We start from the raw sequence: 54,991 nt of genomic DNA on the forward strand, positions 1-54,991 counted from the left end.
GGTTCACGGCGGGGCAGGCGTGGGTTTGCTACTAGGCGTATCTCGCTGTGGGCAGAGAGGACAGTGGCTCATTTCAAATCGACAGAATCCCGCGGCCGGTTCGTCAAATTGATACCAAGTTGCAGTGTGAGGCAATTTGCTGAGTGGATTACACCATCGCGATGCGTTGTTCCCGAAAGTGGCTTTGCCTGGGAGAAAGCTGTTTTGCGAGCCGCATTGGTCCGGCGGATCTGGCAAGATGAATCGATCGATCGGATTGTTCGCGTTCGACGGGATCATCCAAATCCGCAGCAGCCAAAGGGTTGGATCGAATGTGCCGCAAAAGCCGAATAAAGACCTGTGGCCGGTGAATTCTGGCCAAACCAGAGGTTCCGTTCTCGGCGGGCAACGCGAATGCGGCTGGTCGTCTCTTGACGTCGGCCACGGTTGCGCGGGACACAACAAGAATCGTGGACCCCTTTTCTGTCATTCGGTAGCGGCAAGAGTCATGTGTGGAATCGTTGGATACGTCGGTGCGGACCAAGCAGCTGAATTCCTGATCGATGGACTTCGGCGATTGGAATACCGAGGCTACGACAGTGCGGGTGTCGCCATTCACGGCGGCAGCGACATCTCAATCACACGATCGGTCGGTCGGATTCAGGCGTTGGCCGATCGCTTGGGGACGCCAACCGAGGGCACCTTGGGACTTGGTCATACCCGATGGGCCACGCACGGTCCGGCCACCGAAGAAAACGCTCACCCGCACATCGGCGGAACCGGCGAAGTCGTGCTGGCCCACAACGGAGTCATCGAGAACTTTCAGGTTCTCAAAGACGAATTGATCGCGAAGGGTTACCAATTCAAATCGGCGACTGATAGCGAAGTGATTGCCCACTTGATCGCGGAAGGTTTGAAGAGCACACCGGCCGATCCGACTCAGCCGAATATGCGATACGTCACCGCGGTGCAGTGGGCGATCGCTCAGCTTCGCGGCACTTATGGTTTGGCCGTCGCTTTTCGCGAAAAACCGGGGTTGTTGATCGCGGCTCGGTTCGGCAGCCCGTTGGTGTTGGGCGTTGGGCGTGGCGAGTATTTCGTGGCCAGCGACGCATCGCCGATTGCCGGTCGCACTGACCGCATCGTCTATCTCGCCGATCATCAGATCGCCGTGTTGACCGCTGATGGATTCACGGTGCTTCATCGCGACAGCGGCAAGGTGCGAGTGAACATTCAGCCGTTGGCCGAAGACACCGGCGAAGTCAGCATGAACGGCTATGAGCACTACATGCTCAAGGAAATTCATGAGCAGCCTGATTCGCTTCGCAACGCGATGCGTGGCCGTTTGAACGACGAAGATGCGACGGCGGTCTTTGGCGGATTGAATCTGACGCCTCAGCAACTTCGGGGTGTTGAGCGGATCATCTTGACCGGTTGCGGAACCAGTTGGCACTCGGCTCTGGTCGGCGAATACATGATCGAGGAATTCGCACGAATCCCCGTTTGTGTGGAGTACGCCAGCGAGCTTCGGTACCGGAACCCGCCAATCGAAAACAACACCTTGGTCTTTGGGATCACCCAGAGTGGCGAGACGGCCGACACGCTCGCGGCTCTGAACGAGACCAAACGGAAGGGGCACCGCACGTTGGCGTTGTGCAACGTCGTCGGCAGTTCAATCGCCCAGGCGGCAGACGGCGGGGTTTACCTGCACGCCGGGCCAGAAATTGGCGTGGCCAGTACCAAGGCATATTCCAGTCAGTGCTGTGTGCTGGCGATGTTGTCGCTCTACTTTGGCCGCATGCGGCACATGAGTTTCGAGTCGGGCGGTCGGATCATCGAAGAGCTGCGGCGTTTGCCGGCGGCGGTGGAGCAAGCGTTGACCTGCGATTCTGAAGTTCGCCGGATCGCATCGAAGTACGCGGAAGCCTCCAACGTTTTGTATCTCGGACGCCGCTACAACTTCCCGACGGCCCTCGAGGGGGCTCTGAAGCTGAAAGAAATCAGCTACATCCACGCCGAAGGCTACCCGGCGGCGGAGATGAAACACGGCCCGATCGCGCTGGTGGACAAAGATACCCCCAGCGTTTTCATCATGCCACGCGGAACGACTTACGACAAAGTCATGTCCAACATGGAAGAGGTCAAGGCTCGCGGAGGCCCCGTGATTGCCGTCGCCAGCCACGAAGAGGCTCAGATTCGCCGGATCGCCGACGAGGTCATTATGATTCCGGAGGTCCCCGAATTCCTGCAGCCAATCGTTTCGGCCATTCCTCTTCAATTGCTGTCCTACCATATTGCCGTTTTGAGGGGTTGTGACGTTGATAAGCCCCGTAACTTGGCGAAAAGTGTGACGGTTGAGTAAATTTCACGGTCGAGCGATTTCACATCCCAACTAGGGTTTCACTAACCAGAACATTGCTCCTAGTCTCATTGGTGGCGGTTCTGACTTCATTCCTTTCAACACTTGCAGCGGAGTTCTCCTGAGATGAACGATCGGGGTTTGAGCTACAACTCACGCAAAGCACTCATGGTCCACATTGGCGAAACGGCGGGTGCCGAGATCGCGGATTTGATCAACAATCTCTTGGAAGAGGTGGACGAACTACGCCGAACCAAGGTCAGCATCACGCGAATCGTTCCTGGCCAGCAACCGGTTCAAGAATTCATCGAAGAACCCGTCTGATCCGAAGATCGGCCTCCACAGCGAGGTTGATCCTGGGCAAGGTGGGTGGTGGCCTGGGATCACAACTTCGGTCTCTGCTTTGAGTTGACAGGTTGCCCCTCAGTGTCGACAGTGTCGGGTTCCCGGGATTGAAATCCCAGTTTTCCCCACCCACGCTCGTCTCACGATCCATGTCTGACGCTTCTTCGACCGCTCCCAGCCAGGCGGGAGCCACTTCTCAATCCACCGGCAGCCGAACGTTGCTGGACAAAATTTGGGACCAGCATCTGGTTCACGCTCCCGAGTCCGGGCCCGCGATCATCTACATTGATCTGCACCTGGTCCATGAAGTGACCAGCCCTCAGGCGTTCGAGGGATTGCGGATCAACAACCGCCCCGTTCGTCGTCCCGAACGCACCATCGCGACCCCCGATCACAACGTTCCAACTTCTGATCGCAGTTTGCCAATCGCTGACCCGATCAGCCGCAAACAGATCGAAACGCTGCGTGAGAACTGCAAGGAGTTCGGCGTTCAGCTGTTCGACATCGATGACGTGCGTCAAGGAATCGTGCACGTGATCGGCCCCGAAAACGGTTACACCCAGCCGGGCATGACGATCGTTTGTGGCGACTCTCACACCGCGACGCACGGCGCGTTTGGTTCGCTCGCGTTTGGCATCGGTACCAGCGAAGTCGAGCACGTTTTGGCGACGCAAACGCTTCTGCAGTTCAAGCCGAAGACGTTCGAACTTCGCGTTGATGGCGAATTGGCCCGCGGAGTGACCGCGAAGGACATGATCCTGTATCTGATTGGCCAAATCGGAACCGCGGGCGGAACAGGCTACGTCCTTGAGTTCACCGGAGACGCCGTTCGCAACCTGACGATGGAAGAGCGAATGACGGTCTGCAATATGTCGATCGAAGCCGGGGCTCGCGCCGGCATGATCGCTCCCGATCAAACCACTTTCGACTATCTGCGTGGGCGCCCAGAATGCCCCGCTGATTTTGATGCCGCGGTGGATGCATGGAAGAAACTGCCATCGGACCCCGGTGCGACTTACGACCGAAGCAACGTCTACAAGGGCTCGGATATCCGGCCTCAGGTGACCTGGGGAACCAACCCGGGTCAGGTTTGCAGTGTCGATTCGGTGGTGCCATCACCGGGTGACAGCACCGACGTCAACGTTCAAAAGTCGACCGCTTCGGCGCTTCAGTACATGGATCTGAAGGCCGGCACGCCGATAACCGAAATCGAAATCAATCGAGTGTTCATTGGTTCTTGCACCAACGCCCGCATCGAAGATTTGCGAGCAGCAGCGGCCGTGATCAAGGGGCATCACTGCAGCGAGAAAGTCAACGCGATGATCGTGCCAGGCAGTGGCAAGGTGAAGTTGCAAGCCGAAGAAGAGGGTTTGCACAAGATCTTCACCGATGCGGGTTTCGATTGGCGAGAAGCCGGTTGCAGCATGTGTTTGGCGATGAACCCCGACAAATTGGCTCCGGGCGAACGTTGTGCCAGCACCAGCAATCGCAACTTCGAAGGTCGCCAAGGCAAAGGTGGCCGAACACACTTGGTCAGTCCCGCGATGGCCGCAGCGGCCGCGATCAACGGTCACTTCGTCGACATTCGCGACTGGGATTATCGCTGAGTTGCCAACCGGTGATTCAGCTCGACCATGAGCGGCTAGCGACACACTGCTAGCCTTTTGTTTTCTGTCTTCACGCCGGCACCGGGGCGAGCACCCCGCGGCGAATAAACCATCCCCTCATCGCTAACAGCTAACAGCCAATCGCTCATAGCTGAAGCCGCAGGCTTCCATCATGCAAAACTTCACCGTACACCAAGGCGTTGTGGCAACGCTGGATCGTGCCAACGTTGACACCGATCAAATCATCCCCAAGCAATTCCTGAAACGCATCGAGCGAACCGGTTTCGGCCAGTTCTTGTTCTTCGATTGGCGATTCTTGGAAGACGGCGAGACCGAGAACCCTGACTTTGAGCTGAATCGCATCAACGTCAAAGGGGCGTCGATCTTGCTCACGCGTCAGAACTTCGGCAGCGGAAGCAGTCGCGAGCACGCCGTTTGGGCGCTCGATGACTATGGCTTTCGAGCTGTGATCGCTCCTTCGTTCGCGGACATCTTTTTCAACAACTGCTTCAAAAACGGCGTTCTGCCGATCGCATTGTCCGAAGAAGACGTCGAAGAATTGTTCCAGCGAGCTGAGAAGGGAAATCCCTACCAGTTGACCGTCGATTTGGAAAACCAGGTCATCACAGATGGGCAGGGCTTCGAGCGTTCGTTCGAAGTCGACGAAAGTCGCCGCCACAACATGCTGCACGGTCTCGATGACATCGCGCAAACGTTGTTGCACGAAGAGAAAATCACCGCTTTCGAAGAAGCCCGCGGCTAGGCATCGCCTTATCGATGCGTTGACGCGTTTCTCTCTTTCGCTCTCTCGTGCAGCTTCGGTAGACCGGAGGCGTTGAGAGTTCGAATCGCGGGAGAACGCAGATGCCTTGGAATGACATGGGAATGGCTCGTGAAGGTTTGTCGTTGATGGCATCCTTCTTTGCCGTCGCGTCGACCTTCTATTTCTGGTTGGTTCGTGCCAATCGCGAACGTGCCAAATTAGCCGCCTGCACCGTCACGGGTCTGCGTGGCACGATGTTGATGGCGATGGAGGACACCGCGACCTATCGGCGGGTGGCGCCTGGCGACAGCGAAATCGTGCTGAAGTACTGGCTAGATTTGGCGATCGTGAACAACAGTTCCTTGCCCAACGCGTTGTTGGGAATCAAGGTTTGGGTGAAGTTCACTGACGGCCGTTGGCATGCCATGGATGTCGCTTCCGCCGATCCGGAGGCGGATTTGTTCCCGCAGAATGTCGATCCTCTGACCACCGCCGGCATGAAGCTGACACTGGCAACCAAATGTGAAGGCAACATCGGCGGCGGTTTTCGCGAACGAGAGTGTGCCGCGGGCGATTCGTTGCCGGAGCTAGTGCCAGTGCGAGTCGAGTTGGAGGCTCTGCAGGGCCAGACCTTTGTCAGCGAATGGCTGGATGACGGGCGGTTGTTACAGCGAACGACCGAGCAGTCTGGTTTGGCTGCTGCTTAATCGCCTTTGTGCGTCTTGGGTGAAAAGTCGCGGAAGCTGGGCCGACAGTTTGCCCGAAATCCGATAGCATTCCGATTGTTTGGATTCAGACTTCAACGGGGTGTAATTGATGACATTTGCCACGCAGCTCAATGCGGCAATCTTGCGGACCGGATCGGTGACTTGCGTGGGGTTGGACCCGCGATTGGAGCAGCTGCCCAAGCCGCTTCGAGAAAGCGTTTCCGAGAACCGCAAGGATTCCGTCGCGGCTGCCTACACGCAATTTTGCTGTGAGATCATCGACGCGGTCGCGGGTTTGGTGCCCTGCGTGAAGCCTCAGGCGGCATTTTTCGAGCAGCTCGGCCCGGCCGGGATGGTTTCGCTCGGCGAAGTCATTGCCCATGCGAATCGAGCCGGATTGATCGTCATCACGGATGGCAAGCGGAACGATATCGGCAGTACCGCGACGGCTTATGCGGACGCTTATTTGGGCAGTGCAGAACCAGGGCGATCGCCTTGGGGAAGTGATGCGTTGACGGTCAGTCCCTATTTGGGACGAGACAGCCTGGAACCCTTTGTGGAGGTGTGTGACCGACGAGCGGCGGGCATCTTCGTTCTCGTGAAGACGTCGAATCCCGGCGGCGGATACCTGCAGGATCTCAGCGTCGATGGAAAGACGATCTATCAGTCCGTGGCTGAGTTGGTGACCGAGCTGAACAAGTCTCGACTGGATGCCGATGGCTACGGGCCGGTTGGTGCGGTCGTGGGAGCGACTTACCCCGAACAGCTGGTTGAGCTGCGAAAAGCGATGCCGCACAGCATTCTGTTGGTGCCTGGGTTTGGGGCTCAGGGCGGATCGGCCGACGATGTGCGAGCGGCGATGGATTCCAACGGGGCCGGGGCAGTTGTGAACAGTTCGCGGCACATCATCTTCGCTCACAAACGAGAAGAGTTCCCGGTCACTGCGGACGAAAGCAATTGGCAGGACGCGGTCCGAGCGGCAACCGTTCAGATGAATGAACAGCTGAAGGGCTAGGGTTGGAGACGCCGGACGCCCCCTGTTCGGCGAGAGGTTGGCTCCATCGCAGGGATCAGGGGGCTCCTGCGTTCACCTCGTGCAGCGATGCTGCTCATCAATTCTGCGTAGCGGAAAGGCAAGCTTGGCGAGTTCCCGAGACTGCCTCATTGCCCCAAGTTTCGGTTTGGATGCTTGCGGTGAGTGCTGCGCAGGTACGTAGACGGGGGAGTCGGGCAGTCAAGGGCCGGTATTGTCGACCGAGGTTCGGTTTTTTGTGCGACACAATGTCGCTGATCGTTCGCTGGCCTTGCCCTCGCAGGTGTTTCCGACTGATAATCCCGGCCCGCGCTCGGAAGAGTTGCGCGGATGCTCTATTACTTTTTCTTGTCTCGTCAACGTTGCTCGGTCGTGTTGCACTCGGGGTGATCCCTCAGGTGAGAAATGTGGTTCGGGGTTTGGTTTCCGTTGGCGTGTGATTTGGATCGATCATGAAACGTTTTTTGTTTCCACGTTGGGTCAATCCCTTCTTGGGCGTTCTAGGACTGGCCATTGTTGGCGGAGGCGTGTACGCCGCTGCCATGGGTGGATTGGTCACGGACCCTCAGACTCTCAACGTGGGCTATCAACCGACTCAACCGGTCCCATTCAGTCACGCGATTCACGCGGGACAGTTGAAAATGGATTGTCGGTATTGCCACAACACCGTTTTTGATGCCGCCCACGCTGCTGTGCCTCCAACGGCAACCTGCGTGAACTGTCACTCGCCTGCCGCTGAGAACGGTCAAACCGCTTTGGGTGCGGTTCACACCGACAAAGCCAGCTTGGCACCAATCCACGAGAGCTGGAAAACCGGCCGCAGCGTTGCTTGGAAGCGAATTCACAACCTGCCTGAATTCGTTTACTTCAATCACGCCGCACACGTGAATTCTGGCGTCAGTTGCGTTTCCTGCCACGGACGCATCGACCAAATGGAAGTCGTGTACCAACACGAGCAACTGTCGATGGCATGGTGTATCACTTGTCACCGCAACCCGAACGAACACCTTCGCCCGGTTGAGCTTGTCACCAAGCTCGATTGGAAAGCGGAAGACCACGATTGGGGCGAGTTCGCTGATCAAGCGGAATTCGCGAAAGCCCATCGAGAAGAACACAACATCAATCCACAAGTCCATTGTGCGGTTTGTCACCGATAGTCCATCGAGAACAACTGGCCCGCTGAATTCGGCTGACTCACCGCAAACTGAACTGAGAAGATTTTCCTCCATGACCACTTCGACCCAAGACGCCGGTTTCGATTCCTCCGAAGCCTCTTCCTCGTCCGCTGCTGGCAAACCGCAGTACTGGCGAAGCTTGTCGGAATATCGTCAAGACGACACGTTCGTCAACGAATTTCTGCATCGCGAATTTCCGGTCGCGGCGTCGGAATTCCCCGAGGGTGTGTCGCGTCGTCGATGGATGCAAATCATGGGTGCTTCGCTGGCCATGGCCGGCGCAGCCGGGTGCCGTTATCCCGAAGAACTGATCGCGCCGTTTGCACTGCGTCCCGCTGACCGTGTGCCAGGCGAAACGTATCAAGCCGCGACCAACTTCGAACTCGCCGGTGAAGTCCAGCATCTGCTGATCACTTGCGTCGACGGTCGTCCGATCAAAGCCGAGCCAAACACGACTCACCCCGCAGGCGGCGGAGCGGGAACGTACGCACAAGCTTGCGTGCTCGGGTTGTACGATCCGGATCGAGCCCGCGGCGAAGCCGGTGTGCCGATTCAGTTCGACAAAACCGAAAAGCGTCGCATCGAAACCGACTGGGACTCGTTTGCAAATTACGGTCAAGCGTTGCTGCGTTCGGTTGGCGATGGTCAATCGGTCGCCGTGATGATGTCGCCAACGACCTCGCCCACCACGTTGCGAATGATCGGCGAGTTGCAAAAGAAATTGCCCGCCGCATCGGTATGCGTCTACGACCCGATCGATGGTGGCTTGATGAACGAAGCCACCCAGCGTGTCTTCGGTAAACCAGCTGCTCAGAAGTTTGATTTCACCGAAGCGGAAGTCATCGTTTCGTTCCAGTCGGATTTCCTGGGCAGTGATGCTGGAAGTCAAAACAATTCACGCACGTTCGCGGCCAAACGCGATCCGATGCAGGAAGAAACGAAGGGCGAGATGAGTCGTTTGTACGTCGCCGAAGGCGGGTACACGACCACCGGAGCCGCCGCCGATGTTCGCATCGCGATTCGTCCCAGCCAGATGAAGGCTGTGTTGGCGGAGCTCGGACGCCGTGTTGAAAAGGTGAAAGCCGGCGAAACGCTGGGCGAACAGTACGACCTTGAAAACCTTCCCGAAGACGGTGCCGCGTACAACGAAATCGACGCCGCGGCTCGATTGGATCGATTCCTGAACGCAGCCGCAGCCGACTTGGCCGCCGCTGGCGACAAGGGAGTCGTGGTTGTCGGCGAAACATTGGGTGCCGACGCGATCGTCGCGGGCATCGATATGAACTCAAAACTCGGTTCGCTGAGTTCGATCCAAACCTTCCGTCCGATCGCCGGATTGGAACTGAAGAATCAGATCTCGCTCAAAGACGCGTATGGTCGAATCAACAGCGGCGATTTGAGCACGGTCCTGTTTGTTGACACGAACGTCGTTCATACCGCTCCTGGTGACTTGAACTTCGCCAAGGCTCTGGAGCGAGTCGAGCACTCGATTTACTTGGGCATTTACGACGATGAGACCGCTGAGAAGTGCGGTTGGTCATTGCCGATGAGCCACCCACTGGAATCTTGGAGTGACTGCGTCGGAATCGATGGGCACTACGGCGTTTGCCAACCGCAAATCATGCCACTTCTCGGTGGTCGCTCCGCCGCAGAAGTCCTCGCGTTGATGCTGGACCAAGAAGTGACCGACGGTGAGAAGTTGGTCCGCCGCACCGCCGACTCGGTTTCCGGATCGGCTATCAGCGATCGTCAATGGCGAAAGTTGTTGCACGATGGTTTCTCCGAAGACGTCGTTGTTTCCGCTGAAGAAGTTTCCGCTGGCGACGTTTCGGTCGAACTGCCAGCTGAACTTCCTGAGATCACGTTGGACGTCGATCAAGACGACATCGAAGTTGTCTTCACCGCATCGGAAGCTCTCTACGACGGACGCTTCGCGAACAACGGTTGGTTGCAAGAACTGCCACAAGCCCTGACCAAATTGGTTTGGGACAACGCGGCGGTCATGAGCCCTCGCACCGCGGAAAGTTTGGGGATCAAACACGGTTTGATGGTCGCGATTCGTCGCGGCGATGCTTTTGTTGAATTGCCCGTTTACGAAATGCCCGGTTGTGCACCCGGCGTTATCACCACCCAGATCGGCTATGGTCGGACTCGCGTGGGTGCGGTCGGCGGTTCGGATGAAATGGGAGTCGACCCAGTCGGCGTCAACGTGTCGCCAGTCCGATTCACGGACTCGATGTTGTATGCTCATCCCGTCGAAGCTCGTCCTCGATACACCGAGTATGAATTGGTCACGACCCAGGATCACTGGGCGATTGATGAACTTGGACGTGACGAAGCTGAAACCCGCAGTTTCAGCCTGATTCGCGAAGGCACCTTGGAACTGCTGAAAAAGCTGCCTGAATTCGCAGAAGTCAAAGGCCCTCACGTCCCGAAGGTTGGTGAGTCAGGTTCGCTTTGGAAAGAGCCGATCAACTCGATCGAAGAAACTCAAGAACAGGTCCCTCAGTGGGGCATGTCGATCGACTTGACCAAGTGCCTTGGTTGCAACGGATGTGTGATCGCTTGCCAAAGTGAAAACAACGTGCCGATCGTCGGCAAAGAACAGGTCGGCAACAGCCGCGAAATGCACTGGTTGCGAATCGACCGCTACTTCCAGGGCGATCCAGACGTTGCTGACATCGTTCAGGAACCAGTCACCTGCATGCACTGCGAAACCGCACCTTGCGAACAGGTTTGCCCCGTCGCGGCGACGGTTCACACAAACGAAGGTCTCAACGCGATGACCTACAACCGCTGCATCGGCACGCGGTACTGTGCGAACAACTGTCCCTACAAAGTTCGCCGGTTCAACTACTTCAATTACAACACCGAAGTCGGTGTCGGTTACGGCATCGATGCTTACCCCGGTACGATCGAAAACGCCAATCGCAAGTTGCAACAGTTGGTGCTCAACCCCGACGTCACCGTTCGCGGTCGTGGGGTCATGGAAAAGTGCACCTACTGTGTCCAACGCATCGAGCACGCCAAGATTGACGCTCGTAAAGACGGCGGCCGTCCGGTTCGCGATGGCGAAATCGTCACCGCCTGCCAAGCTGCTTGTCCGACCAATGCGATTGAGTTCGGCAACATCGCGGATTCCGAATCAGCTGTTGCGAAAGCCAAGGCTGACATTCGCAGCTATGGCATGTTGAGCCAGCTTAACGTCAAACCGCGAACGACTTACAAGGCTCGAATTCGCAACACGCCCCTCGCGTTGATGACTCGTTCGCAAATCAACGATTTGTCGCTCGAGAAACCTCATCACGGCCATGAAGAGCATGGCGAGCACGGTCACGATGATCACGGAAGCGACGATCATGGCCATGGCGAAGGCGAACACGGTCACGACGATCACGCTCATGGCGAAGAAGAGCACACTCGGAACATGACTCGTCCGTTCCAGTTGCCGATCGTCTAGGGATTCACTCCCTGCCCCGCATTCCTACTCCGAAATCAACCCTCCTTTCTCAGCCCTTTCCATGTCTCTCGCAATCCCAAACGGACTGGATAATTCGAACGATCGGCCCGGTCAGCGTGCACCGCTGGTCCTTGGCGATACGAATTATCACTCGATCACCGAAGCGGTCTGCAAGATCGCCGAGCAACCGCCGTCTCGCGCGTGGGTGATCGGGTTTTTGGTTTCCGTTCACCTGGCGACCATGTTGGGTTTGTGCATCGCATACCTGATTTACACCGGGGTTGGTGTTTGGGGTAACCGAGCACCGATTTTCTGGGGTTGGCCGATTGTCAACTTCGTGTTCTGGGTCGGGATTGGTCACGCGGGAACGCTGATCAGTGCGATTTTGTATTTGTTCCGCCAAGAGTGGCGGACGAGTATCAACCGGACGGCTGAGGCCATGACGATTTTCGCCGTTGTTTGTGCGGGAACGTTCCCGGGCATTCACGTCGGTCGAGCTTGGCTCGCATTTTGGTTGGCCCCTTACCCCAGTTTGAACCTTTGGATGTGGCCTCAATTCCGCAGTCCACTTTTGTGGGACGTTTTCGCAGTTTCGACCTACGCGACCGTTTCATTGTTGTTCTGGTACATGGGGATGGTTCCCGACTTGGCAACCTTCCGTGACCGCAGCAAGAATCCTTTCCGACGTGCCGCTTACGGCGTTCTTGCACTCGGATGGAGTGGATCGTCGCGACACTGGATGCGTTACGAAAAGGCTTACGCTCTGTTGGCCGCTTTCGCTGCTCCGCTGGTTTTGTCGGTGCACACGATCGTGTCCTTTGACTTCGCGGTTTCGCAAGTTCCGGGTTGGCACACGACGATCTTCCCGCCTTACTTTGTTGCCGGGGCTATCTTCTCCGGTTTCGCGATGGTGATCACGCTGATGGTCCCTGCTCGCTCGATCTTTAACATTGAAAAACTGATCACGATCCGGCACTTGGAAAACATGTGCAAGATCATCCTGACCACCGGCCTGATCGTCGGTTTGGCATACGGGACCGAATTCTTCATCGCTTGGTTCGGCCAAGTCCCTGAAGAGAAATTCGCGTTCGTCAACCGAGCCTTTGGACCTTATTGGTGGGCGTACTGGACGATGATCACCTGCAACGTGATCTCGCCCAATATCTTCTGGTCAAAGAAGGCACGCACGACACCTTGGATCATGTTCGTTGTTTCGATCTTCGTGAACATCGGAATGTGGTTCGAACGTTTCGTGATCACGATCACCAGTCTTTCACGTGACTACTTGCCAAGTGCTTGGGCTTACTTCAGCCCAACGTGGGTCGATTGGTGCATGTTGATTGGCTCGTTTGGATTGTTCTTCACCCTGTTCCTGTTGTTCTGCCGATTGATGCCGATCATCAACATGGCGGAAACCAAGGCGACACTCGCCAAAGAATTGCACATGGCTCACGCCGACCATTCGCACGAGGGCGACCACTGAGATTGTTAGTCGCGACCTTCGCGATCGACGCCTCCTTGACGTGCTGAATCCTGATCACTGAAAACTGTTCATTGAAATTTTCCCATGACTGAATCCCAACCCAAACCGCAGACGGTCGCCGACGACAAAAAGGTCCACGGTGTCGTCGCTGAATTCACGGATGTCGATTCGCTGTTGGCGGCATGTCGTCGTGTTCGCGACGCGGGCTACACGAAAGCGGATGCGTTCACGCCGTTCCCGGTTCACGGGATCGACACGGCGCTTGGGATCAAACCAACCGTTTTGCCTTGGATCTCCTTGGCGGCTGGTTTGACCGGAACCACGATCGCACTTTTGATGCAGATCAGCTTGAACGGTCAAACCGACTTGTTCGAAGGCATTCAGTACCCATACATCATCTCGGGCAAACCCTTCATCTCTTTGCCGGCCTTCATCCCGGTCACCTTTGAGTTGACGATTCTGCTCGCATCGTTCGGAACGTTCTTCGGCATGTGGGCTCTGAACGGCTTGCCGCGGTTCAGCAACCCGATGTTCACCAGTCCACGTTTTGATCGTGTGACCGACGACACGTTCTTCCTGTTCTTGGATGCCAAAGATTCACGATTCGACGAAGCCGGTGCGAAAGCGTTGCTGGGTGAACTCGGTGGCGAATATGTCGAGCCGGTTTTGGAAGACGATTCGTCCAAGGTCATTCCAAAGGGATTGCTGATCGCGTTGGCGACAGTGATTTGCCTCTCGTCGATTCCAGCGTTGGCTGTATTGCGGATGCGGGTGACCAAGAGTAGTTCGCCTCGTTTCCACATCTTCCCCGACATGGACTTCTCGCCTTCGAAAGACGCCCAGCAGACAACGACATTGTTCGCGGATGGTCGTGCGATGCGTCCTGATGTTCCAGGTACCGTTCGCCGCGGCGAGATGGATTGGGACTTGAATTTCAAGACCGGCATCGACATGGACGAACTGGCCAGCATCGATCCACCTCGAGCGGCTCAGTTGGTTGCCATGCAATCCGATGTCGCTGTGGATGAAGAAGACGAAGTGGTTTCAGAATCTGAAGTGGACGAACCAGCGGAAGAGCAGGACGGTGAAGCAGCCGAGGCACCTGAGCCGACTGGTGAAACGGGTGCGTCTGCCGTAACCGCTGACAAAACACCTTGGTTGAGCGAGAACCCGCTTGAGTTGAGCGAAGAAGCTTTGGCTCGTGGCCAACAACAATTCAATATTTACTGCTCGGTCTGCCACGGCATGAACGGTCGCGGAAACGGATTGGTCAATCGTCGTGCTCAGAAGATCTTGGCGACGACTTGGACGCCACCATCGAACATGCACGACCCGACGCTGTACGCGGACGTTTACCCGGACGGCAAGTTGTTCAGCACGATCACCAACGGTGTTCGCAAAATGCCGGGTTACGCGTCGCAGATCAAAGCAAAGGATCGCTGGGCAATCGTCGCCTACGTGCGAGCGTTGCAGGCCAGCCAAAACGCATCGTTGGAAGATGTTCCTGGATCCGAACGGTCACGTATCGAAAAAGAACAGGCCGAAGTTCAGGCTCAATTGAAAGCCGCTGCGGAAGCCGAAGCAGCCAAGGCGACAGAAGCTGCCAACGCCGAATAGTTGTTCTTTTGACCGACAGGCGGGGCACCGCTTTTGTCGAGAACAGAGAACGTCCGAGGCCGGACCAACCGGCAACGAAAACAGTCATTTCATCACTTAGTCTCAGCCCTCACATTTCCCATGTCACACAAAGCGGTCGCTATCAAGCCTGCCGATGACCCGGCATTCCAACTTCCCGCCTCTTTGGCCGGGTTGTCGCTGCCCATGATCATCGGTGGCATCGTGGCACTGGTCGGCGGTGCGTTCTTCTCCAACTCTGCCATTGGCGGCCGATTTGGGATGTCATCGTACTTGGTGGCTTACATGTACTGCCTGACCCTCGCGATTGGGTCGCTGTTCTTCGTCTTGATCCAGCACCTCACTCGTGCGGGTTGGAGCGTTGTGGTTCGGCGAGTTGCTGAGTTGATGATGATCATGGTCATCCCACTCGCATTGTTGTTCATTCCCATCGCGGTCTCGGCATACACCGGCTCGCTGTACGCTTGGTCGGTCGAAGGCTACCAAGCCGATCACGGTGTCCCCTCGGCGATCTGGGAAGAAAAAGAACGTTGGTTGAACCCCAACTGGTTCGTTGTGCGTTCGCTGATTTACTTGACCGTTTGGTGCGGAATCGCTGCGTGGTATTACCGCGGCAGCCAACGCCAGGATGAAACTGGCGAGATCACAATCACCGAAAAGTTGCAAGCTCGCAGCGGTCCCGCCGTCATCGCGTTCTCGTTCTGCACGTCGTTCGCCGCGTTTGACTGGGTGATGAGCCTCGCACCAATGTGGTTCTCGACCATGTTCGGCGTCTACATCTTCACCGGTAGCATCCTGTCCGCTCACTGTGCGATTTGCCTGTTCAGCTTTTTGCTGCAACGTGCTGGTGCGATGCGAGACGAAGTCACCGTGGAACACTATCACGACTTGGGCAAACTGATCTTCGGATTCATTTGCTTCTGGGGATACATCTCGTTCAGCCAATACATGCTGATTTGGTACGCCAACATTCCGGAAGAAACGCACTGGTTCTACACCCGTTCGACCGACGGATGGTTCAATGTCTCGGTTCTTCTGATGGTCCTTCACTGGGGCCTACCATTTGCCGGCACGATGAGCCGCCACGTTCGTCGCCGCCCTTGGTTGATCACGTGCTGGGCTGCCTACATCCTGGTTTTGCACCTGGTTGATCTGTACTGGATCATCATGCCCGAAGCCGGCATGGGGCTGGGCGGAGCAACCGGGATCATCGCGACGTTGGTCTGCGTGATCGGAATGGTCGCATTGATGTTGGGCCTGATGCTCAAATTGGCCGCCGGAACTCGTGTTGTTGCAGTTCGCGACCCTCGATTGGGTGAGTCGCTGGCATTCGAAAATTTCTAAACCGTTCTGCGTTTTGCGGCAATTTGCCGCTGGTCGGACACCACCCATCTCCTTTCTACTGAATCCTTACTCATGGCAGCCTACGACGACCTCAATGTCAAACGAATCGCGGTCATTAGCGTGATCTCGATCTTGGTCACTGCGGTTACCGTGCTAGCGGTCCAGGTCCTGTATTTCGCGATGGCGGACATTGTCGATGGACGCAAGGTTCAATCGGCTTCGTACACGCGGCAAAATGCGGTGCTGGTGGAGCAATCCGACGAAATTTCGCGTTATGGCGTGGATCCAGATACCGGGAATGTGACTATCCCCGTTGAAGACGCGATGAAAAAATTGGTCAAGGAAGCTCATTCGCACGACGAAGCCTGAGATTTCCGATCCTCCCACCGTTCACTTGAAAACCACTTTGATGAAAACGCACTTCACCAGCCGAACGACCAGCCACTTGCCAGCGGCAAGTTGGATGTTCGTCGTTGCTTGGATGGTGCTTTTGGTCGGTGGTGAATCGAAAACCTGGGCTCAACCCAGCACGCGTGCGGACGACCAAGGTGCCGACGTTCTGTTGAACGACGGGATTCCAAAGGGAGTCGAGAACGTGACGGTCGAACAGCGTTTGGGCAACCAATTGCCCGGCGATATGAAGCTGATCGACTCGAAGGGACGCAAGTTGACGCTCAGTCACTACTTGGACGGCGAACGTTCGCTGATTTTGACGCTGAACTACAGCAATTGCCCGATGCTTTGCAATGTTCAGCTCAACCAGTTGGCTCAGTCCCTCGACAAGATGGACGATTTGAAGATCGGTGAGGATTTTCAGTTGCTCAGCGTCAGCATCGATCCGACGGAAACCGATCAACGCCTTCGCGACACCAAGCAACGTTACGTCGAACAAGTTCCCTCGCACGCGAATGCTGAAGAGGGATGGTCGTTCACGCGGACCACCAAAGCCAATGTCGAACGATTGGCCAAGGAAGTTGGTTTCTCGTACAAGTACAACTCACGCACCAAAGAATACGCACACCCGGCAATGCTGGCGTTTGTCTCACCCGATGGTGTGATCACTCGGTACTCGCTCGGCGTTGCTTTTCCACCCGATCAAATGAAGTTGGCTTTGGTCGAGGCTGGCCAAGGCAATGTTGGTGACATCGTCGATCAGTTTGTGCTGTGGTGTTACAGCTACGACCCGAACGAAAACAGCTATGTGCCACAAGCTTGGAAGATGATGCGAGCGGGCGGCCTGATCACCATCACGTTGCTCGGGCTCGCGTTGTTGCCGTATTGGCTGGGCCGGAAAGGTTCGCCATCGAATGTGGCTGACCAAGAAACACACGACGGAAACGTCAACTCGACCGCCGATTCCGATGATGCGTCGGGATCAGCACCTTTGAAACCAACGCAGTGGCATTTGTCCGGAAATGCCGACTGACCATCGCTTGCGAATTTCGCGAGACCAGACAACCGAATCCACTGCGACCTGAAAATCATTCACTCAAATGTTTCCTGCAATCGAATCGCTCGCTATGACGTTTCCAACTTTGTTGGCTGACACGAACGCGGACTTTTGGTTTCCCATCCAAGGTTCATCGTTCGCCGAAGAAGTTGATTGGGTTTACGACCTGATCCTGTACATCAGCTTGGCATTCTTCGTGCCAATGATGGCGTTCATGGTTTGGTGCCTGTTCAAATACATAAAGGCTCGCGGAACGAAGGCGGAAAGCCAAATTTCGCACCACACCACGCTGGAGCTGACTTGGTCGATCGGTCCTTCGGTGTTGTTGGTTTGGATGTTTGTCCAAGGCTCAATTTCGTTTCTGGACATGCGGACACCGCCGGAAGGTTCCTACGACATCGGCGTCCAAGCCTTCAAATGGGGGTGGAACATGGATTACGGGAACGGCACGTTCCATCCTGAATTGCACATCGTCAAAGATGAGCCAACCAAGCTTTCGATGCGAAGCACGGACGTTATTCACAGCTTGTTTGTCCCCGCGTTCCGGGCGAAGAAGGACATCGTGCCCGGCCGGTACAACTACATGTGGTTCAAACCCACCGTTGCCAGCGAGCAAATCAGCGACGAGGCACTCGCCAAGCTGAAGAAGCAGTCCGAAGGAGCAACCTGGGATTACGACAAAGTCCACACGATCCAGACAGAGGATGGCGAGCGAGAGCTACAAGTTACCCCAGAGGGTTACACGTTCTTCGATTTGTACTGCACTGAGTACTGCGGCAAAAACCACTCGGAAATGCAAACCGTTGTCGTGGTTCACGAAACACAATCTGAACTCGAGGCATGGATCAAGGCCAACAGCAGTCGCGGTGACGTGTCGATGGAGGAGTGGGGCGAGTTGCTCTACGCCCGTCGCGGTTGCTCCGGTTGTCACTCCGTCGATGGATCGAAATTGGTTGGACCATCGTTCTTGGATCTGTTCGGCAGCCAGCACGCTTTGGCAACGGGCGAGAACCAGCTCGTGGACGAAAACTATGTTCGCGAATCGATCATCGCTCCGAAAGCGAAGGTGGTCGCCGGATATCAGCCTGTCATGCCGAGCTACAAGGGACAACTCAGCGACGACGACATCGCCTCGATCATCGCTTACTTGAAGTCAATCAGCGCTAACGCACCGTCGCAACCGGCCGGTGCAGAGGCTGAATCGGAAGAGGAATCCGCGGAATAATTCGTTTAGAGATTCAGGCTGATTCGGTAAACTGACTGATAGCCTTTTTAAAGCACACCCATCACCGATACGTTTTACGGTCTCCAGAAGGGACGCCAATATGTCCAACGCTACACTCCCAGCGGGCGCTCGCGACCCCGGTTATCCAACCGAACGCGAAAACTACCTGACCAACTCCTCGGGCATCCTCAGCTGGATGTTCACGCTGGATCACAAACGCATCGGATTGATGTATTTGATCGGTGTGATGAGTGCATTCGCTGTCGGTGGTTTGCTCGCGCTTGCCATTCGTTTGCACCTGCTGGATCCAAACGGATGGATGTTCTCGGGTGCTGAGGCGAACAACATCTACAACCAAGTGTTCACCCTTCACGGGGCGATCATGGTTTTCCTGTTCATCATTCCGAGTATCCCGGCGGCACTGGGGAACTTCCTTGTTCCGGTGATGCTGGGGGCAAAGGATGTCGGCTTCCCCCGGCTGAACTTGAGTAGTTTCTACTTGTGGGTTTTCGGTGCGTTGTTTTTCGTCACCGCGCTCTTCAGCAGCGGCTTGGACACTGGCTGGACGTTCTACACGCCCTACAGTACGACCACTGACACGTCGGTGATTTTGGCGACCTTGGGTGCTTTCATCCTGGGATTCAGCTCGATCTTCACCGGATTGAACTTCATCGTGACGATCAACACCATGCGTCCCCCAGGGATGACTTGGTTCAAGATGCCTTTGTTCCTGTGGGCAACCTACGCAACCAGCATCATTCAAGTGTTGGCAACGCCAGTGCTCGGTATCACGTTGCTGTTGTTGATCGCCGAACGCACGATGCACATCGGGATCTTTGATCCGGAGTTCAACGGTGACCCGGTCACGTACCAGCACTTTTTCTGGTTCTACAGCCACCCCGCTGTGTACATCATGATTTTGCCAGCCTTCGGCATCATCAGTGAGCTGATCAGTGTCCACAGTCACAAACACATCTTTGGCTATCGCTTCATCGCCTATTCCTCGATCGCGATTGCTCTGCTGGGCTTTTTGGTCTGGGGACACCACATGTTCACCGCGGGTATGAGCTCGCTGACGACGATCGTGTTCTCAGCTTTGACGTTCACCGTTTCGGTGCCGTCGGCGATCAAAGTGTTCAACTGGTTGGCGACGATGTACAAGGGCTCGATCAGCCTGACGACGCCGATGTGCTATGCAATTTCGTTCATCTTCTTGTTCACGATCGGTGGTTTGACCGGGTTGTTCCTTGGAACGCTCGCGACTGACTTGCACCTTCACGACACGTACTTCGTGGTGGCTCACTTCCACTACGTCATGGTCGGTGGAACGCTGATCGCTTTCCTCGGTGGCGTGTTCCACTGGTGGCCGAAGATGGTCGGGAAGCTTTACAACGAAACCCATGGCCGAATCGCATCCCTGTTGGTGTTCCTCGGATTCAATGGCACGTTCCTGCCACAGTTCGTTTTGGGTAGCCGCGGGATGCCTCGTCGTTACGCGACCTACGATCCTGAGTTCGCATTCTTGCACCAACTCAGCACGTTTGGTGCTTTGCTGCTGGGGATGGGGTTGTTGTACGCGTTCATCGTGTTGATGGTCTCGCTGGTCAAAGGCCGCCGTGCTCCCGCCAACCCTTGGGGCGGCGTGACTCTGGAATGGCAGTGCACCAGCCCTCCACCGTATTACAACTTCGAGCGTCCGCCGGTTGTTGGTGACCCGTATGACTTCCATAACTTGGAATGGGACGCCGAGAACGAGCGTTACGTGACAACGGAGCCAGAACGCAAATTGGTTCCTGAGTCGACGCCCGAAGAAGTTCCCGCCCACGCTGGCGGCCAAAAGTAGTTCAGGTCTGCCCTGCGTCGAATTGTCCATCTGGTTGGATCGTGCGACGTTCGGGGGCAGTTGTTATAAATCCCGCGGCATCCGATTGGTGCCGCTCTCCGTTTTGAATCAGTCCACACGTCGGCCCACCGCTCATGGCAACGATCGACTCAGTAACCACCACCACCGATGCTCACGCGGATGATTCGCATGGGCACGATCACGATCATCCATCTTGGTTGGCGCACCATTTCGATTCTCCTGAACAGCAATTTGACAGCGGCAAGCTGGGCATTTGGTTGTTCCTGGTCACCGAAATTTTGTTCTTCAGTGGAATGTTCTGTGCCTACGCGATCTTCCGAATGCTTCGTCCAGAAGTCTTCGAAGGCTGCAGCCAATTCCTCAATACCAAATTGGGTGCGATCAACACCGGCGTGCTGCTGTTCAGTTCGCTGACGATGGCTTGGGCCGTTCGATGCTCTCAAACGGAAGAGCACAAAAAGTTAGTCGCGTTGATTGCGACGACGCTTTCCTGTGCGATGGTCTTCTTGGGTGTGAAGTCGATCGAGTACTCGCACAAATGGGGCATGGGACTGCTTCCACCTGGTTCGTACTTCTACAGTGCCGCCAACGAACATCCGACCGCACAGCAGTTGGTCGAAATCCATGGCTTTTCGGAGTCGATGGCGTACTTCCTGACAAACAGCTTGTACTTCATCTGTGCTCCATTCGCTTTGGTCGCCGTTGGTGTCCTCGTGTGGCTGATTGTGGCCAAAGTGTCTGGCAACGCGTTCCAATATGCCTGTGCAAAACCATTGTTGGTTGTTGCCTTGAGCTTCTTTGGTGGCGTTGGACTGGGAATGATCCTGGAGTCCGGTGGCGAGCACCACGACGGCGAACACGTCGCAGCGGCCCACGTTGATGGTGATCATGCGGACGCGGAACATTCCGATCACGCTCACGAAGGTGATGATCACGGGGAGGATGAGCATTCACACGCAGTTGCTGCTGACCATTCGGAAGAGGCTGCCGACGAAGTCGATGCGACGATGGTCGAATCACCACTGGGTGATGACTACGCCGCAGTGAAGTTGTTGGCTGAAAACGAAACCAATACCGGTTTGAAAGACTTGGTTGCGGCAGAGCAAACACAACAGTCGATCGCCACGGGCAAGGTGCTGACCGATCCTTCGGCCAGCGACATGGGAATCTCAACCGTCGAAGGCAATGTGAATACACCTCGTCAGGCTGGTGTTTTCTTCGGCATCTATTACTGCATGACCGGTGTCCACGCGATTCACATTCTGGCCGGCATTGGAGTTCTGGTCTGGTTGTTGATTCGTGCGGTTCGTCAGGATTTCAATCGTCAGTACTTTGGCCCGGTAGACTACGTCGGTTTGTACTGGCACTTGGTTGACTTGATTTGGATCTACCTGTTCCCGCTATTGTATCTGATCCGCTGATACATTCGCCGAACCATTTTTCCGCACATACTCTCAAATAACGACCCATCGAAAGTTGCAACATGTCTGACCACGGACATCCCACCGCCACCGCTGATTCGCACGACGGCCATGCTGAGGGCGATTTCGCTCACCCATTGCCGTTGCCGATGTTGTTCGGCGTTTTTGGTGCTTTGGTGTTTTTGACGATCGTCACTGTCGCCCAAGCCAACTATGACTTGGGAAGCTTTGATATCGCGGTGGTGATGTTCATCGCGACGATCAAAGCGGTCTTGGTCGGACTGTTCTTCATGCACTTGGCGTTCGACAAACCGTTCAACTTGATTGTGTTCCTGTCGTCGTTTGTTTTCGTGGCGTTGTTTGTAATCATCACACTGAGCGACGCGAACATGAACTCAGATTCATTTGAGGACAACCCAAACGATGCTCTCCCCGCAGTAGCGGCTGAGATGTAACAAAACGACGCTGATTTGCGTTGCTAACGCGACGCAGCACAACGAGTACGCCCGGTATCCGATACCGGGTTTTTTTATTGGCTAGACGGAGGTGGCCGCTCAGCCTTGCTGGCCGGATTCACTCAGTTTCGACAATGCGTGATTGCCGGACGCGGGATTTTGTCGCGAATGCTTGACCTAAACCTCCCAAGCTGTTTTTCTGACGTATGTTTGCAGGTTCAGACATTCCCTCAGGAGAAAAACAGCGATGCGTTCTATGTCCGGTTCTGTATTGGCTTTGTTGGTAGCAGTCAGTTTTGGAGCCTCCGTGGTGAGCGGTCCCGCCGACGTCGCCGCGGAAGATTGGAGTCCCGTTGTTGTGCCGACCGGCGAATACCGAGCTCAGATCCAGGCGACGCCCATCACGGAACGTCCCGGACGTTTGTTCCACGTGTATGGGAACACGGTTCGCTGGGTTGATAGTGCTGAGCAGACTCCACTTACATATCGCCCGCTTCGCCGCGTTGTGATCGGCACTGACGGGAGTCCGTCCGGAGCCAGTCGCATCCTTCCGTTCGGCCGCCGATAGGCCGCGATCGTTCACTGAGACTCGATTCGCGAGGTGAAGGCACGGAAGTCTTCGAGCGTATCGATTCCCGGAGCGGCTGCTTCGACCGGTGCGACGACAATCGTTTTTCCAGCTTCGATGGCTCGGAGTTGCTCGAGTTTCTCAATTTGCTCGAGTCGACCGGGCGGCTGAGTGGCGAACCAAAGCAAAAATTCGCGACGATAGGCATACAGTCCGATGTGCTGCCAGTAGTTGGGCGGTTCCGCGTTGAGCAGGGTATCCGTCAAACCATCGCGTGGGTGCGGAACGGCGGCGCGACTGAAGGTGATCGCGCGGTGGTCGTCGCCTAAAACGGCTTTGACACAATTGGGGTCTTCGACTCGTTCTCGATCGTTGATGGCACAAGCCGCGGTGGCGATGTCGGCTTCTGGGTGCTGCAACAAGAGCTTTGCCACCGCATCAATCGTCTTGGGATCGATCTCAGGTTCGTCGCCTTGAACGTTGATGAAGATGCTGATGTCTTCGTGCATCAGAGCGACTTCAGCGATTCGATCCGTTCCGCTTTGGCAGTCGACGCTGGTCAACCGGGCTTGTCCTCCGAACGAGTCGACTTCGGCCGCGAGTCGTGGATCATCGACCGCGACGATCACTTCTTCCGCGACGGACGATTTCAGAGCGGCTTCGTAGGTGTGCTGGAGCACTGATTTGCCACCAGCTTGCAACAACAGTTTTTGACTGAGGCGAGAGGAGGCCAAGCGAGCGGGAATGACGATCATGCACTTCATGGAGCTTCCGTTGGCTTATCGGATGGGATGGTGTCAGTTGATCGCCGCAATTGGCGGAAGACAATCCCGGTTGGTTGTCGTGGAGACGAAGCTATTTCCAGATTCAAACACCATTGGATCGGCAACAAGGATCGATTCAAAGACGCACGGGGCTGAATATCGCAGCATGGCTCCACGGCGTTTGGAATCCGGTTAGAACTATTGCACCGTCAGCGAGACAACCGGCTCCATTCGTCAACAACAGGTTTTTCATGTCTGGTGCAGAGCAAACAACAGGCCAGAACTCTCGAGGGGTGTGGTGGGCGACATCGGGAGACATCAATGCCTTCTTTGGGTTGATGCTCGACAACGTGGCGGGGTTGTTGCTGATGACGGCGTTGTTGGCCGGGTTTGGTCTGCCTGCTGAGTTCACCGTGACGCACATGGTTCCTGGAACGGCGCTCGGTGTGATGCTGGGCGACATCGCGTTCTTCTTCATTGCCCTGCGAATGGGGCGTCAGCAGAACCGAGATGATGTGACGGCGATGCCGTTGGGGTTGGACACGCCCTCGACCTTCGGAATGATTTTGCTGGTGTTGGGGCCCGCGTTTTTGGCGGCGCGAGCCGGTGGAATGACCGAATTGGAAGCCGCTCGTCATACCTGGCACATCGGGATTTGGTGCACGGTGATGTGTGGAGTTTTGAAACTGATCTTGGCACCGTTCGGACAAGTCGTTCGCGATGCGATTCCGCGGGCGGGCCTTCTGGGGTCGTTGGCCGCGATTGCGTTGGTGTTGATCAGCTTCTTTCCGCTGACGCATATTTTGGGTTCACCGCTTCCGGGGTTGTTGGCTCTCGTCATGGTTCTTGGGACGTTGATCGCTCACGTTCCATTGCCCGGTCGAACGCCCGGGACGCTTGGTGCGTTGATCGTTGCCGGCGGCGTTTACTACTTACTGTGTTGGATTGATGTCGCCGGTTATGAGTTTCCAACGACAGAGCCGACGGTATGGTTTCCGACTGACTGGATGGAGTCTTGGCAAGGGACTTGGTGGGGGGCTTTTCCCGATGCGGTTCCTTTCCTTCCGTTTGTATTGCCATTCGCTTTAGCAACGGTGGTCGGCGGAATTGACTGCACCGAATCAGCGGCATCGGCCGGCGACGAGTACGACGCAAGAACTGTTCTCGGTGTCGAAGCCGCCGCGACCTTTTTGGCCGGATTGTCGGGCGGTGTCATTCAAACAACGCCCTACATCGGACACCCGGCGTACAAGGCCATGGGCGGTCGCGCCGCTTACACTTTGGCGACGGCGTTGTTGGTTGGTTCAGCCGGAGTTGTTGGATACTTCGCTTTGTTGAACGCTTGGATTCCCGCGCCGGCGGTCTATCCCATTTTGGTTTTTGTGGGATTGGAGATTACTTCGCAAACATTCATGGCGACACCTCGAAAACACTATGCGGCGGTCGTGATCGCTTGCCTGCCCGCATTGGCATATCTCGCCATGAGTTTGCCTGATCGTATCTTTGGCGACTCGTTGATGATCCAAGGCGGGTACACGATGGCTTCGCTCGAAGGCGGGCCATTGAAGCACGATTTGCAAACGTTGCGGATGCTCAGCAACGGCTTCATCGTGACCGGTTTGCTGTGGTCGTGGATGCTTGCATCGATGATTGATCGCAAGCTGATCCTGGCCGGCGTCGTGATGCTGGGCGCTGCGATGCTAACTTGCTTTGGAGTGATGCATTCGCCAATCGAAGGCAATCGCTTGTTCGTGCCGTTCCTCTTTGACGAAACAAGCTCACTGGGATTGCCGGCTCAGTATGTTCCCTCCGTGATGGAATACGTGGTGGGGTACGCGGTCACTGGTGCGTTCTTGATTGCGTGGTCAATCTTCTTGCCGAAGATCGCCGCAGATGAGGTTGATGCAGCGAACGAGCATCACGGACCTGAAAGTCAATCCGGACCTGCATCCGTTTGAGCCCCGGTCAGCGAGCGGCTTGCTGGCTGATTCATAGTGGCTGCACTCAGTTAGGCAGCGCGACGAGTGGTTTGGCCTTCGGGGACGATGTGGCATCCGAGGGTGTCTATTTCGAGCTTGAGCAAACGCGAAACGACTTGGCGAATGCTGGGACGTTCGAGCGGGTCGGGTGAGATCATCTGTTCGATCAATTCCGCGACCGGTTCGACACTGCGGGAGTGAGTCGGTTCGGTCGACGCCAGGGTTTCCAATAGGATTCGGCCGAGCGAATGGATGTCCATGGCGGGCAGTGCAGCGGTGTTGCCAGCGGCGAGTTCGGGGGCTGCGTATTCGGCGGTGCCACGGAAAAGTGGTGGCATGGGTGAATGAACTCGAGCGGCGTTGCCCAAGTCGATCAGGGTCACGTGACCTTGGGAATCGACCAAGACGTTGTCTGGAGTGATGTCGCCGTGAATCCAACCATTTTGATGCAGAGCTTCCGTGGCTTGCGCAAGTTGTCTGGTCCACCACAGAGCGACAGGCAGAGCAAATTGGGAGATTTGTGAAATGCGATTTTTCAGATTCACAGCGTCCAGACGCGGCATCACGACGTAGGGAGATGTTCCGCCAGCGGATTCATCCAGGATTGGCACGAGGTTGGGGTGTTTGACGCTGGATGATGCGATGATCTGGTTGAACCGCCGGGTGGACTGGACCGCTGGAACGCTCTGGTTTTCGGTGGCGGCGACTGTTTTGAGGATGTAGTCCCAACGGGGGCTGTCGGCTGCGTCGGCGGGTTGGGCGAGGAACAGCTCAGTCCCGTTGCCTTTTGCGGCGGAACGTCCAACTCGCCAAATCCCCAGAATTCGTTGAGAAAACGGGCTGTTCATGGAGCAGGTGGGCGTCTCGGCGGCTGAAGTTGGCTTTGATGACGCGCGGGATTTGCCAAACATGAGCGATCCAAACAGGAGGCGAAGAGGTCTGGGAGCGGACGAACGGATTTGTCCGGAACCGAGAGAGACATCGACTAGGTCGATGGTTCCGGTCGAATCGACTCCCGGCGACCGGAAAAGTCCGCCAATTCGGTACGACTGACGCCCTATTCGCGTGATTCAGAGGTTCCAATGGGTGATGGTTGTGCGGGTTATGAGAAGTGGAGGATTCCTTCGGGGAACTTTGTCGATCGTGTTGACGTCACAAAGTAGGCATTTCGTTGACACCGCATCGCCCCTAACTAGACTCGCTGTCGCGGTTTGCTGTTTGTGGCCACTTCCGCACCGTCGCGAAACGTCGAGAGACGTGTGACAGCACTGCTTCCCCTTTTCTGGTCCCCAGGGGCCCATCCTGCCAGAGACCCTCGATGATTCATCGTCAGCCTTCTCAACCGTCGTCGGATTGGACTTCTCAAGCCGCTACGGAGCGAAATCCTTCCGATTCCAATGCGGGCAAAGGACGCTCGAAACGCCGTAGTGACCGGCGCAGTAAACGAACACAGAAACGCCGTTTGATGATGGAAGGGTTGGAATCACGCCAACTCCTGGCCGCCGGCGGCGTTTTCCCCAATACCCCATCCGTGCAAGAGTACGAGGGTCCACGCAATGTTGGAGCCGTCGCCGCATTCCCGGTCACAGAAGAGGAAGGCCGGGGCGATATGGGCGAAAATGATTTCTTCCAGGACGCCCAAATCATTCCGTTGGGAAATGGTCCCGGACAGCGTGACACCGTCGATGTCTCGGGCGCAGCAGGCGTTCGGACATCATCCTTCGGTGGTTTCGAAAACGATGTCGATGTCTATGGTTTCGAATTGAAAGCAGGTGACATACTCGACATTGCTACGCTGGGTGGAACCACGTCCTTCACCACCTTCTTGCCCAATGGAAACATTTGGATTGGGCAGGACACGAACATAAACATTCCGGGCGTTTTCTCTGCGTACCCCTCGTCGTCTCCACTTCAGACGCTTGGGAATGCAACGATGGCCCAGGTGGTTCCTGAGGACGGAACCTACTATGTGGAAGTTGCAACTCAGAGTTCAACGACCGACTACACGCTAGGACTGCGAACCTATCGTCCGGTGACTGAAAGTCTGCCGGTTGGTTCGAGCCAAAAAGTCTTCTTGGACTTCAACGGTGGGACGTTCCAGCGAGACCTGTTCAACCTTTCTTTGTTGACCGCAGGCGTGTTCACTGGTGGTTCCGTTCGGGTTCCATCGTTGCAAGACACGCTGAATGACGTAGGCATCGTTGTTGGATCCAACGCGGAATATGACGCGTTGATTGATTCGGTTGTTGAAACGGTGATTTCGCAATACGAAGATTTGGGAATCGACGCTTCGAATGGCTTGTATTCTCAAACAGGGAATCCCGGCGACTTTGGCATTGAAGTTCTCAATAGTAAGGATCACCCAGACCCCGGAAGTGACCCGCTAGTCACCCGCGTGGTGTTCGGATCAGGAGCATCCTTCCCTGACTTCGTTGATCCACCACTTGGAGTTGCCCAATCGATTGACGTTGGTAACTTCGATACGAGCGAAGTTGTCCTTGTCTTCCTCGACATTGAATTCACTCAGTTGCCACTGATTCCACGTTCGTCTGCCTTCAGCGATTTGGATGTTTTGGGATTGGAACTGGCTGCGACGACTTCGCACGAGCTTGCACACTCTTTTGGTGCCTATCACACGGATGGCACGAACCTGACGCCTTCATTGATTGATGGCGGTGGTGCATTGAACAATCAGAATGGACTCGGCGTTGGGCCGGATGGCATTCTTGGTACCGCCGACGATGTTCGTGTGGCCTTCCGAACGGATCGCGTTGATCCAGGTGGAGCGGTCTCATTCGGTACGCTATTCTCTGCGGAATCGCTTGCTCACTCCCTGTCCACTGGTACGGTTGGTTCGACTGCAACCGGTCGAATCTTTAACGACGTCAATGGAAACGGCACGTTCACTGGCGACTCAGGTCTCGGTGGTGTGACGGTGTTCTTGGACGTCAATGGCGATGGCGTGTTGAGCCCATCCGATCCTTCGACAGTCACGTCCGCGGACGGTACTTACAGCTTGTTCGGTGCATCGGGCACCTACAACGTTGTCGCGATGACTCCTTCCAACTTTGTGGCCACGACTCCCGTCAGTCGTTCGGTGACATTGGGTAGCAGCAGTACCCTGCCAAGCTTTGGTTTCCGTCAGTTGCTTTCGGATGTGACCGGTCGGAAGTTTGAAGACCTGAACGAAAACGGCGTCTACGATCCAGGTGAACCTGGTGTCGCGGGGGCTTTCATCTATGCCGACTTAGACGGCGATGATCGACCTGACCTTGGTGAGCCATCGGCGATCACCGACGAGGACGGTCTGTATACGCTCGACTTGCCAGATGTGAACTACTCCTATGCGATTCGCGAAGTCGCAGAGCCTGGATTCGAAGCAACCGTTCCATTGTCTGGCGAATACACCGTTACGCCTGGTAGCGGACCAGCAGAGAATTTCAACTTCGGTGGCCGATCGTCTCGCGATTTTGGTGACGCTCCGGATTCGTACGGAACGCTCAGTGCATCCAACGGTGCCAGCCACGGGATCCTCAGTGGTCTTACCCTCGGTGCCACGGTGGATCGCGAAAGCGATGGGCAGCCAACTGCCGATGCCACGGGTGATGGTGCCGACGAAGATGGTATCCAGTTCACCGCACCGTTGGTGCCTGGGACGACCAGTTCGATCCAAGTCACTGTTAACAACACAACCGGCGGACAGGCTTACCTGCAAGGTTGGATCGACGTCGATGGTAGTGGCACATTCGATTCGGATGAACGTTACATCTCGAACCAAGCCCTTACGACTGGTGTCAATTCGGTTGCGTTGACGCTGCCTAGCTTCACCTTGCCAGTCAGCGGCTTGTTGGACACGTTTGCTCGTTTCCGTCTGAGCCAAGACACCAATATCTCGGCGACCGGATTTGTTGATGCGGGTGAAGTGGAAGACTATGCCGTTCGACTTCTGAACAACGGTGACTTGGCCAACGACGACAGCGTCTCGGTGCCTCGCAACAGCCAAGGTTTCCCAATCGATGTGTTGGCGAACGATTTCAACTCGGCATCCAACCCGCTGACCATCACCACCCAAGGCACGGCGGCTACACGAGGTGTTGTAACGATTAGTTCGGGCGGGGCCGGTCAACAACGATTGCTGTACACGCCGCCAAACAACTTTGTCGGTCAAGACTTCATCCAGTACCGTGTCATCGACACGCAAGGCAACGTGGCAACGGCCACTGTCAGCGTCAATGTGACCTTCCAAACGGAAGATCCAATCGCTTTGGATGACATCTATCGCATTCCAGCGAACGCAAACAGTAGCGGTGGATTCCCACTGAACGTTTTGGACAACGACATCGCTTCGGACGCTCCTGGTGGACTGACGCTGGCGTCGGTCACCAACGGTTCGGCCGGCGGAACGGTTGTGTTGACCCAGAACAACCAATCGGTGCGTTACACGCCTCCCGCTGGTTTCACTGGATCAGAACAGTTCATGTACACGGTTCAAGACAGCGAGAACAATTTCTCGACTGCCACCGTGACGGTTTCAATCAACCCGGATGCCGATGCGGATGATCAAGCATCCTTCACGCTGGAAATCTTGGACGCGGTCAACGACACACCACGTCCAACCTTGCAACAAGGTGACATCTTCCGATTGCGTGTCAGTGTCGATGACCTGCGGAATCTCTCCACGTTGGCACCGCAGGGTGTCGCCTCGGCATTCCTCGACGTGTTGTACTCCAGTGAACTGGTGACGACCGTCGACACCAACACGAGCGATGCATTCCCATTCGATATCACGTTTGGCCCGAAATTTGAATCTTCGAGTTTCCAGCTTGGCAACACGCTGACACCTGGTTTGCTCGATGAGATTGGTGCTTCGCAGTCGATCTCGAATCTGGAATCCGTCAATGGCCCGAATGACGTTGCATCGCACGTCGGACCTGCGGAATTGTTCACGGTCACGCTTCAGGCAATCGGTTCAGGGATCGCGATCTTCCAAGCAGATCCTGCTGACGCGATTGTGAGTGAAACGGTCCTCATCGAAGAGGACACGGCACTCACCTTTGATCAGATTCGATACGGTTCGGTTGAAGTTGCGATTGCTCCCGCGGGACCAGACTTCCCATCGGCATTGGATGATTCGTTCCCTCAAGGCGTCGACAGCAATGGTTCGTCGATCACGAGCACCAGCGAATCGACACTCGATGTGCTCGACAATGATTTGTTGGGCACCAACGGCGAAGTCATCTCGTTTGAAATCAACCAAGGTGCTGCCAACGGTGTCGCGATCGTCCGCGACAACGGCACGCCAGGCGATCTGTCCGATGATTACATCGGGTACACCGCCGACATCGGTTTCAGCGGCTTTGATTCGTTCACTTATGTGACGACGGTGTCCAGCCCAACGTTTGGAATCGTCACGAGCATCGCAGAAGTGACTTTGGTCGTCGGAGCCAACCAAAACCCATTGGCTGAATTCGACTTTGAATTGGTCGACGAATCAGGGAACCCAATTTCCAGCGTCTCGATTGGTCAACGCTTTGGCGTTCGAATCGTTGCCGATGACTTGACGCAATTCGATCCTTATCCCGTCTTCGCTGGTTTCTTGGACGTTCTGTATGACGCGGGACGCGTCGTTCCATCGGACACGATCACGAACGATAGTTTTGATTTCGATGTTGAGTTCGCAGACGAGTTCAACGAATCGAAGGCTGTTGGCGTCAACACGCGAGCAGGTTTGATCGACGAATTTGGAACGCTGCGAAGCGATACCGGACAACCCATGTCCGGCGTCAGTCCTTTGTTGGCAACGTTGTACTTCGAAGCAATTGCTCCGGGTACCGCGACCATCACAGGCTCGCCAGCGGATCGTTTCCCATTCCAAGACACTTTGTTGGATGACCGTGACGAACGAGTCGATCCATCGCAGATCATTTACGACTCGCTGTCGTTCACGGTCACCGGCAATGGTGAGCCACTGCAGAACACCAACCTGCCTGCTGACGTGAACGGTGACAACCTTGTCACCGCTATTGACGCCCTGTTGGTGATCAACGAATTGTCGCGATTGGACGCCGCTGCTGCTGGTGAACCTGGATCCGCCAACACGCCGCTGTTCTATCACGACGTCAACGGTGACAATCGTGTGAGTGCTCTCGATGCATTGCGAGTAATCAACTACCTCAACGATGCTTCCGCTGGCGAAGCGGTTGCACCGGCTGGTGAGCCTCTGTCCAACGGTATTCAGACGCTTGCAAGTGACGCGTCCGACCAAGCGATTGGTGATTTGGCTTCAGAAGGCAAAGTCACAGGCGGAGCAGTTGCTTCGGCCGATGCATCTGCCAACGGAGCGGTTGTTACCGACGACTCGGACAGCGATTCAGAAGACGATGATCTGCTCGACTTGTTGGCCGACGATGTCGCTGGTCTTTGGAACTAACTTCGACTCGAAGTTCCAACGCTAAATACAAAGAGCGTGGCGAAGCAGTTGCTTCGTCACGCTCTTTTTTTGTTTCAACGTTGTCTCAGGAACCCGATGGTTTTGTTTGAGGCGAAACGACATCCGATCCTTCGGGATCGCGATGCCGCCTTGTCTGCCTCAACTTGATCGAACTCACCGAACCTTGCATTGGAATTCGATCGTCACCGTTTCGCCGACGGCGAGTTCCTCGGTGAGTTTCCAGATCAGTTGATCCGATCCAGCTTGGTTCGGTTGGATGCTGAAGTCCGCGTCCATCGTTGCTGATTCCGAATCAGCGATGTATTCCAATCGCGTGGTCAAGTTGTCCGTCACAACGACGCCATTGACTGGCGAGTCACCCACATTTTGCAGTCGCAGTGCGAAGGTGACGGTCTCGCCAATTGGAGCGTGCTGTTTGTCGGCCAGCTTGATCAGGTTGACACGACCGGCTTCGGGGAAGTCGTAAACGACCACCGCATCGACCTTTTGGTCTCGTGTCAACGTTGGTGGTTTCAAGTCTTGGATTTCGACTTCCACCGATTCGTCGATCGACCAGGCGATGGCTGCGTTGGCGAAGCGTTCAACGAGAGCCAGTTGCGACTCATCCAATTCAGACAAGCTGAGTCGGCGAATGTTGGTCAGCAACGCAAGGACGTCCTCGGCGACTTCGATCTGTTGGACGTTTTCGACAGGCACACCCCGGTTGCGATCTCGCATTGCATCGACACGTCGTGTCAGTTCGCTGCGAGCGATCTTGGTGGTATCGGTCATGACCAATCCAGGTTGGTCCAGGTCGATTCCAAGCGGGCCGACAGGTTGAAACGTTCCGCCCACGGTGATCGAGCGATCGTTTTCGATTGCTCCTGTGATGCGTCGCACCGACGCGAATCGAGGTGAGTAGACGCAGACCCGGTTGGAGGCCGAGAATTCGATGTCACCGGCTTCCGTCGTGTAATGCGTTACTGTGTCTTCGGGCTGAAGGCCGGCGATGACATCGCCACGCGTCAATCGAGCTTGCGGATCGTGATCGCCGCCGTCGCAAAGGAATTCCTGCGGGTCGACGCCCCAGGGTGCTCGCATCATTGGAGCGGCTGGCATCGGCTGGCAAGCAACGCAATCGCCAGACATGCCGGCGGCCGAACCGCATTGACCGGCGCAGGCGGTGTTTCCGCAACCGCAGACGGCACGGTCTCGAAAGCCAACTTGTGCGATCGCTGGTTGATTGATCGTTGCGTTTGCACCGGGAACATTCGATGTCACTGACGTTGACCCGTACAGCGACGCAACATCCAATGCCGGCTGAGTCGCACCCGTCGGCGATTGAGCGATTTGATGAGCGGGCGAGGTCGTTGGCGCTGGTTGAGACGTGAGCGATTTGGTCGGTGACGCGACCGGAGTGGCGCATCCACTGAACAACAAAGCGACGACTCCAGTTGCAAACCAAGCCAAGCACAGACGTGCGTGGTTCGTTGCTTGAGACTGACTCGCGAGTTCGGAAAGGTGAGCAGGTTGCATCATGATTCCGGTTTGAAGATAGGGGCCCACGTGGGATAGCCAAAGAAAAACTGTGGTGCCAGTTCATGAGAACGCGGCGGGGCGAGCGAGCCGATTCGCAGGATCGCGACGACTCGGCCGAGGCGATCGGCTACTTGCAGTGGGTCTTGGAACTGCGACACATCGATTGGTGTTTCGCCGCCGGTGTCGCTGTCTGTCGTGGGTTCTTGAGCGAGTGGTACGGCGGTTTGTGGATCTTCGAGATAGATCACACGTGTAACCAGCTGGCCGTCGAGTGCCGCTTGCAGATCTTCTTCGTCGATCGTGACGATGATTGGATAACGCGTTGCCAGTCCCGGTGGTGGATAGGTCCGATCGACCATTTCCAACGTGGGGAACAACTCGGCTCCTTCTGCTCCGCGGATGCCGCTGATTTGAAAGCGGTAGACTTGGCCAACCAACAACCCTGCCATCAATCCAGGTTCAGGATCTTGAAAGCTGCCCATTTGAGGCAAGGCAAATCGAACGCCCTGTGGGCCTCGGATTTGGACAGGTTGATAGTAAGGAGCTTGCACTCCCATCGCCGCCGTGCCGCCTGGTCCGGCCATCTGGCGAGTCGCAGCGATCGCACCCGGTGGCATTGCACCGTTGAACAAACGATGTTGTCCGTTGGACGAAAGATACTGCGACGGGTCCGCAGCCGTGGATGCGGTGCTCGTTGCCAACACGCAGGCAATCGCGAGCGACGGCAGAGCCCATCCGGCGTTCAGCAATTTGCTGGGCGGAGTAATGCGTGCGATTGCCATGAGTCTCAATCCGGTTGCGATATTCGTTCTCGGGCAGCTACGTAACATGCTCGTGGCAGTTTTCGTCTCTGCTCTGGGCATGCTTGATCTTTGCTCTGAGCAGGTTTCATCGTTGCTCTGGGCAGGTTTGATCTTTGCTCTGGGCAGTGACGATGCGGCGTTTTGCCGAAACAAAACACCGCGTCGTGGTTCAGAGCAGCCAGGCTCGGGAGCCTGACTGCGTTCGGTTTGTCACCGACTTTCCAATTCAAGCGTTACTGATTAGTAGACGCCTTGGCTGGCCTTGTCGTAGTGAGGTCGGCCATTTGGAATGCCTGGGTTGATGTTCTGCTCGGTGATCCGAACACGGCTGACCGGGTTGGGGTAGCTCATGCCAGGTTGCTGGCGAACATCGATTTTCATCTTCTCAACAGGTCGTGGCATGTTCATGTGAGTGTGGTTGCGAATCACATGCTTCTGCAAACCGGCTGGAGCACCCAATGGAATGTGAGGTGGTCCAGGCAATCCGATTGGCGTGCCGGTGTGAGGCATTCCGTACTGAGGAGCGTTGACACCAGCGATCATGCCGGGCAAACCCATCGGTGTGCCAGACTTGCCAGCACTTGGTCCACCGCATCCATCGGTCATCGCTGGAGCGAAAGGAGCAGGCAGGCCAGCGATAGGAGGACCCATCATGCCGCCCATTGCCATTCCGCCGTTGCCGCCAGCCATCTCGATGTCTTTGTCACCCAAGCGGATGATGGCCAAGATGCTACCGCGACGGTCAGCTTCGACGATTGGGTCGATGCCTGGATCGAGGCGAGTGCTGACGAGTGTGTCGATACCGGCCAAAGCTGGGCCTTGGAACTCGGGATCTGGTAGGTAGATGACTTTGGTGACGAAGTTACCGGTCAAGACTTGGTCGAAGTCTTCTTCGGTGAACTGGATCGGCACCGAGTTGTGAGCCAAGTAAGCACCGGTCCGTGGGTTGGCGTAGGCCAATTCAACGGTTGGGTACAGTTCCACACCGGGACGGCTAGGAATGTTGGTCAACTTCAAGCGATACAGCCCGCCTTGTGGGAAGTTCTGACGAGCGGGAACCACCATGGGTTCGCTGTCGAACATGCCGGCACCGGATTGGTCATAGCGAACTTGCATGCCATCTGGATTGCCGAACGTGACCTGAGCAGTCGAAACCATCCCAGGCATCATGCCGGGTGGTGGCATCATTGCCACGCCGCCGCCAGGAGGAATGTTGGATCCGCCACTGAGACATCCGCCGCCACCGCAGCTGCCGCCGCATCCGCAATCGCCACCGGCGAGTTGACGGAAACCGACTTGCTGAATTTCGGGGTTGTTCTGTCCTGCCTTGACGATGCTCGAGGGCACTTCGCCGAGGACGCCGTCGATGGCTCCCTCAGTGATCATGCCTTCTGTGTCTGCTGCAGCAGCAGGAGCGTTAGCTCCCATCATGCCGTAGGCCTGTGGTCCCAACACACCGGGGCCGGGGCCTCCGACGCCTGGGCCAGGTTGCATCATCCGCTGTTCCGGAGGCAGGTTGTGGCGAACCGGCACACATCCGGTGGCGAGGATCGCCGTGGCCGCCGCAAGCGCCAAATGAGTGACGATTCGTTTCATCTTTTCCCCCGTCTTGGGTCGCTGGGTTCTTTCCCCAACACTCACGATGAATCGGACAAGTCGACAATCGACTCGTTCGCGTTTCACGCGGCGTGGAACAAGAACTGGTTGTGATTCAATCGTTGAATCAAATCAAAATGGAAAGTCAGTGGTGTTCAGTTGTGACCAGATCTGGCTGGACGCGAAGCGGGAAAACGACCTAGGATCGGCCATCCTTCCCCGCAACTGTTCGGTCAGGATCAGTCACTGCTCAGCTCATCGGCACGTGAGGGGGCATTTCTTTGGCAAAATCGTCATAACCTCCCCATGAAGATTCACCCGCATGACTGTCTTGACTGGTTGGACCTGCATGGCCGGTGCGGTTCCGGGATGCAGCGTTGGTGGGCCATGAACCGCAATTCACCCCGCAAAACGTTGGGGAAACTGATTCTTTGCGTTGCCATTTGCATGCTCTCCGGAGGTCTCGCGAAGGTCGCGTCGGACGAAATTCAATCATCTGCATCAAATTCGATTGAGCCCAAAACAAATGGTCCGGCTGACCGGTTGATCACTCAGACGGTCCAGCGAATTGCGATGGGCCCCGCTTTTGATGCAAAGGTTCGCCAAAGGGTTTGGGTCAGCGGTCGCGAAATCTTGGGAGTCGGGACGTATGAGCAAGCCGGCCAGGGAAGCGGGCAATTCAATTTGCAAGTCACGATGTTGGACGGCGACGGCAAACACACGCTGCAACAAGTCAGCGATGGCCGGCTGGCTTGGACGCGAGAACAAATCGGCGAGCAGATCTCTCTACGCCGTGTCGACGTTGGACGCTTGGACCAGTGGGTCAACGACTCACTCGCATCGCTGTTCGGACGCGGCTCGCAAAATTCCCGTTCACCCGCGACGCTGAAACCCAGCGTGCGAGTGGGTGCCTGGACAGAAATGATGGACACGATCGCGAGTGAGCATGATCTGACGTTGCAGTCCGGACAGCTCGAGGGCCGAGACGTTTGGATTGTCAAAGGGACGTTGCGTGACGATGTCCGGGCACAGCGGCTACAAGAGTTTGGAACGACGACATGGCCCGAACTTTGTCCCACCCAGGTCGTTGTGCTGATCGCGCGAAGCAACGACCCTGAATCCGATTTTGGCAAAGGACTGCCGTTGCGAATCGAGTATTGGGGAGACCCGGTGCGTCAGCAGGCAACCGACCAGCAAAATGCCCAAGAAAACGGACAGGCATCTGATAACGCCGATGCCGCCAACGGTGGTGATGCCAGTGCCAGTGAAGCCAGTGTGGTTGACGGTTCCACCACCCAGCCGCGAACATCCAACGAGCGAATGCTGAATTGTCCTTTGATCAGTTTGATTGAGCTGTATTCGTTGCGTCCGATTTCGCCACCGCCGATCGGGCGTTTTCGTTTTGAAAACCAAGACCTTGACGTTGATTTCTCCAACGAAACCGATCGCTATCTGTCCCGCTACGGAATCGCGATCACGGAACGTCAAAGTCGACTGCTTCGTCGCTAATGAACTCCAACAACCCACGCACATCGCTTCCGTCTGAGACAACGTTGACCTCACGCTTGTTTTCTTGGGCAAAGCTCGTTCGACTGCCCAACGGATTCACAGTCGTCGCCGATGTGTCAGCCTCGTTCTTGCTGGTGCTTGGTGCCAGCGGTTGGTTGCGATCTGGGGACGACACGGCTGGTTCGGTTTGGCCTTCAATGGCTTTGGTGGTTGCATCAGGCGTTGCGTTGTATTGGGGCGGCATGGTTCTCAACGATGTTTTTGACATCCGAGCTGATCGCAGGGCCCGCAGTGAACGACCGCTCCCACGCCGCGAAATTCGACTGGCCGATGCACGGTTGGTCGGTTGGACCTTGCTCGTCATTGGGATCATTCTCGCGTCATTGGTCGGCGTGGTTTCTGGTGTGATTGCAATGCTATTGAGCATTTGCATTGTGGCTTATGACGGTCCATTCAAACGAACTCGCATCGCTTCAGTGTTGATGGGTGGATGTCGCGTTCTGAGCTTCTTGCTGGGTTCCACAGCGGCACATTCGGTCATCCCCGCCGAGCAGTGGCAGGGACGCGTTTCCGTCCTGGGCGAACCCGTTTGGATGCACATCACACCCGTCACGTTCGCGTTTGCAATTGGCATGGGGCTGTACATCACCGGAGTCACCACGTTTGCGCGTCGCGAAGCGATCGGTGACCGCAGCATGCACCTTCCGCTGGGTTGGTTTGGGATGACCTTAGGCGGAGTCGTGCTGGCTCTCGCCCCACGCGTCGCAGGTGTCTTCTCTGGCGCCGACGTGCCAGTCGATTGGACGCGAGGTTGGCAAATTGACCCGGCTGTCATTTTTCCGGCGACGATCGCACTCATGGTTGTCCCGACGCTTGCGAGAGGTTGGACGGCGTGGCAATCACCGTCGCCCAAACGCATTCAGTTGACGATCAAGTCCGCGATCATGGCCATCATTCCACTGATGGCCGCGATCACCATGCTCGGTGCCGGAGCCATCCCATCGCTCTGCGTCTTCGCATTGATGATCCCATCCATGTGGCTCGCCCGCCGCTTCCGAGTGACCTGATGGGCGCCTGGCACCTTGAGGGCCAATTACCTGTTCCCGTTTTGACTGCAATCACCCGATCAAAACCACTGCACCGCAAAACATCGTTGGATTGTCCGTGCAATGCAGGCAGAATCGCACGGCGTCTTGCAGGTTGTGAACTCGAAGCCATTTTAGATTGGCACCTGAAGCCGGTGTACGTCAACAAGGCTCCAAAGCAATTCTCACGAATCCCGACGACTCCCGGGCAACTACTAAATTCGTTCAAAACCGGTCGGTAACACTTTGTATTCTACCGGCGTTCCATTCGGTAGATTGCAGCTAACTCGATATTGATGGGGAGGGGGGCCTTGTATTGATGCCCCACTGAAATTTTTGATCGTCACGTGGTCAACGATAGAAAACGATTTGATATCAACAATGAACAAAACGGATTTGGCTTCTTCTAAGAGAGCTTGGGATTCCCTAAAAGAAATCGGTTCGCGCTCTTCATATTCCCGCTTTTGACTATACCAGAGCAGTTTTATGTCTGGCGATTCCGCCAAATCAATCGCCTTGCAATTCAGTGATCCTACTGGTGTCATGTCAAGAAAATTGAAAACGTCGTTGTTGGTTCCGGACAAAGCCAATCGACAAAGCACGCTAGTGCCGAGCCGGGAATGAGCCAAGTTCTCATTTCGACTTTCAACTAAGCATTCGTAGGACTCGACAGTTCCCGCTAATTTAGCAGCCTCAGATTTCAACAAGAGGTTTTCACGATGCGATCGAACAAGAAAAGCGGAGGCAATCGTAGCGATAGCTAGAAGTAAAGCTATTGTGACATTTTTCATTCGTTCGTTGTAGCAACCTAAGTGGGGTGCGATCTCCAAGTCAAAAGTAACGGGCCGCGACGAACTGAGGCTTGGTTTGACGCTCTCGTTTTCACAGGAAGAGGTGCCAGCCCGGCGTACCTCTTACTTCGATGGTAACTATTCAGCCTTCTGCGGAAGTGGTGGCATGATGCCTGTGTTTGCGTAGTTCGCCAGAGCGTTCAAGATTGTATCGAGTGGTTGGTGCCCTCGGAGGCGGAGCGTGCGAAGAACACTCATCATGACCGATTGGCTCAGTGCTCCACGATCGCTTTGGTTGCAGTAGCTGTTCTTGCGAATCATCACCGCCGGGCGGATCGCTCGTTCGCCCGCGTTGTTATCCGACGGGACGCCCTCGTACCACAGAAACGTTAGCAGTTCGCTGCCGTACTTGGCCATTCGCTTCGACAGTCGGTGCGTGTCCGGGTGATCCCATGACTCACAGCCCAGCTTTGCCAATCGCTGTTCCAGGCGACCAACCGCCAGATCGTAGTCCGCCTCGCTCGTCGATGACTTTTGACGTTGCAGTTTCTTGGCGTCACGGTACACGCCAACTAACCGACGCGAGAACGATTTCCACTCCGGGTGATCTCCATGTTTTTCACTGACCGCGGCGGCATCTCGCAGCAGATGTGGCCAACACTTCTGCTTGTCGGCGCACACGACCCATCGTACGGCGACCAGAAATCGGTGATCAACGTTCCTTCAAAGGCATCCGTAAAGAACTTCTGTAACGCCGGCGATCCGCGACTTCGATCGATCATGTAAAAGACGCTTTCGTCACCGGCGAAGCACCATAGCCAATGCGTTTTGCCGCTCACACGCCAGCCTGTCTCGTCGGCGTGTAGCTTGCTGCTTTTCAAACTCTCCTGGTGAATCTGCTCGTACCAAACGAACAGCAAGTCTGCCAAACGATGCCACATCTGAACCAACCCGCCGGGTGTGACTTTCAATCGAAGGTGAAAGTTGAACGTGTCAACGATCTGGCTAATCGTCAATCCTTGCAGGAAGTGCAGCATCGCCGACAGCACCAGTGTGCGGTTGCCCAGCGTGCAACGAGGCAGTACATCAGGCAACTTTGGCTCGACACGCTTGTCGCACGAGGGACAGTAATCGCGGTGAATCGTGTCTTCGGTAATGATCGGCTTGAGGTCTTCAGGAATGTCTTCGCTGCGGCGCGTCCGCGTCTGGCCAGTTCGTTTCAGCTTGCCTCCGCAGTCCGGGCAGGATTCGCACTGATGATTTCGAGTGCGATCCGGTTCTGCCAGCGGTGGCCGTGTGCGTCCGGCGTGGCCGGGCTGCCCGCCGCGTTTTCGCTTCTTGCGTTTGGGTTTCTTTGGCTCGGCAGTCGGTTTATCGTGAGGCGGTATCGCCGAGGAAGGCGTGTTGGGTCCCGTGGCTTGGCTCGCTTGAGCGATCCGCTGCTGCAGGGCGAGCAGGGTGAATGCGGTACACTCAGGGTCGCAAGCGGCAAACTCACGAGCTTCCGATTCGCTCAGTTGATTGCTCAGAAGCTTGTCGATCAACGAGTTGTTGATCGGCGGATCAACAGCGGCAGTGGTTTTGGCTCCATCCATGACCCTAATAACAGAACGAAATCTCCGATTTCAACCAAGAGCAATTCCAACAGGCTGAATAGTTACCTTCGATTGAACCACTGAATCTGATGTCGATTTGTGGGCTGAACCTTCAAAGCCGACTGCGCTACGCCGATTGCATTGGAGACACTGCGAACGCTTGCGTTGAAGCAGGTCGGCAGGAGCCTTTCGGCATTTGGACTGTTTCGGTAAACGTCGTTGCTCCCACGTACAACCGGGGCTAACGCCCAAACGGCTCACATGATTATGCCCGGTCATTCCTGCCGACCTGCTTAGCGGCCTGTTGATTTAATCTTAACCCGAAGCGTTACCGCTTGTCGGTTGAGTCGTCAACGAGGTTTCAACGCGTGTAAGAGAGGCACTCTTGCCCGTCAAAGTTGCGGATGTCGGACAAGAGTGGCCACACTACAGCAATATCGACAAGCCGGGTAACGAAGCATCGCGTGCCATTCCAACCAGCGGAGGTTGCATAGCGTGATCGCAAGTTCACCGGCAGGAAGCCATCACAATGTTCAACTCGCAGAAACGCAGATTCCCGTTCCTACTGAACCAAGACAATGTCTGAACAATCTCACATCCTGGACCGTTGTCACTGAATTTCGAAAAGATCCTTCCATAAGGAAACGAGGTTCCGTGAGGTTGCCTGATTTTCTTGCAGCCATTGGCACATCGCGAGGCGTCGTTCGGGGCCAGTCGCGTCCTGGATCAACGCGGTGCGGACTTTGGGCTGGCCACCGGCCTCGTTTCGCCAAAAGCGTTCTGCCGATTCGCTGGCGAGGTGGTCGCCAAAACGAACGGAGAAGTCGGAGGTTTCGCCCACGAACAACACGGAATCGTCTTGGGCGAGCACCTGGTACAGGCCGCCTTTCGCGGAGCCGGTTTTGGAAGTTGGGCCAGCGCTCGCGTTCCACTTCTTTGCCGCTGAAAACTTTGGCTTTGGTGGCTCAGTGGCATCTTCGCCGGGTTGATGTTCACGCGCAACGTTGGCCCATGATCGCAGTTGGGTCGCACACCAACGAAGTGTCAATGGATCGGCGTCAGCCGCATGCATCACTGCTTCTCGATCAAATTCTGATAGCAGCTTGGGATCGGTGAAGATATCGTCCAAGCTGTGTTCGGGATAACGTTGCACCAGGGTCGCCCACGCCAATTCAGCGGCGTAGCTGAACCGTTCCAGTGTGGTCGTCGGGATCGTCGTGGGACGCTCGGTGTGAATGCCTTCGGCGGTGAGTGAACCGGACGCGCGAAGTTCGATCAGTCGCTGGCGTAGGGACGCAGCGGGCTCGCGCTCGGAGATCCGGCGACAGGCGGATTCCAGGCGATCGCTGAGGACCGGATCGAGCAACACTCGATCGACGGAGTGGCCATCATGGATTTCGCGGAAGGCGTTGATCAATTCGCCATCGGTCATGGAACGCAGGGTGTCAAACTGGAATTCCAACTGTGGTCCCACTTGTTGGGTTGCCCAGCGTTGTCGTTCCTCTTCGCGAGCGAGTTTCTCCGCTTTCGTTTCGTTCTTCTTGCCGTTGGTGGCGGGGGCACTGCGAAGAGGGTCTGCGGCACCTGTCAGCGGATCGCCAACACGAATTTGATCGAGACGTTCGGTTCCGAGCGAAACGTATTCTTCGCTCATTTCAAAGCTGATGAATTCGCGACCGAGTTTCTTGGCAACGGCGACGGTGGTGGCACTGCCGCTGAAGGGATCCAGCACTTTGTCGCCGGGGTCGCTGCAGGCTCTGATGATGCGTCCGAGCAACTGTTCGGGCATTTGGCATCCGTGGAATCCAGCTCGCTCTTTGAACGTGCCCGCGACTCGTGGGAAGTACCAAATGTCTTCGTCGGCCGTGAAGCCGTAGGGCAGGTCCTGAGGTCGCAGAATCCAGGTGTCGTCGGGCATGCGACCTTTGCTGTTGGCTCGGCGGTCGTTGTAGACCAACTGCCGGGCCGAAGGCACACGCACGGCTGGATCGTCCGCGTTGAACTTGAAGTGCTTTGCGTCTTTGACGAAATGAAACAGGTGAGCGTGAGATCGCGTGAATTTGTATTTACAGTGCACGCCAAAGGTGTAGTACCAGATGACCCAACTGCGGCATTGGAAGCCGATCTGTTGTGCGAGCACCTTCAGCTCGGCGGCGTACTCGTCGCCGATCGCCAACCAGAAGGCTCCGTCATCGGCGAGGACGCGGTGCACGCCGCGAATCCAGCTCTCGGACCACTGGATGTATTCATCGGATTCCAGCGAGTCGTCGTAGACGTCGTAGGTGTATCCGATGTTAAAAGGCGGGTCCGCAAACACCAAATCGATGCAGCCGGCTGGCAATTCAGCCATGCCCTCAACGCAATCTGAAACGTGGATTTGTCCGAACGCAGGGGGAGTCTTCAAAACATTCGGATCCATTCACGGGCCACAAACAATCAACTGTTGGGCCGGATGATCCACCATAAACGTTCGAAGATCAACGCCTCATCGTCGCCAGACGCAAGAGCTTGGTGTGCCAATTCACGCTGGGCGGTGTTGAGTTTCAATTGACCCGCCAAATGGGCGACGTGGTCCAATCGGCTGTCAAAGTCCGGCAACCGGGAAATCCAGGCCGGAACGATCATTGACGATCGCATTGGGTAACCAGTCGAAGCGACCACGGTTTTGCGATCTCGGTTCTTGTCAGGACGGCGGTCGCCCGAGCCAGATGCGGATCCATCGGTGGTCATTTCACTGCCGAGTGGCTGGGCCAGCAGTGCATCGCGACCGCTGCCGGCGGGCCAATTCGGTTTGGCGTCCAGTTGAGCGACTTGCAATCGACGTTGGGCAGATTCAGGCCGACGAAACGGCGATCGAGCCGCCATCGCGTGGACAGCGGAGACGGCGTTGGACCACTGCTCATCGTCCGCGACCAGAATGCCCTGTGGCGACATCGCCTCGGGTACCGAGCGAGTCATCACGGCGTCGGACAGCAGGATCGACAGACAACGCAGGACGTCGAAATCACTGGCAATCAAATCATCGACCAAAGGACGCAGTGTCTCGGGCGGCACAGAGGCTGCCGACGCAACGGACAAATCAAACGGGCTGGTCGTGGACGGGGAATCATGGACCATCGTGAACAACGTGGACACAATGCCCTCCGCTAGCTCACGCGAACCGACTAAATCTTCGGACCAGGCCTTCGATTGTTCTTCGGTAGGAGGACTGGCCAATTGACGGCGACCATCCAACGTGTCGTAAAACAAATCTTTCCCGGCACGCGAAGGATTCAACAGAGGTGCCAGTCCAGCAGCGACGGACCAGTAATCGGCTTGAGTCGGAACCTCATCGCCCGCATTGGGAACATCGTGGCAACGTTGGCAACGCAAGTCTTGGTGATTCGTCAAAGCGGCTGTCTTGACGGTGACTTCGTGCAAGTCCGCCGGTTGCAGCATGCGAATCCAAGGCGTCGCAGCGGATGTCTTGGAGTCGGAGGCTTGATCGCCAGCCTTTGGTGTCGTTTGCGAGGGACGCATCCACGATGCGATCAATCGGTCCGCGCCGGTTCCTGACTTCAGCACTTCGCTGAGTGACTTGGTGGCGTTTTCGTTCTGTGAGTTCTTGCCAAGGAACGAGGCCAGCAGACGATTGGAGATCGCTTGTCGATTGGAAGGCTTTTGGATGGCAACTCGAATGGCTGCGGCGTCGCCGATTGCATCGACAGGAACTTCGATTCCCAAACGATCAGCAAGCTCTTGTCGGATCGATTCGTTGTCTCGCGATGGAGTCGGGCTGATCCCGAGCCGCTTCCAGTGCGATTGCCAACGCGTATCAACCGATTTGGAAACCAAGGTGATCGGCGAAGGCGAACCTGAATTGCGATCGCGTTGGGTCGTTGGTTGATCCAGCGATTCCGGCGAGGCATCTGTCAGGGAACCAGGATCGTCGGCGTTGTTGCTCGACGGATTGCCGGCCAATTCAATTGGTTGACGACGTTCTCGAGGAGTCGATTTGGGTTGTGGCGAGGTGTCGTTGCCCTCATTCTCGACGAGTGGAGCTGGTCCCGGAACCGTGGGAGCGTTTTGGGCAGATTCTTCTGCCTGAGCTTGCAACGCCAAATCGGATCGATACTTCAACCCGACGGCGATTCCGACGCTCAGCAACAACGCGGCGGCGGTTCCGATCAGGAGCGTGACGATCGATAGTTTGGAGGTGTACTTCGATGGTTGCGAAGTCGCACTGACGGATCCGTTCTTGGATCCGGTGCGTTTGGTGTGCGAGCCTTCGTCTTCATCCGCCAAACGTTGCAGAATGATTCCGGTTTGATCGGGAGGTGTTGGACCACCGAATGCTTCCTGCAATAGCAGGTCCAACATGGCGTCATCACGCAACGAATCGGAACCCTGGTTCTCAGGTCCTTCGCTGTGCGGATCAGCGGGAGATGGATTGGTATTCATGACGGTTGGGTTATAGCGCGGAGTTTTTCTTCCACGCAATCTCGAAGTTGTGCTTTCGCTCGCTGCATCAGGTTTCGGGCCCCGTGGTCGGAGATGCCGAGGTTTTCCCCGATTTTCACTCGCGGTGTGTTGTGAACGAAACGCATCGCCAAGGCGTCACGAGCACGTTCGGTCAGGCTCTCCATGCATTCTCGGAGGGCTTCGACGGTTTCATTGCCCGTCAAATCCTTGCCCGCCCAACGTTGCCAACTTTCGTCCAGCAACTCAGGTGAATCAGAAAGGTGGATCCGTCCAAACTTTCGGTGATAGGAAACGAGGAGGTTGTAGGCCGTCCGTCGCAGGTATTCTGAGGTGGCTTCGTCTGAATGTTGAACGAAGTTGTCTCGTCGAAGTACACGCAGAAACGTCTCCTGCGTCAAATCGTCCGCCGTGGCGGCGTCACATCCGAGCAGTCGCAAATACCGCCAAATTCCATCTTGGTGGCGGACAACCAATTCAGCTGGTGAAAGTTCACTCACACATCCATTGGCCTGGGTCTCAGGCCACCAATTCACGAATGAGCTTTCCGCCGCCAGCAATTTTCATCGGTCGTCCGTTGTTACTGGTGAAGGTGGTTTCGGTTGAAATTCCCAAGCCTTTGCAGACCGTCGTCATCAGATCTTCGCTGCTATAGGGTTCCGTCTCAACCGCAGTTCCGTCGGAATTGGTCTCTCCAACGGCCAAACCGCCCTTGATTCCCGCTCCGCCAACCACGCAGGACCACGCCCGAGCAAAGTGATCTCGACCCGCGTTGGCGTTGATCCGAGGTGTTCGGCCGAATTCGCCCATCCACATCACGACGGTGTCCTGCAGTAATTCTCGCTGTGCCAGATCCTCGACCAGAGCACTCATGGCTCGGTCCAGGTTAGGCAACTTGGTGTCCTTCAGCGTTGCGTGAATGTTGTTGTGCATGTCCCATCCGCCCAGATCGACTTCGATGAACGGAACCCCAGCTTCGACCAAACGACGAGCCAGCAGACATCCTTGGCCGAAGTTGTCGGTTCCGTAGCGTTCTTTGACTTCGTCGGGTTCTTTCTCGACACGGAACGCTTCCATTTGTTCGCTGGTCATCAGGTCCAGCGTTTTGCCCAACACCTTCGCGTGTTCAGCAGCGGGCGTGTCGCGGGTCCGCTTGGCAAATCCGCTCTCGATCATGTTCAGTGCCGCCATGCGTTGCAGCAGTCGTTGATCGTCCAAGTTCATTTTCAAGTTGCGAACGCGACCGTTGCTGGTGACGGAAAACGGCGACCAAGCCATCCCCAGGAAACCAGGTCCGGCGCCCGCACCGCCGACCGATACGAACGGAGGAATTTCCAACTCGGGGCGTTGCTCAATCAGTTCGTGAGCGATCACGCTGCCGTAGCTGGGGTGTTCGATGTTGGGGTTGGGAACGTAACCCGTGTGCATGTAGTAACTGCCGCGACTGTGGTCGGCTTCGCGAGTCGACATGCTGCGAACGACCGACAGGTGCTTCATTTGTTGTGCGACCATCGGCATGTGCTCACAGATCTGAGCGTTGCCCGTCGTTGAGATCGGACGGAATGGACCGCCGGTCGGAGCACCGGGTTTCAGATCCCAAATGTCGATCGTTGCCGGACCGCCACCCATCCAAAGTAAAATGGCCGACTTGCGATTGCGTCGCATCTCATCGGCTTGCGCGGCGATGTTGCCACCTAGAGTCCACGCGGCAGCAGCTGCGGCAGATGACCCAGCCAAGTGGCTCATGAAGTGGCGACGCGTCATGCCGTTTGGTGTGGAAAGATCCATGGTGAACTCCGGGAAAGAAAAGGTGGTCGGTTTGAGGCGGTGGATGAACCGCCGCGGGTTTGTTTTGAGAAGAAGACTCGCCGAGGTGACGGGTCTCGAGGTCGATTCAACGCAGCGTCAATGCTGCATGATGAATTCGTTGCTGTTCAGGATCGCCCACCACATGTCTTGCAACATCTCGGGCTCGTTGCCTTTGCGGGCGACCAGCAGCTTGCTGGCGATCGACACTTCGTTCTTGGTCGGACGACGTGCCAAACCGCTGAGGAACAATCGCGTCACGCGATCTTTGGGTGAACGACCGGTTTGGCTGAGCTGATCCAGGAACGATCCCGCTTCCAGGCTGATCGCGTTCTTGGTGAGGTCACCGTTGAACAACATCAACGCTTGTGGGATCGATCCGTTGAACGTTGTCGTTTCGGTTCCCTCGTCGTTTCCAAAGGCGACGACGAACTGTGACAACCAACGACGACGTTCGGCTTCCTGTTGTTCGTAGCTGCCTTTGGACTGCGCGTTGCTGGCGGTGACCATCGACGCGTAGAGCTGTTCAGCACTCATCTGACGCAAATAGAACCGTGAGAACTTCGGGGACTCACCGATCGTTGGATCGTCGATCTCGTTGCTGGCACTCAGCGTGGATGCCAATTGGTAAGGACGGCTGAGCGTGATCCAGGTGATCAGTTTCTTCAGGTCATAACTATTGGCTCGGAATTCTTTGCCAAGGTTGTCGAGCAACTCAGGGTGCGACGATGGGTTGTGTGGTCCCAAGTCATCGATCGGACGAGTGAATCCATAGCCGAGGAACATCGACCACATTCGGTTGACGATCATCTTGTCCAGGTACTCGCTTTGCAGCATCAGTCGTCCGAGTTCTTCTCGGCGATTGACGTCTTCGACAAAGCCACTTTTTTCGATTTCGGTGCCATCGGTGAAGACCGGGTAAGCGACCTTCTGCAAACCGTTTCGCAGTTCGTAAAACACGAGCGCGTCTTCGGGGTCGTTGGCTTCACCGGCAAAGTCTTGGCTGACCAGTTCGGCCGACTCGATGTCTCGCGTTCCGTCAACGAACCGGCGCAGAGCACGGGTTTGGCGGAAGAACGCGTTGAACTCCCAGAACTTCTGTTGCTTCCACTGGTTGAACGGGTGGTTGTGGCACTGGGTGCATTGGACTTGTTGTCCCAAGAAAATTCGCGAAACGCTGCTGGTTGCGAGCGTGCCTTTTTCGGCGTTGACTTTGTCGACCAGGAAATTGACCGCTCCGTTGAAGTTGGCGTTGCCGGGTGTCGTGGAACCTTCGGCCGTGACCAACTCATACATCATTTGGTCATAAGTTTTGTTTCCCGCGAAGCTGTCGCGAAGATACTTCTGCATGCCGGTTCGGTTCGTCAAATCTCGACGGTCCGTGCCACCGCTGCGACCAATCAACAAGTTGGTCCAAACGGTCGACCAATGGTTCGCATATTCTTCGGTGTAGCGGTCGTCATTGAGCAAACGGTCGACCAAGTTGGTTCGTTTATTCGAATCGCGATCGCTCACGAATTCGGACAATTCTTCGAGCGATGGGATTCGCCCGATGACATCTAAATACACCCTGCGGCACCAAGTCGCGTCGTCAGCTTCCGCGGCAGGACGGATCGAGAAATCTCGCCAGACCTGTTCGATCGAGTCGTTGATCATCGCCACCTGAGGCGGGGCCGCTGGACCGGCGGCATTCACGGCAGGAGCCGTCGTCGCCGATAGACACGCGAAGAATCCCGCGAACAGTAACCCTTTGCAGGGCAGCCCGTTGAAAGGCAGAACGAGTGATTTCATGAAGACGCTCGAGAATCGAAGAAAAGATTGGACCAATCTGCCGGCCGAAAAAGCAAACCGGGGAGTGGTCAGACACCAATCGCTGCTGGATGCCGCCAGGTGGAATCACCGGCTCAGTGCGTTCCGCAAACGGCAGTGCGTTCTGGGCCAGTAAAGATAGAACGAATGGGTTCTAACGATGTACCCACCGGCGTTGAGCGTGTTGTCGACCACCATTCATCTTAATCCAATCGGGCTCCGAACCGGGCCGAACTCGTCTGGGGGACGGAGAAAACGCGGTTCTGGACGTGTTGGCGTGGCCGGATGTTTCGATTTTCCGGGGGGAGCGACTGCCACGTTGGCGGAGTGGCGATCAGCCGGTCCGCCTCGATCTCTTCGCGATTTCATGATGAACATCTTCGCTCGCGAACGGAATCCTGAAGGAGCCGGCGAGCGAAGTCTGCTTATAAGTTCATGATCGCTGTCGCAATTCGCTCAGTTTGAAATGCGAATTCGGCAGAGCTTGTCATCGGCGGTCATGTACAGCCACTTTTCGTCGCTGTCGAAAGTGCAATTGCTGGTGCGTCCGCCGGTGATGATTCGTCCCAGCAATTTGCCTTCCGGAGTCATCACATAAATTCCACCGGGGCCGCTGGCGAACAAAGTTCCGTCACTGTGAATCGCCATCCCATCGGGAAGACCAGGGAACTCTTTCATCGCCTCGCTCGCGTTGCCAAGTACACGACGCTGGCCCAGCGTTCCGTCCGACTTCAGCGGGAACGCCATCCAAATCGGTTCTTGAGGATCGCTCTGGGCGACATACAGCGTCTGCTCATCTGGTGACAATCCGATGCCGTTGGGACGAGCGATGGAATCCGTCAGCAGAGTCATGTCGCCCGTTTTGGTGACCCGGTACACACCGCAGAAATCAAGTTCACGTCGCTTGTCTTCTGCACGCTCGGGCAATCCATAAGGCGGGTCGGTGAAGTACAGGTTGCCATCTTGGTCAAACACCAAGTCGTTGGGACTGTTGAGTCGTTTGCCTTGATAGTTGTCGACGATTGTTCGTTTGCCACCATCGGTGGTCAGAACCGACACGCGGCGGTCACCATGTTCGCACATCACCAAGCGACCTTTCGCGTCCAGCATCAAACCATTGCTGCCAGGTTCCAACCCATAGTACGTGTTGCCGGTGTAACCACTGGGTTGCAAGAACAGTTCAATGCCTTTGTTTTCACTCCAACGGAAAATGCTGTTGCGAGGAATATCACTGAACAACAAGGATCCTTCCCCGCCCTCTTCTTTTGCGGGAACCCAAACGGGGCCTTCGGTCCAAGTGAAACCAGCGGCAAGCACTTCGATCTTGGTTCCCTTCGCGATGTATTGATCGAGCGAGTCATCCAGACGTTCGACTTTGCCGATGGTCGATGGTGTTTGGGCAATCGCACCGCAGCAGGTCATCAAGGACATCAGGGAAGCAGCCATCGCGGCGAACGCGACGCGACGATGACAAAGCGAAAAAGACTTCATGTTGGGGATCTCGATTGGGAGGCGGGGATGGATGGAAGGATGGGTGGCGAAGCATCTTATCCACGACGCCGGCGCGATACAAATTTTGCGATTCGAGTCAGCGCAGACGCGAGGCATCCGTCATGCACTCGCGGGTTCGACCCTTCGTGAACTTACGTCGAGGGCATCACTATTCGGCGGTGTACCGGATGTCGCCTCGGCGCAATCGAGCTTGCCACTTTTTGATGTCGCTGTTTCGACGAGCCACGTTTTCTTGGTCGGGACGATATCCCAGCGTTTCACCCACGATGTCTCGCAAGTTTTCAATCGCCAACACTCGGACTGACATCGAGCTTGAATTCAAATACTCGATCAGCTTCGCGTCCGCACCCGCTTCGAGTTGATCGTTGTTGTAGCCAACCAATAGTTCAAACAGGATTTCGTCGTCTGCTTGTTCGGCCTGTTGAATGGCGTCGTCGATTGCTTTCGCGGCCTGAGCATCCGATGCCATGTGCTGGCGAAGTTGTTGGAAGTGCTCGGTGAAGTACAACCGGTGCCGCGGCGTGCTGAGGATACCCGTCGCACCGAAGTAAACATCGGCTCGACCGATCAGCAGCAATGTTTGTGCGGCCAAGGCTGATACTTCGACGCGGCGAAACGCCATCGCTTCACGCAGTTCTTTCTCGAGTTCTTTGTCGTCGAACGAACCGTCACGGCTGACGAATTCCAGCAATCCTTCGCGGGCGGAAGTGACCAACAAGTCCGCTTTTTCGGGAGGGTCGATCCAGTTAGGCAATCGTTCCACGTCGCTCACCTCGGCGGCCGATTTGCCCCGTCCTCGCCATTGTTGCCCGGACTCAAGCGTCACTGTCTCAGTGCTGGCTTCTGCGTCGTCTTCTCCTTCCAGCGGTTGCTCCTTCAGTTCGACGGTGCCTTGGACCGCAATGACTCGGTAAATGGGCATTCGGTTGGCCGGCACGCGTGGGTCCATTCCCAGCGGTCGAAGATGAGTCACTTCGATTGCCAAGACCGTTTGCGACTCGGGCATGGTCATCTCGATTGTGCGAGGTCCCAATTCCCAAACCGCCGTTACGTTCTCTTGCGTCGATGCCAACAGCAATCGGCCGTCATGCAATCGTGTGATGGTCTTCGCGAGTGTGGCCGCTTCGGGGGCGGCGTCTTCTTCCATTTCTTCGGTTGCGGTTGCTTCTTCCGATACAGCGGGCTGCGTCGCCGCCACTTGCGAGATCGACAATCGTGTCGGTCCAGCGAGTGTCCATTCGAGACCTTGGTCGCCCGCCAGGATTGGGCGGTACAACGATGGGGCCAAGACGGTTTGACCGGCCGATACGAATCGCAGGCGGTCGTCCGCTGGAGCGTCAGCATTTTCTTCTTCGCCGTTATCAGCTGTTTTCTTCTCAGCAGGCCATAGGCGACGCCAGCCGGCCGTATTGGCCGAAGTGGTTTCCTCATCGGATTCGGCTGCGTCAGCTCGCGGGTCTTGCGCCAACACGACGGCTTGCTCGTTCACCAAATAAGCCACCTGCGTTCCGTCGGCAACGCTTTCTGGTGCCGGCGATTCCGGCGGGCTGACTTCTTCGATCGCCGCGACTGATTCGGTCGGCGTTGTCTCAGGTGGAGTCATGCCAGGCGGGATCGGCGGTGCCGCATCGACCGCTTCGGGCATATCCGCGATGGCAGCGTCCGCCACGTCTTCTGCTGTTGTTGGCGTTTCATTTGAAGTGGGGCCGGCGGGTTCGGTCTTCGGCTCGGGTTCAGTCGTTGCGGGAGTCTCCGTTTCCGTCATGGGAGCATCGCCAGTCGAGGTTTCTAGATCGGGAGATGCTGCCGTGTCGGTGTTGTCGGAACCGGCATCGGGTTCTTTGGTTGTGCTCGGTTTTGGAGTCGCTGATTCTGGAGCTGTCGGCGAGGTCGCTTGTTGGTTTTTCGGTTCGGGCGTTGGAGCCGTCGGCGTTTCGTCCAAGTCAGTGTTGTTGACGGTTTCGTCGTTCAACTTGTCTCGATCCGCGATTTGACGGTCACTCAGCGGAGCGAAGATCTTGCCGAGTGCAAACAACAGGACGGCAACCAAGGCCAGCGAAACCAACCAAGGTGTGATTCGTGACGGACGCACCATGCCGCCATAACCATCCTCTCGCATCATCGCTCGCGTGGTCCGAGCCACCAACTCGGCTTCGGATCGCGACGAGGAGGGCGTTGCGGAATGACCGACCGGGTTGCGAAGCCGAGTGGGAGCATCGGCCACACCGGAATCGCTCGGGCCGACTGGAGAAATTGGTTGTCCCGAATGCGTGTCGTCTTGCCCGATGGTGACCGCATCGACGGAAGCCACTTCGCCGGGGACTTCCGTCGCACCTTTTTCGTCGCCGGGAATGTCCAGCGAAGAATAGGAAGCCGTTTCCGCGCTCGCGATTGTCTTGGATGGACTCGCGTCGGGGGCTCGTTCGATTTGTTGCTCCATGTTGCGGAGCGCCTCGCTGGAGGGCAACGCATAGATCCGCTCCTTCAAACCATCGCCGACTCGTGCGGGTTGGCCCAACACCATCGTCAAAATTTGGTGGCACGCTGCGGCTTCAGCCAGCGTCGTGTCGGATTCCAAGCACACCCGTTCGACCTCGGCGATTTGTTCCGCCGACAGGGTGCTGTCCAGGTACTCGCTGATGACGTTGGCGTTTTCCAGTGGGCCGACCGCATCCGGTGACATGGCCCCCAAATCAGGGTGGTCCATCGCGGATTGGATCCTTGCGACCAGCGACGTGGCGTAGCTGCTTTCGTCAATTTTCTGCTTCAACAACTTCTCGTCTTGCTCGTCGAGCATGTCGTCGAGGTAGGCCAGCAAGGTTCGAAGGGTCAAACGCATCGGACAATTCCGGTGAAAAAAGCGGGCCGGCGGAGCGGCAGATATCAGTCAAAAACAAGCGATTCGGTCGAAAGACACCGCAATCGTGATGTCCTCCACCCTTGTTAGTGACGTCGCGGCAGCGAATCCGTGCAAGGAAATCCGAAAATCAGGCAGGAATCCAATCGAGACACGCGAATTCGGGGCCCGGTCTCGTCATTTCGAGGTTCGCCGGTCATGATTGGGCGTTTTCAAGCCCGTCCTCCCCGTCAAATTTCTCGTTCATGGCTTCGACCTACAAAGACGCCGGCGTCGATCTGGATGTCTACGCTGAATCGATGAGCCGCTTGCCTCGGCTGATGCACCGCACGTTCAGCCCCCGCGTCATGCCCAGTGACGGTGGTTTTGCCGGACTGTTTCGCTTGGACTTTCCCGGCAAACTGTTCGCTCGCAACTACGAAGATCCGGTCCTGGTCAGCGGCACCGATGGGGTCGGGACCAAGCTGAAAATCGCTCAGACGATGAACCAGCACGAAACGGTCGGCATCGATTTGGTCGCCATGTGCGTCAACGATTTGATCTGCACCGGTGCCGAGCCTCTGTTCTTCCTCGATTATGTGGCGATGGGGCGAGACGACCCCGCACGTTTGGAACGCATCGTTCAAGGCATCAGTGATGGCTGCGTCGACGGCGACCTGGCACTGCTGGGCGGCGAAACCGCGATCATGCCCGACATGTATGGCACCGACGACTACGACTTGGCTGGATTCGCAGTGGGCGTCGTCGAACGCAAGCGATTGGTTGATGGGCATCTGATCGCCCCCGGCGACGTCGTGTTGGGACTGCAAGCGTCTGGACTGCACAGCAACGGTTTTTCACTGGTTCGAAAAATTATTGCCGATCATGGGCATCAATGGAGCGATGTGATCGACGAACTGAACCAAGACACGAAGACTCCTGAAACGCTGGCACAAGTCTGCCTGCGTCCGACGAAGATCTATGTTTCGGCAATTCGTTCGATCCAGTCGCACTACCGAGTCAAGCAAGTCCTGCATGGCATCGCTCACATCACCGGCGGCGGCATCGAGGAAAACCTGGACCGAATTCTGCCACCGGGCGTGAATGCGGAAATCGATCCAAACGCTTGGACTCCCAATCCGATCTTCCAGTGGCTGCAACAAACCGGCGACGTGGCAACGTCGGAAATGCGACGCGTCTTCAACATGGGCATTGGCATGGCTGTGGTGGTCAACGAGTACTATGCCGCCAGTGTCGCCAGCCAAGTGGCCAAGGCCGGCATTGAATGCTCACCCATCGGCCGAATTGTCGAAGGGTCTTCCAAGGTGGTGTACAAGGACGCCTGAGCGAAAGTCACCCGCCGTCCTATAAGGCACTTCGCGAGGCCGGTCTTCGCGAGTTAGGTGGACCGCTAGCGGGCTGTTGATTCAATGAGCCGTATCGCGTTAGCGGCGGCTGATCCGGCGCCCGCCGGGACTAACGCTGGGCTGTCCGATCTTTGGTATTGATACCGGAATTGGCATAGGTTCTTGAGACGGTTTCTGTCTTCGGTTACCTCTCCCCCGGCGCAGCCGGGGGAGAGGTCGAGCACGCCCTTCAGGCGTTG

Annotated in this window: 36 protein-coding genes and 1 pseudogene; 23 read left to right on the forward strand and 14 right to left on the reverse strand. The window is 56.2% G+C overall.

What is annotated here, in order from left to right; translation table 11 throughout:
* Positions 1 to 487 precede the first annotated feature (487 nt).
* The 18 genes from glmS to B2R17_RS04830 all read left to right on the forward strand — a co-directional run bounded on the left by glmS (position 488) and on the right by B2R17_RS04830 (position 22,873).
* Positions 488 to 2,341 carry a glutamine--fructose-6-phosphate transaminase (isomerizing) gene (gene glmS, locus B2R17_RS04745; protein ID WP_286763092.1) on the forward strand — a complete coding sequence of 618 codons (1,854 nt, stop codon included), beginning with the start codon at positions 488 to 490 and terminating at the stop codon, positions 2,339 to 2,341.
* A gap of 123 nt (positions 2,342 to 2,464) precedes the next feature.
* Entirely contained in the window at positions 2,465 to 2,662 is a 198-nt protein-coding gene (locus B2R17_RS04750) for a hypothetical protein (protein WP_007328386.1), read from the forward strand.
* A 170-nt stretch (positions 2,663 to 2,832) separates the two neighbouring features.
* A complete protein-coding gene (gene leuC, locus B2R17_RS04755; RefSeq protein ID WP_286763063.1) occupies positions 2,833 to 4,290 on the forward strand; it encodes a 3-isopropylmalate dehydratase large subunit in 1,458 nt (485 codons plus the stop codon).
* 172 nt (positions 4,291 to 4,462) lie between these two features.
* Positions 4,463 to 5,053 (forward strand): 3-isopropylmalate dehydratase small subunit, encoded by a 591-nt coding sequence (gene leuD / locus B2R17_RS04760; RefSeq protein ID WP_286763064.1) that lies wholly within the window; start codon positions 4,463 to 4,465, stop codon positions 5,051 to 5,053.
* Positions 5,054 to 5,154: 101 nt separating this feature from the next.
* Positions 5,155 to 5,760 (forward strand): hypothetical protein, encoded by a 606-nt coding sequence (locus B2R17_RS04765; RefSeq protein WP_286763065.1) that lies wholly within the window; start codon positions 5,155 to 5,157, stop codon positions 5,758 to 5,760.
* Positions 5,761 to 5,869: 109 nt separating this feature from the next.
* Positions 5,870 to 6,775 (forward strand): orotidine-5'-phosphate decarboxylase, encoded by a 906-nt coding sequence (gene pyrF / locus B2R17_RS04770; protein WP_286763066.1) that lies wholly within the window; start codon positions 5,870 to 5,872, stop codon positions 6,773 to 6,775.
* Between the two features lie 470 nt (positions 6,776 to 7,245).
* Positions 7,246 to 7,950, forward strand: coding sequence for a cytochrome c3 family protein (locus B2R17_RS04775; RefSeq protein ID WP_008666199.1), 705 nt, complete (start codon positions 7,246 to 7,248; stop codon positions 7,948 to 7,950).
* 70 nt (positions 7,951 to 8,020) lie between these two features.
* A complete protein-coding gene (locus tag B2R17_RS04780; RefSeq protein WP_286763067.1) occupies positions 8,021 to 11,428 on the forward strand; it encodes a TAT-variant-translocated molybdopterin oxidoreductase in 3,408 nt (1,135 codons plus the stop codon).
* Positions 11,429 to 11,489: 61 nt separating this feature from the next.
* Positions 11,490 to 12,911, forward strand: a complete 1,422-nt coding sequence (gene nrfD / locus B2R17_RS04785) for an NrfD/PsrC family molybdoenzyme membrane anchor subunit (RefSeq protein ID WP_007328378.1) — start codon at positions 11,490 to 11,492, stop codon at positions 12,909 to 12,911.
* A gap of 84 nt (positions 12,912 to 12,995) precedes the next feature.
* Positions 12,996 to 14,528, forward strand: coding sequence for a quinol:electron acceptor oxidoreductase subunit ActD (locus B2R17_RS04790; RefSeq protein WP_286763068.1), 1,533 nt, complete (start codon positions 12,996 to 12,998; stop codon positions 14,526 to 14,528).
* A gap of 120 nt (positions 14,529 to 14,648) precedes the next feature.
* Positions 14,649 to 15,890, forward strand: a complete 1,242-nt coding sequence (locus B2R17_RS04795; protein ID WP_008666202.1) for a hypothetical protein — start codon at positions 14,649 to 14,651, stop codon at positions 15,888 to 15,890.
* A 72-nt stretch (positions 15,891 to 15,962) separates the two neighbouring features.
* Entirely contained in the window at positions 15,963 to 16,259 is a 297-nt protein-coding gene (locus tag B2R17_RS04800) for a hypothetical protein (protein ID WP_286763069.1), read from the forward strand.
* Positions 16,260 to 16,299: 40 nt separating this feature from the next.
* A complete protein-coding gene (locus tag B2R17_RS04805; RefSeq protein WP_286763070.1) occupies positions 16,300 to 17,316 on the forward strand; it encodes an SCO family protein in 1,017 nt (338 codons plus the stop codon).
* Positions 17,317 to 17,383: 67 nt separating this feature from the next.
* Positions 17,384 to 18,565: a cytochrome c oxidase subunit II gene (locus tag B2R17_RS04810; protein ID WP_339887206.1), complete on the forward strand. Its 1,182-nt coding sequence runs from the start codon at positions 17,384 to 17,386 to the stop codon at positions 18,563 to 18,565.
* A gap of 100 nt (positions 18,566 to 18,665) precedes the next feature.
* Entirely contained in the window at positions 18,666 to 20,408 is a 1,743-nt protein-coding gene (locus B2R17_RS04815) for a cytochrome c oxidase subunit I (RefSeq protein WP_008666206.1), read from the forward strand.
* Positions 20,409 to 20,542: 134 nt separating this feature from the next.
* A complete protein-coding gene (locus tag B2R17_RS04820; protein ID WP_286763072.1) occupies positions 20,543 to 21,850 on the forward strand; it encodes a cytochrome c oxidase subunit 3 in 1,308 nt (435 codons plus the stop codon).
* Between the two features lie 62 nt (positions 21,851 to 21,912).
* Positions 21,913 to 22,305 (forward strand): cytochrome C oxidase subunit IV family protein, encoded by a 393-nt coding sequence (locus B2R17_RS04825; protein ID WP_286763073.1) that lies wholly within the window; start codon positions 21,913 to 21,915, stop codon positions 22,303 to 22,305.
* Between the two features lie 256 nt (positions 22,306 to 22,561).
* Positions 22,562 to 22,873 (forward strand): hypothetical protein, encoded by a 312-nt coding sequence (locus tag B2R17_RS04830; RefSeq protein WP_051073345.1) that lies wholly within the window; start codon positions 22,562 to 22,564, stop codon positions 22,871 to 22,873.
* An 11-nt stretch (positions 22,874 to 22,884) separates the two neighbouring features.
* Here B2R17_RS04830 and kdsB read toward each other — a convergent pair whose 3' ends face one another.
* On the reverse strand, positions 22,885 to 23,637 hold the full coding sequence (gene kdsB / locus B2R17_RS04835) for a 3-deoxy-manno-octulosonate cytidylyltransferase (protein WP_286763074.1): 753 nt from the start codon (positions 23,635 to 23,637) through the stop codon (positions 22,885 to 22,887).
* A gap of 251 nt (positions 23,638 to 23,888) precedes the next feature.
* On the opposite strand from kdsB, the gene B2R17_RS04840 reads away from it, so the two are divergent.
* The gene (locus B2R17_RS04840; protein ID WP_286763075.1) at positions 23,889 to 25,595 is read left to right on the forward strand and encodes a permease; all 1,707 of its coding nucleotides are present in this window, start codon (positions 23,889 to 23,891) and stop codon (positions 25,593 to 25,595) included.
* A gap of 50 nt (positions 25,596 to 25,645) precedes the next feature.
* On the opposite strand, the gene B2R17_RS04845 is transcribed toward B2R17_RS04840, so the two are convergent.
* Positions 25,646 to 26,464 (reverse strand): protein kinase family protein, encoded by an 819-nt coding sequence (locus tag B2R17_RS04845; protein WP_286763076.1) that lies wholly within the window; start codon positions 26,462 to 26,464, stop codon positions 25,646 to 25,648.
* A 470-nt stretch (positions 26,465 to 26,934) separates the two neighbouring features.
* On the opposite strand from B2R17_RS04845, the gene B2R17_RS04850 reads away from it, so the two are divergent.
* A complete protein-coding gene (locus B2R17_RS04850; RefSeq protein ID WP_286763077.1) occupies positions 26,935 to 32,046 on the forward strand; it encodes an Ig-like domain-containing protein in 5,112 nt (1,703 codons plus the stop codon).
* A gap of 174 nt (positions 32,047 to 32,220) precedes the next feature.
* Here the strand turns inward: B2R17_RS04850 and B2R17_RS04855 are convergent, their stop codons facing one another.
* The 3 genes from B2R17_RS04855 to B2R17_RS04865 form a co-directional block, all read right to left on the reverse strand.
* On the reverse strand, positions 32,221 to 33,585 hold the full coding sequence (locus tag B2R17_RS04855) for a DUF11 domain-containing protein (RefSeq protein ID WP_286763078.1): 1,365 nt from the start codon (positions 33,583 to 33,585) through the stop codon (positions 32,221 to 32,223).
* Positions 33,582 to 34,367, reverse strand: a complete 786-nt coding sequence (locus tag B2R17_RS04860; protein ID WP_008657537.1) for a hypothetical protein — start codon at positions 34,365 to 34,367, stop codon at positions 33,582 to 33,584. The genes B2R17_RS04855 and B2R17_RS04860 overlap by 4 nt, the downstream gene beginning before the upstream one ends.
* Positions 34,368 to 34,628: 261 nt before the next feature.
* A complete protein-coding gene (locus B2R17_RS04865; RefSeq protein WP_039962080.1) occupies positions 34,629 to 35,984 on the reverse strand; it encodes a hypothetical protein in 1,356 nt (451 codons plus the stop codon).
* A 306-nt stretch (positions 35,985 to 36,290) separates the two neighbouring features.
* On the opposite strand from B2R17_RS04865, the gene B2R17_RS04870 reads away from it, so the two are divergent.
* Positions 36,291 to 37,493, forward strand: a complete 1,203-nt coding sequence (locus B2R17_RS04870; RefSeq protein WP_286763079.1) for a hypothetical protein — start codon at positions 36,291 to 36,293, stop codon at positions 37,491 to 37,493.
* 44 nt (positions 37,494 to 37,537) lie between these two features.
* Entirely contained in the window at positions 37,538 to 38,560 is a 1,023-nt protein-coding gene (locus B2R17_RS04875) for a UbiA family prenyltransferase (protein ID WP_286763080.1), read from the forward strand.
* 233 nt (positions 38,561 to 38,793) lie between these two features.
* Here the strand turns inward: B2R17_RS04875 and B2R17_RS04880 are convergent, their stop codons facing one another.
* The 9 genes and pseudogenes from B2R17_RS04880 to B2R17_RS04925 form a co-directional block, all read right to left on the reverse strand.
* Positions 38,794 to 39,369 carry a hypothetical protein gene (locus tag B2R17_RS04880; protein ID WP_286763081.1) on the reverse strand — a complete coding sequence of 192 codons (576 nt, stop codon included), beginning with the start codon at positions 39,367 to 39,369 and terminating at the stop codon, positions 38,794 to 38,796.
* Positions 39,370 to 39,507: 138 nt separating this feature from the next.
* Positions 39,508 to 40,964 (reverse strand): annotated as a pseudogene (gene tnpC / locus B2R17_RS04890) (IS66 family transposase).
* A 610-nt stretch (positions 40,965 to 41,574) separates the two neighbouring features.
* A complete protein-coding gene (locus B2R17_RS04895; protein ID WP_286763084.1) occupies positions 41,575 to 43,368 on the reverse strand; it encodes a DNA methyltransferase in 1,794 nt (597 codons plus the stop codon).
* 32 nt (positions 43,369 to 43,400) lie between these two features.
* Positions 43,401 to 45,404 carry a hypothetical protein gene (locus B2R17_RS04900; protein ID WP_286763085.1) on the reverse strand — a complete coding sequence of 668 codons (2,004 nt, stop codon included), beginning with the start codon at positions 45,402 to 45,404 and terminating at the stop codon, positions 43,401 to 43,403.
* Positions 45,401 to 45,922 carry an RNA polymerase sigma factor gene (locus B2R17_RS04905; protein ID WP_007328193.1) on the reverse strand — a complete coding sequence of 174 codons (522 nt, stop codon included), beginning with the start codon at positions 45,920 to 45,922 and terminating at the stop codon, positions 45,401 to 45,403. Before B2R17_RS04905 ends, B2R17_RS04900 begins: the two co-directional genes overlap by 4 nt.
* A gap of 19 nt (positions 45,923 to 45,941) precedes the next feature.
* Positions 45,942 to 47,210: a DUF1501 domain-containing protein gene (locus tag B2R17_RS04910; protein ID WP_286763086.1), complete on the reverse strand. Its 1,269-nt coding sequence runs from the start codon at positions 47,208 to 47,210 to the stop codon at positions 45,942 to 45,944.
* Positions 47,211 to 47,327: 117 nt separating this feature from the next.
* Positions 47,328 to 49,019, reverse strand: a complete 1,692-nt coding sequence (locus B2R17_RS04915; protein WP_286763087.1) for a DUF1549 domain-containing protein — start codon at positions 49,017 to 49,019, stop codon at positions 47,328 to 47,330.
* A 474-nt stretch (positions 49,020 to 49,493) separates the two neighbouring features.
* Positions 49,494 to 50,528, reverse strand: a complete 1,035-nt coding sequence (locus B2R17_RS04920; protein ID WP_286763088.1) for an SMP-30/gluconolactonase/LRE family protein — start codon at positions 50,526 to 50,528, stop codon at positions 49,494 to 49,496.
* Between the two features lie 169 nt (positions 50,529 to 50,697).
* Positions 50,698 to 53,388 (reverse strand): hypothetical protein, encoded by a 2,691-nt coding sequence (locus B2R17_RS04925; protein WP_286763089.1) that lies wholly within the window; start codon positions 53,386 to 53,388, stop codon positions 50,698 to 50,700.
* 263 nt (positions 53,389 to 53,651) lie between these two features.
* Here B2R17_RS04925 and purM point away from each other — a divergent pair, with 263 nt between their 5' ends.
* Entirely contained in the window at positions 53,652 to 54,731 is a 1,080-nt protein-coding gene (gene purM / locus B2R17_RS04930) for a phosphoribosylformylglycinamidine cyclo-ligase (protein ID WP_286763090.1), read from the forward strand.
* Positions 54,732 to 54,991: the final 260 nt, after the last annotated feature.

The organism is Rhodopirellula sp. UBA1907, assembly GCF_002337565.1.
GTDB classification, from domain to species: domain Bacteria; phylum Planctomycetota; class Planctomycetia; order Pirellulales; family Pirellulaceae; genus Rhodopirellula; species Rhodopirellula europaea.

Coding starts and splice junctions, on each gene's coding strand:
- glmS (WP_286763092.1), top strand. CDS start 488: ATGTGTGGAATCGTTGGATACGTCGGTGCGGACCAAGCAGCTGAATTC.
- B2R17_RS04750 (WP_007328386.1), top strand. CDS start 2,465: ATGAACGATCGGGGTTTGAGCTACAACTCACGCAAAGCACTCATGGTC.
- leuC (WP_286763063.1), top strand. CDS start 2,833: ATGTCTGACGCTTCTTCGACCGCTCCCAGCCAGGCGGGAGCCACTTCT.
- leuD (WP_286763064.1), top strand. CDS start 4,463: ATGCAAAACTTCACCGTACACCAAGGCGTTGTGGCAACGCTGGATCGT.
- B2R17_RS04765 (WP_286763065.1), top strand. CDS start 5,155: ATGCCTTGGAATGACATGGGAATGGCTCGTGAAGGTTTGTCGTTGATG.
- pyrF (WP_286763066.1), top strand. CDS start 5,870: ATGACATTTGCCACGCAGCTCAATGCGGCAATCTTGCGGACCGGATCG.
- B2R17_RS04775 (WP_008666199.1), top strand. CDS start 7,246: ATGAAACGTTTTTTGTTTCCACGTTGGGTCAATCCCTTCTTGGGCGTT.
- B2R17_RS04780 (WP_286763067.1), top strand. CDS start 8,021: ATGACCACTTCGACCCAAGACGCCGGTTTCGATTCCTCCGAAGCCTCT.
- nrfD (WP_007328378.1), top strand. CDS start 11,490: ATGTCTCTCGCAATCCCAAACGGACTGGATAATTCGAACGATCGGCCC.
- B2R17_RS04790 (WP_286763068.1), top strand. CDS start 12,996: ATGACTGAATCCCAACCCAAACCGCAGACGGTCGCCGACGACAAAAAG.
- B2R17_RS04795 (WP_008666202.1), top strand. CDS start 14,649: ATGTCACACAAAGCGGTCGCTATCAAGCCTGCCGATGACCCGGCATTC.
- B2R17_RS04800 (WP_286763069.1), top strand. CDS start 15,963: ATGGCAGCCTACGACGACCTCAATGTCAAACGAATCGCGGTCATTAGC.
- B2R17_RS04805 (WP_286763070.1), top strand. CDS start 16,300: ATGAAAACGCACTTCACCAGCCGAACGACCAGCCACTTGCCAGCGGCA.
- B2R17_RS04810 (WP_339887206.1), top strand. CDS start 17,384: ATGTTTCCTGCAATCGAATCGCTCGCTATGACGTTTCCAACTTTGTTG.
- B2R17_RS04815 (WP_008666206.1), top strand. CDS start 18,666: ATGTCCAACGCTACACTCCCAGCGGGCGCTCGCGACCCCGGTTATCCA.
- B2R17_RS04820 (WP_286763072.1), top strand. CDS start 20,543: ATGGCAACGATCGACTCAGTAACCACCACCACCGATGCTCACGCGGAT.
- B2R17_RS04825 (WP_286763073.1), top strand. CDS start 21,913: ATGTCTGACCACGGACATCCCACCGCCACCGCTGATTCGCACGACGGC.
- B2R17_RS04830 (WP_051073345.1), top strand. CDS start 22,562: ATGTCCGGTTCTGTATTGGCTTTGTTGGTAGCAGTCAGTTTTGGAGCC.
- kdsB (WP_286763074.1), bottom strand. CDS start 23,637: ATGAAGTGCATGATCGTCATTCCCGCTCGCTTGGCCTCCTCTCGCCTC.
- B2R17_RS04840 (WP_286763075.1), top strand. CDS start 23,889: ATGTCTGGTGCAGAGCAAACAACAGGCCAGAACTCTCGAGGGGTGTGG.
- B2R17_RS04845 (WP_286763076.1), bottom strand. CDS start 26,464: ATGAACAGCCCGTTTTCTCAACGAATTCTGGGGATTTGGCGAGTTGGA.
- B2R17_RS04850 (WP_286763077.1), top strand. CDS start 26,935: ATGATTCATCGTCAGCCTTCTCAACCGTCGTCGGATTGGACTTCTCAA.
- B2R17_RS04855 (WP_286763078.1), bottom strand. CDS start 33,585: ATGATGCAACCTGCTCACCTTTCCGAACTCGCGAGTCAGTCTCAAGCA.
- B2R17_RS04860 (WP_008657537.1), bottom strand. CDS start 34,367: ATGGCAATCGCACGCATTACTCCGCCCAGCAAATTGCTGAACGCCGGA.
- B2R17_RS04865 (WP_039962080.1), bottom strand. CDS start 35,984: ATGAAACGAATCGTCACTCATTTGGCGCTTGCGGCGGCCACGGCGATC.
- B2R17_RS04870 (WP_286763079.1), top strand. CDS start 36,291: ATGAAGATTCACCCGCATGACTGTCTTGACTGGTTGGACCTGCATGGC.
- B2R17_RS04880 (WP_286763081.1), bottom strand. CDS start 39,369: ATGAAAAATGTCACAATAGCTTTACTTCTAGCTATCGCTACGATTGCC.
- B2R17_RS04900 (WP_286763085.1), bottom strand. CDS start 45,404: ATGAATACCAATCCATCTCCCGCTGATCCGCACAGCGAAGGACCTGAG.
- B2R17_RS04910 (WP_286763086.1), bottom strand. CDS start 47,210: ATGGATCTTTCCACACCAAACGGCATGACGCGTCGCCACTTCATGAGC.
- B2R17_RS04915 (WP_286763087.1), bottom strand. CDS start 49,019: ATGAAATCACTCGTTCTGCCTTTCAACGGGCTGCCCTGCAAAGGGTTA.
- B2R17_RS04920 (WP_286763088.1), bottom strand. CDS start 50,528: ATGAAGTCTTTTTCGCTTTGTCATCGTCGCGTCGCGTTCGCCGCGATG.
- B2R17_RS04925 (WP_286763089.1), bottom strand. CDS start 53,388: ATGCGTTTGACCCTTCGAACCTTGCTGGCCTACCTCGACGACATGCTC.
- purM (WP_286763090.1), top strand. CDS start 53,652: ATGGCTTCGACCTACAAAGACGCCGGCGTCGATCTGGATGTCTACGCT.